Annotated in this window: 52 protein-coding genes and 1 tRNA gene; 34 read left to right on the top strand and 19 right to left on the bottom strand. The window is 44.1% G+C overall.

Annotated elements, in window-relative coordinates; genetic code table 11:
- The first annotated feature begins 75 nt into the window (after positions 1 to 75).
- Together CWC03_RS02295 and CWC03_RS02290 are read left to right on the top strand one after the other, a co-directional pair.
- Complete coding sequence (locus CWC03_RS02295; RefSeq protein ID WP_138580409.1) at positions 76 to 645, top strand: YceI family protein; 570 nt, start codon at positions 76 to 78, stop codon at positions 643 to 645.
- Positions 632 to 1,162 carry a DUF1285 domain-containing protein gene (locus tag CWC03_RS02290; protein ID WP_138580408.1) on the top strand — a complete coding sequence of 177 codons (531 nt, stop codon included), beginning with the start codon at positions 632 to 634 and terminating at the stop codon, positions 1,160 to 1,162. Before CWC03_RS02295 ends, CWC03_RS02290 begins: the two co-directional genes overlap by 14 nt.
- 17 nt (positions 1,163 to 1,179) lie before the next feature.
- Here CWC03_RS02290 and yihA read toward each other — a convergent pair whose 3' ends face one another.
- Positions 1,180 to 1,818 carry a ribosome biogenesis GTP-binding protein YihA/YsxC gene (gene yihA, locus CWC03_RS02285; RefSeq protein ID WP_138580407.1) on the bottom strand — a complete coding sequence of 213 codons (639 nt, stop codon included), beginning with the start codon at positions 1,816 to 1,818 and terminating at the stop codon, positions 1,180 to 1,182.
- Positions 1,819 to 2,271: 453 nt separating this feature from the next.
- On the opposite strand from yihA, the gene CWC03_RS02280 reads away from it, so the two are divergent.
- The 4 genes from CWC03_RS02280 to CWC03_RS02265 all read left to right on the top strand — a co-directional run bounded on the left by CWC03_RS02280 (position 2,272) and on the right by CWC03_RS02265 (position 5,321).
- A complete protein-coding gene (locus CWC03_RS02280; RefSeq protein WP_128725854.1) occupies positions 2,272 to 2,904 on the top strand; it encodes a c-type cytochrome in 633 nt (210 codons plus the stop codon).
- A gap of 636 nt (positions 2,905 to 3,540) precedes the next feature.
- Entirely contained in the window at positions 3,541 to 4,194 is a 654-nt protein-coding gene (locus tag CWC03_RS02275; RefSeq protein WP_138580406.1) for a class I SAM-dependent methyltransferase, read from the top strand.
- Positions 4,195 to 4,218: 24 nt separating this feature from the next.
- On the top strand, positions 4,219 to 4,806 hold the full coding sequence (gene yihI, locus CWC03_RS02270) for a Der GTPase-activating protein YihI (RefSeq protein WP_138580405.1): 588 nt from the start codon (positions 4,219 to 4,221) through the stop codon (positions 4,804 to 4,806).
- A complete protein-coding gene (locus CWC03_RS02265) occupies positions 4,806 to 5,321 on the top strand; it encodes a DUF2489 domain-containing protein (RefSeq protein WP_128725851.1) in 516 nt (171 codons plus the stop codon). Before yihI ends, CWC03_RS02265 begins: the two co-directional genes overlap by 1 nt.
- Before the next feature lie 156 nt (positions 5,322 to 5,477).
- On the opposite strand, the gene CWC03_RS02260 is transcribed toward CWC03_RS02265, so the two are convergent.
- Positions 5,478 to 6,164: a 4'-phosphopantetheinyl transferase family protein gene (locus tag CWC03_RS02260; RefSeq protein ID WP_138580404.1), complete on the bottom strand. Its 687-nt coding sequence runs from the start codon at positions 6,162 to 6,164 to the stop codon at positions 5,478 to 5,480.
- Between the two features lie 121 nt (positions 6,165 to 6,285).
- Positions 6,286 to 6,852 carry an NADPH-dependent FMN reductase gene (locus CWC03_RS02255; RefSeq protein WP_138580403.1) on the bottom strand — a complete coding sequence of 189 codons (567 nt, stop codon included), beginning with the start codon at positions 6,850 to 6,852 and terminating at the stop codon, positions 6,286 to 6,288.
- A gap of 107 nt (positions 6,853 to 6,959) precedes the next feature.
- Between CWC03_RS02255 and CWC03_RS02250 the strand changes: the two genes are divergently transcribed.
- Positions 6,960 to 7,847, top strand: coding sequence for a LysR family transcriptional regulator (locus CWC03_RS02250; protein ID WP_138580402.1), 888 nt, complete (start codon positions 6,960 to 6,962; stop codon positions 7,845 to 7,847).
- Between the two features lie 21 nt (positions 7,848 to 7,868).
- On the opposite strand, the gene CWC03_RS02245 is transcribed toward CWC03_RS02250, so the two are convergent.
- The 4 genes from CWC03_RS02245 to CWC03_RS02230 form a co-directional block, all read right to left on the bottom strand.
- Entirely contained in the window at positions 7,869 to 8,255 is a 387-nt protein-coding gene (locus CWC03_RS02245) for a hypothetical protein (protein WP_138580401.1), read from the bottom strand.
- The gene (locus CWC03_RS02240) at positions 8,255 to 9,847 is read right to left on the bottom strand and encodes a S41 family peptidase (RefSeq protein ID WP_138580400.1); all 1,593 of its coding nucleotides are present in this window, start codon (positions 9,845 to 9,847) and stop codon (positions 8,255 to 8,257) included. Before CWC03_RS02240 ends, CWC03_RS02245 begins: the two co-directional genes overlap by 1 nt.
- Positions 9,848 to 9,910: 63 nt before the next feature.
- Positions 9,911 to 10,531, bottom strand: a complete 621-nt coding sequence (locus CWC03_RS02235; protein WP_138580399.1) for an endonuclease — start codon at positions 10,529 to 10,531, stop codon at positions 9,911 to 9,913.
- Positions 10,532 to 10,616: 85 nt separating this feature from the next.
- Positions 10,617 to 11,327 (bottom strand): hypothetical protein, encoded by a 711-nt coding sequence (locus CWC03_RS02230; RefSeq protein WP_138580444.1) that lies wholly within the window; start codon positions 11,325 to 11,327, stop codon positions 10,617 to 10,619.
- A gap of 155 nt (positions 11,328 to 11,482) precedes the next feature.
- Here CWC03_RS02230 and CWC03_RS02225 point away from each other — a divergent pair, with 155 nt between their 5' ends.
- On the top strand, positions 11,483 to 11,863 hold the full coding sequence (locus CWC03_RS02225; protein WP_138580398.1) for a hypothetical protein: 381 nt from the start codon (positions 11,483 to 11,485) through the stop codon (positions 11,861 to 11,863).
- Between the two features lie 118 nt (positions 11,864 to 11,981).
- Entirely contained in the window at positions 11,982 to 13,151 is a 1,170-nt protein-coding gene (locus CWC03_RS02220; RefSeq protein ID WP_138580397.1) for a DUF3103 family protein, read from the top strand.
- Between the two features lie 68 nt (positions 13,152 to 13,219).
- Here the strand turns inward: CWC03_RS02220 and CWC03_RS02215 are convergent, their stop codons facing one another.
- Entirely contained in the window at positions 13,220 to 14,830 is a 1,611-nt protein-coding gene (locus CWC03_RS02215; RefSeq protein WP_138580396.1) for an endonuclease, read from the bottom strand.
- 300 nt (positions 14,831 to 15,130) lie between these two features.
- Here CWC03_RS02215 and CWC03_RS02210 point away from each other — a divergent pair, with 300 nt between their 5' ends.
- From CWC03_RS02210 to CWC03_RS02190, 5 genes are all read left to right on the top strand, one after another.
- The gene (locus CWC03_RS02210; RefSeq protein WP_138580443.1) at positions 15,131 to 16,948 is read left to right on the top strand and encodes an assimilatory sulfite reductase (NADPH) flavoprotein subunit; all 1,818 of its coding nucleotides are present in this window, start codon (positions 15,131 to 15,133) and stop codon (positions 16,946 to 16,948) included.
- Positions 16,949 to 16,992: 44 nt separating this feature from the next.
- Complete coding sequence (gene cysI, locus CWC03_RS02205; RefSeq protein WP_138580395.1) at positions 16,993 to 18,714, top strand: assimilatory sulfite reductase (NADPH) hemoprotein subunit; 1,722 nt, start codon at positions 16,993 to 16,995, stop codon at positions 18,712 to 18,714.
- Between the two features lie 38 nt (positions 18,715 to 18,752).
- Positions 18,753 to 19,493, top strand: coding sequence for a phosphoadenylyl-sulfate reductase (locus CWC03_RS02200; protein WP_138523010.1), 741 nt, complete (start codon positions 18,753 to 18,755; stop codon positions 19,491 to 19,493).
- Positions 19,494 to 19,597: 104 nt separating this feature from the next.
- Entirely contained in the window at positions 19,598 to 20,365 is a 768-nt protein-coding gene (locus CWC03_RS02195) for a transporter substrate-binding domain-containing protein (RefSeq protein ID WP_171040192.1), read from the top strand.
- A 13-nt stretch (positions 20,366 to 20,378) separates the two neighbouring features.
- A complete protein-coding gene (locus CWC03_RS02190; RefSeq protein ID WP_138580394.1) occupies positions 20,379 to 20,918 on the top strand; it encodes a DUF4124 domain-containing protein in 540 nt (179 codons plus the stop codon).
- On the opposite strand, the gene CWC03_RS02185 is transcribed toward CWC03_RS02190, so the two are convergent.
- Entirely contained in the window at positions 20,915 to 22,000 is a 1,086-nt protein-coding gene (locus CWC03_RS02185; RefSeq protein WP_138580393.1) for an NAD(P)/FAD-dependent oxidoreductase, read from the bottom strand. The genes CWC03_RS02190 and CWC03_RS02185 overlap by 4 nt on opposite strands.
- A 361-nt stretch (positions 22,001 to 22,361) precedes the next feature.
- Complete coding sequence (locus CWC03_RS02175) at positions 22,362 to 22,799, bottom strand: hotdog fold thioesterase (protein WP_138580391.1); 438 nt, start codon at positions 22,797 to 22,799, stop codon at positions 22,362 to 22,364.
- 95 nt (positions 22,800 to 22,894) lie between these two features.
- On the opposite strand from CWC03_RS02175, the gene CWC03_RS02170 reads away from it, so the two are divergent.
- Positions 22,895 to 23,656, top strand: a complete 762-nt coding sequence (locus tag CWC03_RS02170; RefSeq protein ID WP_138580390.1) for a hypothetical protein — start codon at positions 22,895 to 22,897, stop codon at positions 23,654 to 23,656.
- A 49-nt stretch (positions 23,657 to 23,705) separates the two neighbouring features.
- Here CWC03_RS02170 and acnA read toward each other — a convergent pair whose 3' ends face one another.
- Positions 23,706 to 26,441, bottom strand: coding sequence for an aconitate hydratase AcnA (gene acnA / locus CWC03_RS02165; protein WP_138580389.1), 2,736 nt, complete (start codon positions 26,439 to 26,441; stop codon positions 23,706 to 23,708).
- 268 nt (positions 26,442 to 26,709) lie between these two features.
- Positions 26,710 to 27,078, bottom strand: a complete 369-nt coding sequence (locus CWC03_RS02160) for an RNA-binding S4 domain-containing protein (RefSeq protein WP_045962213.1) — start codon at positions 27,076 to 27,078, stop codon at positions 26,710 to 26,712.
- 198 nt (positions 27,079 to 27,276) lie between these two features.
- Between CWC03_RS02160 and CWC03_RS02155 the strand changes: the two genes are divergently transcribed.
- Both CWC03_RS02155 and CWC03_RS02150 read left to right on the top strand, forming a co-directional pair.
- On the top strand, positions 27,277 to 27,546 hold the full coding sequence (locus CWC03_RS02155) for a hypothetical protein (RefSeq protein ID WP_010376248.1): 270 nt from the start codon (positions 27,277 to 27,279) through the stop codon (positions 27,544 to 27,546).
- 84 nt (positions 27,547 to 27,630) lie between these two features.
- Positions 27,631 to 28,293, top strand: a complete 663-nt coding sequence (locus CWC03_RS02150) for a hypothetical protein (protein ID WP_138580388.1) — start codon at positions 27,631 to 27,633, stop codon at positions 28,291 to 28,293.
- On the opposite strand, the gene CWC03_RS02145 is transcribed toward CWC03_RS02150, so the two are convergent.
- Entirely contained in the window at positions 28,270 to 29,250 is a 981-nt protein-coding gene (locus tag CWC03_RS02145) for an extracellular solute-binding protein (RefSeq protein ID WP_249313923.1), read from the bottom strand. The genes CWC03_RS02150 and CWC03_RS02145 overlap by 24 nt on opposite strands.
- 156 nt (positions 29,251 to 29,406) lie before the next feature.
- Here CWC03_RS02145 and CWC03_RS02140 point away from each other — a divergent pair, with 156 nt between their 5' ends.
- The gene (locus tag CWC03_RS02140) at positions 29,407 to 32,064 is read left to right on the top strand and encodes a putative bifunctional diguanylate cyclase/phosphodiesterase (protein WP_249313922.1); all 2,658 of its coding nucleotides are present in this window, start codon (positions 29,407 to 29,409) and stop codon (positions 32,062 to 32,064) included.
- Positions 32,065 to 32,205: 141 nt separating this feature from the next.
- Positions 32,206 to 33,036, top strand: a complete 831-nt coding sequence (locus CWC03_RS02135; protein WP_138580386.1) for an arylamine N-acetyltransferase family protein — start codon at positions 32,206 to 32,208, stop codon at positions 33,034 to 33,036.
- Between the two features lie 48 nt (positions 33,037 to 33,084).
- Here the strand turns inward: CWC03_RS02135 and cysQ are convergent, their stop codons facing one another.
- Genes cysQ through cysG form a run of 6 tightly spaced genes read right to left on the bottom strand, consistent with a single transcriptional unit; the run spans position 33,085 to position 40,003 of the window.
- Positions 33,085 to 33,855, bottom strand: a complete 771-nt coding sequence (gene cysQ, locus CWC03_RS02130; RefSeq protein WP_138580385.1) for a 3'(2'),5'-bisphosphate nucleotidase CysQ — start codon at positions 33,853 to 33,855, stop codon at positions 33,085 to 33,087.
- Between the two features lie 3 nt (positions 33,856 to 33,858).
- On the bottom strand, positions 33,859 to 34,455 hold the full coding sequence (cysC, locus tag CWC03_RS02125) for an adenylyl-sulfate kinase (RefSeq protein ID WP_010607813.1): 597 nt from the start codon (positions 34,453 to 34,455) through the stop codon (positions 33,859 to 33,861).
- A gap of 11 nt (positions 34,456 to 34,466) precedes the next feature.
- Positions 34,467 to 36,191 carry an SLC13 family permease gene (locus tag CWC03_RS02120; protein ID WP_026001080.1) on the bottom strand — a complete coding sequence of 575 codons (1,725 nt, stop codon included), beginning with the start codon at positions 36,189 to 36,191 and terminating at the stop codon, positions 34,467 to 34,469.
- A 33-nt stretch (positions 36,192 to 36,224) separates the two neighbouring features.
- The gene (gene cysN / locus CWC03_RS02115) at positions 36,225 to 37,640 is read right to left on the bottom strand and encodes a sulfate adenylyltransferase subunit CysN (RefSeq protein ID WP_138580384.1); all 1,416 of its coding nucleotides are present in this window, start codon (positions 37,638 to 37,640) and stop codon (positions 36,225 to 36,227) included.
- On the bottom strand, positions 37,640 to 38,539 hold the full coding sequence (cysD, locus tag CWC03_RS02110) for a sulfate adenylyltransferase subunit CysD (protein WP_128725822.1): 900 nt from the start codon (positions 38,537 to 38,539) through the stop codon (positions 37,640 to 37,642). The genes cysN and cysD overlap by 1 nt, the downstream gene beginning before the upstream one ends.
- Before the next feature lie 42 nt (positions 38,540 to 38,581).
- Positions 38,582 to 40,003 carry a siroheme synthase CysG gene (gene cysG / locus CWC03_RS02105; RefSeq protein ID WP_138580383.1) on the bottom strand — a complete coding sequence of 474 codons (1,422 nt, stop codon included), beginning with the start codon at positions 40,001 to 40,003 and terminating at the stop codon, positions 38,582 to 38,584.
- 349 nt (positions 40,004 to 40,352) lie between these two features.
- Here cysG and deoC point away from each other — a divergent pair, with 349 nt between their 5' ends.
- From deoC to CWC03_RS02030, 15 genes are all read left to right on the top strand, one after another.
- Positions 40,353 to 41,102 carry a deoxyribose-phosphate aldolase gene (gene deoC / locus CWC03_RS02100; protein ID WP_138580382.1) on the top strand — a complete coding sequence of 250 codons (750 nt, stop codon included), beginning with the start codon at positions 40,353 to 40,355 and terminating at the stop codon, positions 41,100 to 41,102.
- On the top strand, positions 41,086 to 41,586 hold the full coding sequence (locus CWC03_RS02095; protein WP_138580381.1) for a hypothetical protein: 501 nt from the start codon (positions 41,086 to 41,088) through the stop codon (positions 41,584 to 41,586). The genes deoC and CWC03_RS02095 overlap by 17 nt, the downstream gene beginning before the upstream one ends.
- 96 nt (positions 41,587 to 41,682) lie before the next feature.
- A tRNA-Trp gene (locus CWC03_RS02090) sits at positions 41,683 to 41,759 on the top strand.
- A 133-nt stretch (positions 41,760 to 41,892) separates the two neighbouring features.
- Positions 41,893 to 42,270 carry a preprotein translocase subunit SecE gene (gene secE, locus CWC03_RS02085; RefSeq protein ID WP_010376231.1) on the top strand — a complete coding sequence of 126 codons (378 nt, stop codon included), beginning with the start codon at positions 41,893 to 41,895 and terminating at the stop codon, positions 42,268 to 42,270.
- A 4-nt stretch (positions 42,271 to 42,274) separates the two neighbouring features.
- On the top strand, positions 42,275 to 42,832 hold the full coding sequence (gene nusG / locus CWC03_RS02080; RefSeq protein WP_138580380.1) for a transcription termination/antitermination protein NusG: 558 nt from the start codon (positions 42,275 to 42,277) through the stop codon (positions 42,830 to 42,832).
- A 167-nt stretch (positions 42,833 to 42,999) separates the two neighbouring features.
- A complete protein-coding gene (gene rplK, locus CWC03_RS02075; RefSeq protein ID WP_010376229.1) occupies positions 43,000 to 43,428 on the top strand; it encodes a 50S ribosomal protein L11 in 429 nt (142 codons plus the stop codon).
- Between the two features lie 6 nt (positions 43,429 to 43,434).
- Positions 43,435 to 44,139 carry a 50S ribosomal protein L1 gene (gene rplA / locus CWC03_RS02070; protein WP_010376228.1) on the top strand — a complete coding sequence of 235 codons (705 nt, stop codon included), beginning with the start codon at positions 43,435 to 43,437 and terminating at the stop codon, positions 44,137 to 44,139.
- A 339-nt stretch (positions 44,140 to 44,478) separates the two neighbouring features.
- Complete coding sequence (rplJ, locus tag CWC03_RS02065; protein ID WP_128725818.1) at positions 44,479 to 44,973, top strand: 50S ribosomal protein L10; 495 nt, start codon at positions 44,479 to 44,481, stop codon at positions 44,971 to 44,973.
- Between the two features lie 71 nt (positions 44,974 to 45,044).
- Positions 45,045 to 45,407 carry a 50S ribosomal protein L7/L12 gene (gene rplL / locus CWC03_RS02060; protein ID WP_010376226.1) on the top strand — a complete coding sequence of 121 codons (363 nt, stop codon included), beginning with the start codon at positions 45,045 to 45,047 and terminating at the stop codon, positions 45,405 to 45,407.
- A gap of 350 nt (positions 45,408 to 45,757) precedes the next feature.
- The gene (gene rpoB, locus CWC03_RS02055; protein ID WP_010607819.1) at positions 45,758 to 49,783 is read left to right on the top strand and encodes a DNA-directed RNA polymerase subunit beta; all 4,026 of its coding nucleotides are present in this window, start codon (positions 45,758 to 45,760) and stop codon (positions 49,781 to 49,783) included.
- A 109-nt stretch (positions 49,784 to 49,892) separates the two neighbouring features.
- On the top strand, positions 49,893 to 54,074 hold the full coding sequence (gene rpoC, locus CWC03_RS02050; protein WP_138580379.1) for a DNA-directed RNA polymerase subunit beta': 4,182 nt from the start codon (positions 49,893 to 49,895) through the stop codon (positions 54,072 to 54,074).
- A 350-nt stretch (positions 54,075 to 54,424) separates the two neighbouring features.
- Positions 54,425 to 54,799: a 30S ribosomal protein S12 gene (gene rpsL, locus CWC03_RS02045; protein WP_010367657.1), complete on the top strand. Its 375-nt coding sequence runs from the start codon at positions 54,425 to 54,427 to the stop codon at positions 54,797 to 54,799.
- 100 nt (positions 54,800 to 54,899) lie between these two features.
- The gene (gene rpsG, locus CWC03_RS02040) at positions 54,900 to 55,370 is read left to right on the top strand and encodes a 30S ribosomal protein S7 (RefSeq protein ID WP_010376219.1); all 471 of its coding nucleotides are present in this window, start codon (positions 54,900 to 54,902) and stop codon (positions 55,368 to 55,370) included.
- 27 nt (positions 55,371 to 55,397) lie between these two features.
- A complete protein-coding gene (gene fusA / locus CWC03_RS02035) occupies positions 55,398 to 57,512 on the top strand; it encodes an elongation factor G (protein ID WP_138580378.1) in 2,115 nt (704 codons plus the stop codon).
- A gap of 57 nt (positions 57,513 to 57,569) precedes the next feature.
- Positions 57,570 to 57,671, top strand: a 102-nt coding sequence (locus CWC03_RS02030; protein ID WP_046354627.1) for a GTP-binding protein, incomplete at its 3' end; no start/stop codon positions are given.

The following is a 57,671-nucleotide window of genomic DNA, read 5'->3' as shown; positions in this document are numbered from 1 at the left end:
GGTTTATTTAATTTGCACTGCGTTTTACACTGAGCGCTCAAATGCAATTCACTCTCATTTCATAAGGAAGTCGTCATGCTAAAGTACCTTTTTTTAGGTAGTGCACTTATTTCTTCTCAGGCGTTCGCTGCTTGGCAATTTAATCAACAACAAAGTGATGTTAGCTTTGTGTCTGTGAAACAGACTAGTGTTGCTGAAGTACATCATTTTAAAACGATAGATAGCACACTATCTGCTAAAGGCGAACTTGAGGTTAATATTGACTTGGCAAGCGTTGAAACGATGATCCCGATCCGTAATGAACGCATGCAAAAGATGCTGTTCAACGTAGCGCAACACCCAAGGGCTAAAGTTAATGCTGATGTTTCAGAGGTGCTTGCTAAGCTTAAAGTTGGTACACAAAAAATCAATGATGTAACAGCCACTTTGACACTGCATGGTCAGATCCAAAAGATCAGCCTAGACTTATTGATAACGAAAAGTGCTAATGGCTTGGTGGTTACGCCAGTCCATGCCTTTATTCTCGATTCTAAGCAGTTTGGGTTAGATAAGGGAATTGAAGCGCTACGAGAAATTGCGGGTCTAAAGACTATCGCGACTAGTGTGCCTGTTAGCTTCAACTTGGTTTTTGATGAACAAAATTGATGCGTTAATCAAACTGTATGTTACGACTCATGCGCCGACCGAAAATTGGTCGGCGCCGTCGTGCGGTTTTTCTGATATCAAAATTACAGCAGATGGCCGTTGGTTTCATCAAGGGCGTGAAATTAAACGGCAATCGCTAGTAGCCTTATTTGCAAGTGTTTTAACCTTTGATGGTCAACAGTACTGGTTAAAAACCCCAGCAGAAAGTTGTGAGATTGAAGTACTTGCTCATCCTTTTATTATCGAGCAATGGCGTTACTGTGATGAAGCATCGGCTTTGGAGTTATCACCTTGTATTATTGCGATAGATAATTTAGGCCGTGAGTGGCCCATCTGTGATGTGTTTCCATTGGCGCTTGAGCAGGTTAACGGGGGAGATATTCCATTTCTCACACTCAATTATGGTTTAACCGCTAGAGTTTCACAAAATGTCTATTATCAGTGGGCTGAATTGCTCGAGGAAGATGAAAAAGGCTTTTATCTGATGTCGGCAAAGACGCGCTTTTATCTTAGCTAAGCGCGCCCTACGTTTGATTACTCGCTCGTTTCTTCTTGAGCTTCTTTGACAAACGGACCTAAGTACCAATCATCCAATTTCCACGCCAGTTCGTTTAATCCAATGCCCTTTAAAGAAGAAAACGCATGAACGGTGATGTCACCGTCGATTTCAGATAGTGCACGACGTACTTGTAGTACTTCTGCTTTACGTTTACCTTGCTTTAGCTTATCGGCTTTAGTCAACAAGGCTAATACCGGTATATTACTGCTGGTTGCCCAGTTGATGAGATCCATATCGAGATCTTTAAGAGGGTGACGAATATCCATCAATACCACAATTCCTTTTAGACATTTACGGCGTTGTAAATATTCACCTAGCGCTTTTTGCCATTTCTTCTTCATCTCTAATGGGACTTTCGCAAAGCCATAACCAGGTAAATCAATCAAACGCTGATCTTCGCCTAGAGAAAAAGTATTTATAAGTTGAGTTCGACCAGGTGTTTTACTGGTGCGCGCCAGTTTTTGGTCTGTAAGCGTATTGAGTGCGCTCGACTTACCAGCATTAGAACGACCCGCAAAAGCAACTTCAATTCCAGTGTCTGGTGGCAGTTTACTGATATCTGGGGCACTTGTGATAAATTGTGCCTGATTGTATTTTACGCGAGATTTTAGCACGCTGACTCCTAACTGATTAAACTTTCGCGGATGGAATTGCGTATTTTATAACAGTATGGCGGAAACCAAAAGTATTGTGGGGTTTGTTCTAAACGCCGCTTTTATCGCAAATTGGCCGAAGCCTCGCCCTAATATTAATTAATCTAGGTCAAGTCCCTATAAATTATAAGCTTAATATGGGCAGAAAACGTGCCAGAGAAAGTAATATCGTGTAGAATGTAGGAATTGCAATGTCAATCTAAAGTGTATACCTATCAGTAGTCACTACTGAGCAAGGCGTATTTAGATGGATCGGTGCTGTTTGGCGTTATATTTGCTAAGTTTGCATGTATGATTCATCTGATTAACATAACAACCTAATTAGTACTGATTGGTATTATTTGCCCGAGCAATAAAGAGAGCGACTTTGTTCGCGAGGGTACAAATTACAGGGTCGGAAACAGAGAATTTACCATGAAAAAAATAGCATTAACTTTAACAATGTTGCTTGGTACGTTGTCAGCAAGCAACGCATCGGCATTCGATGGTGACGCAGAAGCAGGTAAAGCAAAGTCTGCAACGTGTGCAGCATGTCACGGTCCAGATGGCAATGCCCCTGTGACTATGTATCCTAAAATCGCAGGTCAGCATGCAGATTATATCTACAAGCAGCTACAAGAGTTTAAGCTAGGTATGACGTCTGGTGGTAAAGAAGGACGCATGGATCCTGTGATGAGTGGTATGGCTATGCCGCTGTCAGATCAAGATATGAAAGACTTAGCTGCGTATTTCTCTTCTTTATCTATGTCTGCGGGTTCAACGCCTGAAGATGTTGTTGCTGCGGGTCAGCAGCTTTATAAAGCTGGTGATGCAGAACGTGGTATTCCATCTTGTGCTGCATGTCACGGTCCTCGTGGTAACGGTACTTCTTTAGCTAAATTCCCTAAAGTGTCATTCCAGCATCCAGAATACATCAAGGCACAGCTTGAAAAGTTCCGTGATGGTACTCGCAACAATGATATGAACGGCATGATGCGTGATATCGCGAAGAAGCTGACAGACAAAGACATCGAAGTATTATCTAAGTACTTAGGTGGTCTACACTAAAGTCGTATAGTGAGTTTACCTCTCTCAGTGTAAACTCTTACTATTGAAAAAAGGGCAGCATAGGCTGCCTTTTTTTGTTGTTATCTTTGTGAGATATATCTCACTTTTATTGTAAGATATTTACCTGAGAGCTGTGTGAGTTTTAGCTTATTTTTAAGTTTTTGTTCAGTATAAGTTTATGTAATTCAACTTTTTTCTGTTTAATTAAAAAAATTAAGGTAAGAAATTTGTTATTAAACAGTTGTAACTCAAGCTCAGGAGCGTAGATTATTCGTTGTCGCCAAGCAATACAAAAAAAGGGACAATTCGATACGGAAGCGTAGGTGGCAAAGTTATGTATCTAGTTGGATACGAAGGATTATCAAGAAAGCGTCAGGAAGACCGAGAATAAGAAAATCACGGAAGTCTCATAATAAAAACAATATGGAAAGTGTCACGGAAGTCTAAAATAAAAACAATACGGACGACAATAAAATAAAAAGAATAATAATAAGACTTAAGAGTCGAAGGGAGAAGTGTCCAGTTGTGACGCTCAGATTAGTAGGCGGTAGAGAGTGATCTCTGCCGCCTTTTTATTTGGTTGCCTCTATTATACCTGATACAATAGCCGCCTTATTAAGCAATCACTGTTGACCATTGCAAGATTCAACTCTATTCAGTTGTGGCCTGTGCCAAGGTAATCAGCTTGAAGCCTACCATCAAGACAAGTATCGACTGTACTGGCAATGTCAAACCTGCCAGTTGGTGATGGTTGATCCCAAGTCGAGATTAACACCAGCTCAAGAAAAGGCCATTTATGATAGTCATGAAAACGATCTGGCCGATGAAGGCTATCGTCGCTTTCTAGCACGAGTGGCGGATCCACTGTTGGCACGTGTGGTGACACCAAGCCAAGGCTTAGACTTTGGCTGTGGGCCTGGACCGCTGCTTGCGAAAATGCTTGAAGAAGCTGGGCATCAGGTGGCTTTGTTTGACCTGTACTATGCTAATGATGCCAGTGTACTGACTCGTCAGTATGACTTTATCGTCAGTACAGAAGTGGTGGAACATTTAGCTGAACCTGCAAAAGTATTAACGCAATTGTTAGCATGTTTAAAAGTGGGAAAGCCGCTGGCATTGATGACCAAACTCGTCATTGATAAAGCACGCTTTGCGAATTGGCACTATAAAAATGACCTAACGCATATTTCATTTTTTAGTCGGGAAAGCTTTGCGTATTTTGCCGCGCAGCAGGATTGTGAATTAGAATTTATTGGGAATGATGTCATCATTCTCACCAAGCGTAGTTAACGCGAGAATTTTGGATAACCAATTATGACCAGAAAGAAAAAGACACGTAAAGTTGCAGCCAATGGAACACCAAGGCTGAGTAAAGAAAAGCTACAAGCGTTACGTGCACTAAAAGAGCAGCGTAGCAAAAAAACCAAAGGTAAAAAGCCGGGTTCTAGAAATGCACCAGAGATCCTAGTGAAAGAGCAATCAAACACGACGACCAATAAAGATCCGCGTGTTGGTAGTAAAAAGCCCATTTCTTTGGTTGCAGAGCCACAACCGGCTAAGTCGAATACACAGCCTGAGATGAAGCGCCATCTACAGCCGCAAGTTAAGTTAACTACAGCGGTAGAGACGTTAACTCCAGAGCAAGAGCTTGAGCAGTTAGAAAATGACGAACGCTTGATGGCGCTACTTGAACGCCATGAACGCGGTGAACTGCTAACAGGTAAAGATGCGAAATACTTCAATCGCGGCATTGCACGTCATCAGGAACTATGTGAGATCTTAGGAATTGATGATGAGTTTGAAGAAGGCGATATGTTAGAAAATGATCCAATGGATCAGTTTATGAGTAATGATCTAGCAAATGAATGGTTAGACGACGACTTTGAGGAAGATGATAAGTAATGAATACTGCATGGATCATCGCAATCATTATTGGTGCCCTGATTATTGCTGGACTAGCGTTTTACGCGGGTAAATTACTATGGCAGCTGAAGGTGCAAAAAGAGCAGATTGCCAAACATCGCGAGCAAAAAGCTGCTGAGCTCGAAAAGTCACGGCAGAAGCGCAACGAAAAAATTGCGGATAGCGTTAACTTACTCGCGCGCGCGATGAAAGAAAAACAATGTGAATATTCTGAAGGGTGCTTACGAGTTTGGGTGCTTATTTCGCAATATAGTTTTGACGAGGAAGTTGACTTACAGCAGAGTTACCCTGGTGTTTATCAGATGTATGATGAAGTCAAAGAAATGCCAACTCATGATGCGCGTAAGAAGTATTCTAAAAAAGAGATTTTCAAAATGGATAGCCAGCGCTGGCGTGCTGAAGAGCGCCTAGAAGCGGAGATCTTACAGGACTGCGAAAAGCTGATAGCGCGTTTTAAAGCGGCTGCTGGTAGTGAAAATGTTGTATTTCAGTAAGGTGACTTGTGAAAATGGGTGAGTGAACCCCTATCCAAACTTCAGATTAAACGCCCTAAGTGGGCGTTTTTAGTTCCAAATGAGAAGTTTTTAACGCATTTAGCGTCAGATTTACTTCTTCAAATTGTGTAAGTATAAAGTCAAATAGGTATGATTTTACTGTGCGATGTATTCACACTCGGTCAGCACTAAGGCGTCTTTACATTGGTAATATACTTCCACTTGTTGTCCTTTGCCTAAATCCTTGTGTAGCGTTTCCATCAAAGTGAAAATAAGTTTCTTGTCATCAAACTGTGTCAGCTTGACGGCATCAAAACCAAAAAACTTTTGCACCGTGCTATAAAGTGCCTTAAATATGCTTTCTTTGGCCGAGAAAATAACCGTCAACGGGCAGTGCACTTGCTCGCCGAACAGTGTAAAAATTTCAGCTTCTTCAGGATGTAGAATTTGTCGTCGTAGTTCGACTTCTTGCTTCGGTTTCATATCTCTTTCGATATCAATGCCTAAGCCTTTCACGGCGATATCATCTGTAGCAATCGCAGCCGCGATCCCTCGAGTATGCGTAATACTGGCAACAATATTAGCAGGCCAGATAGGCGCCCGATCGGAGCCGTTAAGTAGCGTAAAGTCACCTTGTCCAAATTGTGCTAGGCAGGTCTTGGCACATATCCGTCCCGCTAAAAACTCGGCTCGCCTTTTCGCCACTGCTTTATCTAGTGAAGCGGGCAGGAGTATATTTTGCTGTTCAAAGGAAAGCGCGTCAAAGCTGTCAGGATCAAACTGAATGCAATGAAAATGGTGTGAGAGGTAGGGGGTAAATAGGTGACTCTGAGTGCTTTGCAAAGCTGACTCCCGTTATTCGTATCCATTATTACAAGGCTGATATTGCGCCTCTAATTCGCTTTGGACGCTTAGTGTGCATGAGCTAAGCGTCCATAGCAAGATATGAACGAGAGATTGAAAGTTATTTTAACTTACTTGCAACTGACACCAGTTGCAGAGCTAGGCTTGATACTTTTTCAGCAAGCCCTGGGTCTTTAATTTTACCTTGGTCATCAAATACATTAAATGCGCTAGGTACAGCCAATTGGTCTGCGAGGACTAAACTGCCAATGCCAGACAACACATCACGGACATGGTTTAGGCCACGTAATCCACCTAAGCCGCCTGGTGAGGCTGCATAGAGTGCCACTACTTTGTTTCTAAATGCGGGCACCGCACCTTGTTCTGTTCTAGAAGCCCAATCTATTGCGTTCTTGAGCACCGCAGTGAAGGAGCCGTTGTACTCTGGGCTTGCTAATAGAATACCATCGGCATCGCGCAGCTTGTCTTTTAAAAGTTGAGCACCTTTTGGTGTGCCTTGCGCTTCAAGATCTTCATCGAACATTGGAATATCTAAATCTTGTAACTTGATCACTTCTACTTCTGCGCCACTTTCTAGTGCAAAGTTTGCCGCGGCTTGGATGAGTAATTGGTTGTAGCTGTCTTTTCTTAAACTGCCTGCTAGTGCGATAATTTTTGCTGTAGTCATCTTGCTGATACCTTATTTTGTTTCGTTAAAGTGATAGTAGCAAAATTTTACTTGCACAAAACCGAAATAAACGCAAAGCTTGTGTGCATATATGCACAGAGGTGGTTATGGATAAATTCACAGATTGGCAGGATCTTAAGGTCGCTTATACGGTTGCCAAGCTTGGCACCTTATCTGCGGCGGCTGAGCATTTAGAGATCCATCACAGTACGGTACTGAGGCGAATAAATAGCTTAGAAGAAGCATTGGGAACGCGGTTATTTCACCGTCATGCCCGAGGTTATCAGGTAACACAGGCAGGAGAAAAGCTGCTTGCGACTGCGAGTCAAATAGACGAGCGCTTGATGGAGTTGAGTACTTCTATTGTTGCCTCGGACAGCCAGCTTAGAGGTAAGCTTTTGGTGACAACGGTCAGTGGTTTTATGGATATGCTGTCGGAGCCTTGTTTGACTTTTCAGCAATTACACCCACAGGTACAACTTGAAGTTATTCTCGACCAAAAGCGTTTACGCTTAGATCACGGACAGGCGCATGTTGCGGTGAGGGCAGGACCAAAGCCCGATGAGCCCGACTACATAGTGCAGCATCTAAATACTTTAGAAGCAGGTTTGTATGCGTCTTCTAGTTATATCAAGCGTATGGGGATCCCTAAAACACTTGAAGCGTTACAGGCGCATAACTTTGTCTCTGGTGTGGCCGGGTTTAATGCAAGAGTGCCATATTTCGCTTGGGTAGATGAGCATATTCCTGAGACGCAAGTGACGCTTAGGGTGTCTGAAACGTCAGACGCGTCGCGAGCTATTGTTAATGGTTTGGGTATTGGCGGGCTACAGCATGATGTGGCAAAACGCTATCCAGATTTGCAGCCGGTGTTGCATGATGAATTAAAGTGGTTAAGCCAAGTTTGGCTAGTTACACATGTTTTGGTTCACCGAACGGCTAAAGTACAGGCATTATGTGACGTGTTAAAGCGCCATTTTGCTAATCTGAGCTGAGGCTAGGAGTTGCGTTAGGCGTTATTCTTCCAGCTTTTTGCAGCTAACTTTACTGAGCATGACATAAGTATCCTTTTTCGGATAGTAGAGCACACACTGGGTGTCGCGAAGCTGCAAAATGAAGCTCTCATAAGCGAGATTATGGGCACCTAAAATTGGACTGCCATTGCCATCTAGGCTTTGGCCATGCTCAAGCAGTAGTGTTGGACTACGTTGAAAAGCGGTGCTTGCGAGCGTCGGTGGTATACCGCCTTTGAGTTTTACTATAGCTTGCTTGAGTTGTGATAACACTTCGGGCGAAGATGCCGAGAGTACAGCCTCATTTACCGAAGTTGCTGCAGGCGTGCTATTGCACGCTTGCAGCAATAAAGCCAAAACGGTGATTTTCGCCGCTTTTAGTAGCGCCATTATTGCGACTCCTTAGGCTTCATCAAAATGGCATTTTCCCGCAGTGGATAAACTGGAAGCGTAACCGCATGCTCCTTATTTTGATACTGTGGCTGAGCGTTAGGCGCAAATTGCGCTACATTTGGGCAACGACCGGTATCTATATGCGTAAGTGCTGCGGCTAAGAGTCCTTCATTTTCACTGCCTAACGGTTCTGAGAAGTCATCTGCGACAATACAACCTGGCACTTGCGCGCTTAGGCCAATTTCACCACTGCTCGAAGCGCCTGATGGGGTGAAGCCATCTGCGTAAGCGTCAAAGCCCTTCGCGTTTTCTGAACCAAATTGGATGGTATAGTAAACCGTGCCGCAGTTTTGCGCGGGTACAAAGCCATAGGGCTTGCCTCGAGTGGTACCACCGATCAAAAAGACTTCAACATCAATGCCGCGCAGGCCATTAATTACATTTTCACTGGCAGAGGCTGTGCCTCGTGTTGAGAGTATGTACACTCTAGGTAAGGTTACCGTGGGTAAAGACGTGGTTGTAAACTTGTTTTCAGCCCAATTTATTGCTCTAGACTCAAATTCTGTTCGTTCTTCTTCTGCAGTACGCTTGTCATTCAATGTGCTATAAGTGAAGGTTTTGTTTAGGCTGCTGTTGCCCGCAACCATATAGCCTAGTTGCGCTGCCATAATGACGCGACCTCCACCGTTGTAACGCATGTCGAGTACTAAGTCGTCTATTTGTCGTGTTTTAAATAGATTAAATGCTTCAATTAATCCTTCTTGGGCTGTTGGAATAAATTGATTGAACTGCACATACCCAACCTGCTTCTCGCCATAGCTAATGACTTTGGCGTTTTGCACCGGTGAGGTTTCAATATCGACTGAAGTCAGGGTGACTGATTTGTCGTTGCCTGCTTTATCTTCAAATACAAAGTTATGCGACTCGCTTTGTTCTGGTGATAGACCTGCGTTCAGCGCAGCGGTATTGTCACTTGAGATAAAGTCGACGCCATCTATCGAAAGGATTTTATCTCCACGTACGATCCCTGCATTCGCGGCTGGTGAATTGGGCTCTACTGCGGCGACAGTAAAATTACGTGGTGGTGATGTGGATATGGCTGCCCAACGGATTCCATATCCGGTTGCAACGCCCGATTGCGCTTCTTTTTGGAAGCTTTCATAAGATTCGTAGAAATGAAACTGATCTTTGGCATTACCCGACGCCGTCGTTTGGTTTGTCTTTAATTGCTCGAAGTAATCAATAACGGTATCGAATTGTGTTGGGTCGTTGTCTAGTACTTCGTCGTACCAAAGGTAGGTTTCGTTGGTAAAAGAGCGGAGCCACATTTTTTCATGCATCGCCGTACCAACCTTATCGGGATAAGGTTGGTTGTTGTTATATTTGTCTGTACCCGTTCTTGGGGAGGCACAATAATTAATAAACTGACTTGACGCAGGAAATTGATTAAACGTCCAAGTTGGCGGCTCGGTTTGTCCCGTATTATTACTAGGGTTATCGGTGGTTAATGAATCGTTGCCACCGCCACCACAAGCGGCTAATAACAAGCTCATTGCTGTTGATGCGAAAACTAGAGTAATACGTTGCATCGTATTCACGTTCCTGTTTTAGTTGTATGACTAAAAACTAGCACCGCTTGGGTTATCTCGCAATCACTGTTTCTGCCAAGCCGTGAATAATTTCCGCTGTTGTGGGGAGATTTTTAGTCCGTAGGTTTTTTCCATATAAAAATACGCCTCAGCAATGCGTTTTCTTGCATATTCTGGTGGTTCAATTCGGCGTAATTTAAAGTCTATTTTCACTGGACATGCGCCATAGTTTGCTTCAGTGCTTGGCAACATGCCAAAACGAAAATTAGACCGATCCCCATTAATTTCACCAATTGCTGGTGCGAGATTGTGAATATCTGCTTCCATCTTCCTAAATTGCTCACTGACTTTACGGCAGTGCTTTCTGCCCCCATCTTGCCAGCACTGCAACTGATGTCCAAATTCCCACGCGGGCACGATATGCTCCCACTCAATGCGATGGGCTCGGGCATTCTCTTTGCCATTGCGAGTGTAAGGTAACCTCGGGGTATAACCACAACTTGCAGGGTCCGGCACCAGCTTTTTGCCTTGCTTTTTGATATTACAATTACAATAAAGCGTGCGGGTATTGTCAGTAACTTGTTGTGATAAATGTTTCTTTGCTTTTGAGAAAGACGTGAACTCATGAGCGTTAGCTGTTAATACCAATAAGCTAAGCGCTAAAATATAGCAATATAGTGACATAACCTCTCACCAAACGGTGGAATACAGGAAATGTCACTATATCAAAAAAATCATCAATACCAACAAGAGTGTACGGTAAGAACCTTTATTTATTTAGTGTAGGGCGACGTTTTCGCCAAGGTGGAGATTGCAATAATAACAATACCCCTGTTAGACAAAAGAGCACACTCGTAGCGGCAAAGGAAATCAGCAAGGGGTTATTAAAATCCTCTCGCTCGTCGTAATCCATAATGTGTAACATCCAAAAAAAATCAAAGATGCGCCACAACGTGCTACGAACCGTCACAACCTCGCCACTGGTTGCGCTTAGATACAGCGTGGTGGAGAGGATATCGTTGTACTCGACTCGCCAAACATCTTCCTTGTAACCTGCTTCTCTAGGAGCAGTGGCAAGTCGTTCAATATGGCTAACATCTGCTGCAATTAATAGGTGTTGGTTGGCCTGTTGTATTATTTGCTGTTGATTTGGAGTGGTAAAAGGCGCCCCTGTTATCCCATTGAAAATGAGATTCTCATCTTGGTTGAGTTTGATGATGGGAGTATCGAGAAAATGGCCTAACTGGATTTGGCGCACTTGCACTGTGTTTTGTACTAACTGATTGAGGTCTGCCCGGTATGCTGTGGTGGGAAAGGGGTTATCTAAGCTTCTATGTGCCAAGTGTTTACCATGGATCTTTTCTAATGGGATCGCGCTCATGACCAGTCCGCCTAATAGCCAAGCAAAGATCTGTAAAAACAGTAAATAGCCAAGATACTTGTGGAGTTTACGAGCGGGTTTTAGCAGTTTTTTAATCATCACAATATGTTATTCTAGGTGTTCGTGAGTATGATAACTATAACGCACGGTACTTAGAATGTGACAAATTGTCGCATTGTCCAATAAGTAATGTCCTTATCACGCCGATAAGTAAGCCATTACTAGATTTAGTTTTACAAGGTAGCTTTTAATACATGTCTGAAATTCAATTTTTAAATGTCGATTTGGAACTGGAGTCAAAGCAAGATATCAGTGCGCTAGTTTCGGATTTAAAGAAAAATGCTATCGTGCTGCATTACGATCAAGATGACTATCGTCAATTGGCTCGTATTGAGGCAAATACCAATGAATTAACTCCTGATAAAGCGATTAACCAACTGTGTGAGTTAATTGAGTCTTGCTCTAAAGCGGCACTTAAACAATGGCTAAGTTGTACCAAGCGAACTTTTGACATTGGTTTTAACTCAGGCAAGTCGCCCAAGTGCTTCTCACAAGCGTTACATGCTGATACGTTGCTTAGAATTTCGGCAATAGGGGCTAGCATCGAAATCACTATCTATCCAATAGAAGAATAAAAACTCTAAAAGCTAGATTAAATTGTTTTATATGTTAACTATGTTAATGTATTGATAATTTATTTTTGTTGTTTTATCTTGTTTATTCCACAACGCGGATTATTTCTAGGAACGCAAGATGAAACAACATGTAACCCTCTCTACCCTAATGATAGCTATGCTCGGCGGAGTGTCTTTCGCAAGCTCAGCTGCAGACAAAGCTAACCTTAATACTTACAGTTCACTTAAGCAGCTTGATAAATTTAACGCTGCGCCAGTTCAAGTAGCTGATATAAAGAAACAAATTGCGAAAAAGTTAGCGCTGTCACTTAGTCACGTAGGTCCCCAAGTTCAAACTAAACTTAGCCAATATCAAGATGCTATTTCATTAGAGCAGCTACAAGTTTCGGGGGCGGCTCAGCAACTCATGACTGAAGCGAGCCAATACACTCGTTCGTTAAAGGGCTTAACTAACCATAATTCTAATTTATACCAGTTGCGTATTGCTTCTAGCGAAATGCTAACAAAGTGGCAACAAGGTGAAGCGCCTTTAATTGCTTTTGCACCTAAAGGTGATGATAAGCATTGGCAGTATGTAGAGGCCTTTGATGAGCATGGTCAATTACATTTACTTGACGCACATACAATGCCTGAGCGGCCGGTGTTAATTGTTGAACTTGATAGTAGTAAGGTGAAGCAAGAAGGCATGCAGGTAATGAGGCAAGTGTTTGCCAAGCAAGGCTTAGTCATGCCATCAATAGAAGTGCAGAGCAACGACGATGTGGAGCCGATTTCAACCAGTGTATTGAAAAAAATCAGACTAAATGACGATGAAGAGCCTTGGGTATCTGGGGCTGCGGAAGTTTACGGCATTGTGACTGGTGTAAATCCATCTCGAGATGAACCCATTCTAGATATCGTGGATATGCCCTATTTGGATCATGATGGTACGGACTATACGCCTAATCAAGTTATCATTCACTGGGAACGATATCGTTGGCAGGCAGCAGATCTATTGTTAATGGAGCAAGATGACAATACCAATTACCAAGACTTAGCTACGACGTTTTTAGATATTGTGACGCAAGTCATGCGTGCCATTCCTGACCCCAATGTTCAGGGTTATGCGATTATTCCGCAACTGACGAATCAATTGATCAAGGCGATGCCAAGCCACTGGTTTACTAACGATGATGACTACGTTGATGTGTTTTACACCTTGTTTGAAGGACAAACTTACAATGGGCATATGGGCGCAAGTGGTAATGCGAAAGTGACGATTGAGCCACTTACAATTAACCCTCGCTAAATATTAGTCAAAGTGATGTTATGGAAAAAGGCCAGTAACTGGCCTTTTTTATTTCTTTTTATTTATCGTTACCAAATTGCTTCGACAAATTCCGGATGGTCTACAAATGGATTTCTGTTACCCTGAAATTCATAAGCCGCTTGATTGCGTGCTTGCTCTAGAGCATCGACAGGATCTTCGTTATGCCATCTTTTTAGCATGTTGACCACCCAAGTTTCGAAGACTTGGTGCTGGGTGCCATTGAGTACCGCATTGCTGTAACTAGTATTACTTTGCCAATTTGCAATCACATCTTGATAACGCGTTGCCATATAAAAGTAGACACGAGCAAAATCGCCTTTGAAATTGTCAATTGGCTCAAATACAGTACCGCTGTAGTTAATACCAGATGCTGAACCTAAGCGACTACCATTGCTAGAGGTATAAGAAGCGCTTCCTACTTCGCCAAATGGATAGTTACTGCGCTTTGAATTTACATAGCCATCGGAAGCAAAAATATGATGGATATCCGAATTCATCGGTTCTATTTGACCGCCAAACCAAGATTTGGGGAAGGAGTGTTCTCGGTTATAGCAATCGCCTTCGCTTCTGTAACTGCCGCACTGGGATCCTGTAGAAACATAGTTAATACTATCATTTGCCGTTGGCTTTTCAGAGTAGCGATCTAAGATGCTGTTATCTTTTTCAAAATGGCGATCGCGCTCGTTCTGATCGATAAAGCTCCAAATGGCAGAGTAACCCTGTGATTGGTGGTTACGAATAATCTGGTGTAACTCTGTTTTCAGTGCATAACCGCTAAGTCCAGCAGCAGAGGCATAGTAACCATCGCCTGAAGGGGGTGGTGTGGTTGTGCCAAGCGCAAAGGTATGATCTTGACGATTACTGAACTGGCCGCCGGAAGCGAGTGTGGTACCTGCATGCGTTAAGGTATACTGGCCATTACCATTGGTACAACAAATTCCGTCTCCATAGCTATCTAAAATCGTAAAGGTATAACTACCGTCGCTAAGGCATAGGTTTTCATTTACCGATTGATTATTGCTATAGCCACTACCACTAGCAACGGTTGTGTTTGCGGTATTAGTGATTTGCCAGCTAGTTTCGCTACCATAATTATCGGTCATCAAAGCGAGAGTGACACTATTATTTTGACAGCTTTGAGGCGGCTCTGGTGTGGTAGAAGTTGGACCAAAGCCGTCAACGTAGACAGTTTCATTGCCGTCAAAACCACTGCCATCGTAAAAGCGTAAGCCAACATTAATCGCCGTGGTTGCCGTTGCGGTATAGGTATAGCTAAGTTGTTGCCACTGTCCGACATTGAACTGATCTGAATAGCCATGATAGCCATCCACCACCAGTCGAGCCTTTACGCCGCCTTCCGTGTGATAGATCCAAGTGCTAAATTGATAGCTTTTACCCGCTTCAACGTTTACTTGCTGTTGTAAGTCAGTGCTACTTTGCGTTGCTGTGGTTACCTGCACCGCAGCGGCAAGGTTACCGTCTTTTATTGGTGTCGTAACCGAGCTAAGTGTGATGCCCGAGTCTATCGTCGTCCATCCACTAGGGACTTGACCGCTCCAGCTCTCGAAACTGCCATTTGTAACTTCTGCAGCAGCGCTTAAGCTGAGTATTGAGCAATAAGAACTGAGTATTAGGTTTATATATTTCCCGTGTTTCATTTTTAGTCTCATTATTATGATTATCTGTATTATTGATTTGTCTGTGTATGACAGTTTGATTTTGCATCAAAACTGTTACGGTAATGTTAAACTTTTTAACGGTTAAATATCGAACTTCTTTTAATCTGTTTTCTTTGGACTTTTCAATCTTCAATAACTAAAAGGAATATAAAAGCAGATTCTATTCTTTTTGATCTCTCAATTTGCCACGTATGCTTCACGCTAATAAAAGTAGGCTACGCTCTGTGCGAGCCAGTTATGCAATGAGCAAGCAAAACCTTTTGGGTACGGGGATCCATGATGTTGTTAAGTCAACTTAATGCTGCAGCAAGTCCGCTGACACATGAACAACTGCAAAAACTACAAGGCTTAGTTGGAGAGTTAAATCCAATCCAACAGGCATGGGTGAGTGGCTATTTAGCTGCAACCGCAAATTCAGCTGCATTATCAGGTATTGCTGGACAAGCAACAGCGGGCGCTGACGAGTCTGCACCTCTAACTATTTTATTTGGTTCACAAACCGGTAACGCAAAAGGGGTTGCAAACCAAATTAAAGCTCAGGCAGAAGCGCGTGGCTTGACGACTAAGTTGGTCAATATGGCTGACTACAAACCTGCCAACCTGAAGAAAGAGAAGTTCTTAGTGATTGCTGTCTCTACTTACGGTGAGGGGGAGCCACCAGAAGATGCAGAAGCATTGCATGAATTCTTAGCCGGTAAGAAGGCGCCTAAACTGGAAGGTGTAAAGCAAGCAGTGATTGGCCTTGGTGATTCAAGTTATGAATTCTTCTGCCAAACAGCAAAGGATTTTGAAGCGCGCTTGGCTGCGCTTGGCGCTGAAATTGTTGTGCCGCGAGCTGACTTAGATGTGGATTATGAGGCTGAAGCTGAGGCGTGGATCGCACAGGCGCTAGATGCATTAGAGCCTGCGCTTAAAGCTCAGCAGCAAGCAGGTGGTGGTAACGTTATCAGCATGCCGTTTGGTGCGCCTCAGACCGCAGCGAGCCAATATACAAAGCAAAACCCATTCGCGGCTGAGCTGAGTGTGGTACAAAAGATCACCGGCAGAAACTCAAGCAAAGATGTGCGTCACATTGAAATTTCCCTTGAAGGTTCTGATATCACTTATCAGCCGGGTGATTCACTTGGCGTGTATTTCTTAAATGACCCACAAGAAGTGGCGGCGGTGATCGATGTCTTAAAACTCGACAAAGCACAAACCGTAAAAATAGGTGAACTCACCGTTTCATTGGAAACGGCGTTAATTGAACATCTTGAGCTAACACAGTCGTATCCTGGCTTTGTTGAAAAGTATGCGATTGCGACTGGGAATGAGGAACTAAGCGCACTTGCAAACGATAAAGCGGCATTGCGTGCTTATATTGAAGAGCGTCAAATCTTTGATGTGATTAAGCAAAATCCTGCCAACATTGAGGCGCAAGCGCTAGTTGATTGTTGTCGCAAATTACAAGCGCGCCTGTACTCTATCGCGTCAAGCCAAGCTGAGGTGGAAGAAGAGGTGCATTTAACCGTAGGTTTAGTTGAATTTGATACCTTTGGTGAAAAGCATTTTGGCGGCTGCTCAGGTTATTTAGCGAATCGTGCTGAAGAAGGTACGAAAGTGAAAGTATTCAGTGAGCAGAACGATAACTTTAGATTACCAGCGGACAATGCCACACCTGTGATCATGGTTGGCCCAGGTACAGGTATCGCACCGTTCAGAGCCTTTTTGCAAGAGCGTGAGGCGCGTGACGCAGAGGGTGAAAACTGGCTGTTCTTTGGTAATCCACACTTTACGGAAGATTTCCTTTATCAAGTAGAAATTCAAAAGTATGTAAAGTCGGGTTTATTAACACATGTAGATTTGGCATTTAGCCGTGATCAGGCAGAAAAGATTTACGTGCAAGATAGACTGCGCGAGAAGGGCGAAGCTGTATTTGCATGGCTTGAAAAGGGCGCCCATTTTTATGTCTGTGGTGACGCTAGCAGAATGGCCAAAGATGTACACCAAGCACTTATCGACATCATTAAAACCCATGGAGGGAAAGATGATGAACAAGCTGAGCAATATCTTAAAGCATTGCGTAGCGCAAACCGTTATCAGAAAGACGTTTACTAACGCGTCTTGTTATACCGTCAGCCAATTTTAATGTAGGAAAGACAATGAGCAACTCTGAAATCAAACCGAATAGTAAGCTCGATGCAAGCGCAAAGTTTTCTGATAATGAGCGTTTGAAGTCACAAAGTGCCCACTTGCGTGGCACAATTTCAACGGATCTGACCGATCAGCTAACCGGCGGCTTTACTGCGGATAACTTCCAATTGATCCGTTTCCACGGTATGTATCAGCAAGACGACCGAGATATCCGCCCAGAGCGCACTAAGCAACGCCTTGAGCCACTGCATAACGTGATGCTTCGCGCTCGTATGCCTGGCGGTATCATAAAACCACATCAGTGGTTGGCGATAGATGAGTTTGCGGCGGATAAAACCATGTATGGCAGCATTCGTCTGACTACACGTCAAACTTTCCAGTTCCACGGTGTATTGAAGCCAAACATCAAAGGGATGCACCAGCTGCTGAATAGTGTAGGTATCGATTCTATTGCGACGGCGGGTGATGTAAACCGCAACGTGTTATGTACAACTAACCCGGTCGAGTCTGAGTTACACCAAGAAGCGTACGAGTGGGCGGCTAAAATTTCAGAGCACTTGCTACCAAAAACCAAAGCTTACGCTGAAATTTGGTTGAACGGTGAAAAAACCGAGACAACGGCAGAGCCGATTTTGGGTGATACGTACTTACCACGTAAGTTCAAGACCACTGTGACTATCCCTCCGAACAATGAAGTCGATGTACATGCCAATGACCTCAACTTTGTTGCTATCGCAGATGAAGGCAAGCTAGTTGGCTTTAATGTGCTTGTGGGTGGTGGTTTGGCGATGACTCATGGTGACGTTAATACCTATCCACGTAAAGCAGATGACCTTGGCTTTATTCCACTTGAGCATACACTTGCCGTTGCTGAGCATGTGGTTTCTGTGCAACGTGACTGGGGTAACCGAGTAAACCGTAAAAATGCAAAAACTAAATATACGCTAGATACATTTGGCACTGAAGCGTTTAAAGCGGAAGTTGAAAACCGTGCCGGTATGAAATTTGAGCCAAGCCGTCCTTATGAATTCACCCACCGTGGTGACCGTTTTGGTTGGGTTGAGGGTATTGATGGTAAGCATCACTTAACGGTGTTTATCGAAAATGGCCGTATTTTAGATTTCCCAGATAAGCCGCTTAAAACAGGTTGTCGCAAAATTGCAGAGATCCACAAAGGGGATTTCCGCATGACAGCAAACCAAAACTTAATAATTGCTGGAGTTGCAGCTGAAGATAAAGCGCAAATCGAACAAATTGCCCGCGAGCATGGTTTGATAGATAACCAGCATTCAGAGCAGCGCAAGAACTCAATGGCATGTGTATCGTTACCGACGTGTCCACTTGCGATGGCTGAGGCAGAGCGTTACTTACCTGAGCTTGTGACAAAGGTAGAAGAGTTGCTCGCCAAGCATGAGGTTGCTGAAGAGAATATTATCCTTCGTGTAGTTGGTTGCCCTAACGGCTGTGGTCGAGCGATGCTAGCTGAGGTTGGATTCGTGGGTAAAGGTCCTGGTAAATACAATATGTATTTGGGTGGTAACCGCGCCGGTACTCGCATTCCTAAATTGTACTTAGAGAATGTCGGCGAAGACGTCTTCCTGCCAGCGCTAGATGAGTTGATTGGTCAGTGGGTCAGTGAGCGCAACGAAGACGAATGTTTTGGTGACTATGTCATCCGCAAAGAAATTGTTGCGGAAGTCAAAGTGTCAAAAACTGATTTCCATGCTTGATTTAGAACGGGCAGCTCTGCTGCCCATTGGATGAGAAAATGAGTGATTTTAAGCAAATATTGACTCTGGACAGTGCAACTCAGCAGATGCTACTCGCGGATGCTAATGCCCTGCTGAGTGATAAAACTGCCGAGCAGAGAGTGGCTTGGGCACTGGAAAACTTACCGGATACTCACTTTTTGTCTTCTAGTTTCGGTATTCAAGCTGCGGTTATGTTACATCTTTTGACCCAGCAGCAGCCTGATATTCCCGTGGTACTTACCGATACAGGTTATTTGTTTCCTGAGACATATCAATTTATTGAATCACTGTCAGAGCGTTTGGCACTCAACCTTAAGGTATATCGTGCTAAACAGAGCCCGGCTTGGCAAGAAGCGGTGTATGGTAAATTATGGGAGCAAGGCGAAGAGGGTATTAAAAAATACAATACACTGAATAAAGTTGAGCCAATGACTCAAGCGTTGCGTGAACTTAGCGCTGGCACTTGGTTCAGTGGCTTACGTCGTCAACAATCCTCAACACGTGCGGATAAGCCAATCGTTGAGCTCAGCCGCGGCACAGTCAAGTTTTATCCTATTATTGACTGGCATAATCGTGATGTGTATCAATATCTTACAAAATTTGATTTACCTTACCACCCGCTCTGGGAACAAGGTTACGTTTCTATGGGGGATGTTCACACCACCCGTAAGCTTGAGCCCGGCATGACAGAGGAAGAAACACGCTTCTTCGGTTTGAATCGTGAGTGTGGGCTGCATATCGATGGTGATGGTATTTAGACCCCCAAGGTCCATTTAGCAGATTTGAGTGTGGCTGGTTTTTTGACTTGGAAATTCCCAGCGATCGGTCATACTTAGTCTATTATTTGTTCAAGGTCTTGGAGGTGGCTTTGACCTACTTTCCAAAGACGATTTTATTATTGCTACTTAGTTGTATCTTGTCTTTTGCTGGTCACGCTAAATCAGCACAAAAAAACAAAACGTTTATCAACTTTGCAGTTCAGTATTATCCTCCTTTTATTATTGAGCACGATCGAGAGCAGGGAGTATTGATCGATATTTTTGAGCTATTCTCAGCTCAATATCACTACCAAGCACATTATCTGGTTTATCCAGAAAAGCGTTCTTCCATAGCAATTGAACGAGGGAATGTTGATGTGCGTATGGAGTCTGAACATTGGTATCGTGGCACAATGCAAATGTGTTGGAGTGAGCCAATTTATGCGGTTGAAGATGTATTTGTTACACACAAGGAGAGTGGGAAGTTTGATATAAATGGCTTAAATGAACGTTTATTTTTAGGTCGATTTGGCTATACATACCCTCAGTTAGAGCTGTCTTTTGATAATAACTTGCTACAGCGCAAAGACTATTACTCAGAGTTTGATATCTTGTCCGTGCTTGCAGGCGGAAGTGACAAAGCTCTCGCTTTTTCTATTGTTGGCGAACCAACGCTGCGTTGGTTACAGCTGAAATATCCAGTATTCAAAAGTACGATTAGCGTGCACGGTGTCTCTGATGTGGCGCCGTTGCAATTGCAGTTTGGCCGCACTCAAAGAGCGAAAAAATTGTGTGATGACTTTAATCACTTTTATGCCGACTTCAAAAAAACTGAGCAATTTAAGCAGATACTGTTAAAGTATGGGCTCTAAGGAAAGTCAGAGTATGAAGATGAAAGCCGCAAGTTACTTGATGATTATGATAATGTTGGTGGCGTTAGCCAGTTTATTTGTATTGAAGCGCCCTGATGGCAAGCCATGGTTAAGTGTAAATTCGTTGACCAACAAGGTTGAGCAGCAGGTAACAGAATTAACAGTTCAAAGTGTAACAGCGCTTGAGAAAGTGAAAACACACACTAAGGAGCTAGTGAGTGACGACACTCAACAGCCTACACCTTTGCTACAAGTGTATCGTTGGCAGGACGCCAAAGGACAATGGCATTACTCAGATAAACCCAACCCAAACGGCGAGTCGCAGCATTACCAATTAGACGAGCGAAAAATTACCGTGATCGCAGCCGAAGACACAAGCATTTTGAATAAACAACCAGAGCAAGTCGCAAGTAAAGAAACCGCTTCGGCATTACCAACGGCATTAAATCCAAAAGTGGTAAAGCAGGTGATGGAAGACGCGAAAAACGTCCAACAGCTAATGGATAATCGAACGAAACAGCTTGAAAAGGCGCTGGAGGAAAACCAGCGCTAAAGTCGTTGTTCAATATATTCTGCAATGGCGAGACTCGCGGTTAATCCTGGTGATTCAATCGCCATTAAGTTAACAAAGCCTGATATTCCATGTGTTGCCTCGAACTGAATTACAAAGTCACTTTGCTTTTTTTTGCTTAATTTGGGTCTTATTCCAGTGTAATCCGCTGTCAGTCGACTCTCATCCAGAGTTGGCCAGTATCGTTTTATGGCGGCGACAAAGCGCGCTTTTTGGGAATCATCAAACTGGTAATCAATGTTTTCAATATAGTCGGTATCAGGACCAAACTTAAGCTGTCCAGCTAAATCTAATGTCGCGTGTACGCCCAATCCATGCGTGTTAGGTAGAGGGTAGATGAGCTGTTGAAAAGGGTGTTTTCCCTGATAGCGATAGTAACGACCACGACAATAATAGGCAATGGCTTTGTTGCTATTATCGGTAATTTTATTGAGCACATCTGGGGCGTTTAGCCCAGCGCTGTTTATCAGCTGACCACAGCCCATTTCGAACCGCTCGCCATCGCAGCGCATCGTAGCAATAAAATCACTGCCTAATTGCTGTGCGTGAATAAACTCACTTTGTGTTGCGACAATCCCCCCATTACTTTCAATCTCAGCGATGAGTGACAACATAAATTGGTGACTGTCTAAAATACCGGTGGAGGGGGAGAATAGTGCGCTATGTATTTTCAAATAGCTAAGCTGTTGCTTGATTAGTTTGGATGAAGCAAAGTCAATATCTGTAACAGAGTTAGCATGGGCACGAGCCTTAATTTGTTCTAGGCTTTGCGCTTCCTCGTCGTTTGTCGCGACAATGAATTTTCCGAGTCGCTGATAGGGAATGTTTAGCTGCTCACAGTGTGTATAAAGAAGTGCTTTCCCTCGCACGCATAGCTGGTGTTTTAAACTACCATAGGGGTAGTAAATACCTGCGTGGATCACTTCACTATTTCGGCTACTCGTATGCTCACCAACGCGAGACTCTTTATCAATAACAATAACGCTGCGGCTATGGCTGAGCTTTGCCGCTATTGCTAAGCCTACAACGCCAGCGCCAATAATTAGGGTGTCGACCTTTTCCACAAACTGAGTACCTTTATAAACGTAGACGCTCAGGGTGCAGTAAAACTAGCTCAATATCAAGCTGGTATACGCTAATCGTGGCGCTCTCGGCGCATCAGCAAAATGGTCAGATATATTTTAGTCGGTAAAGAACAAATGAGACCGAGCGCGACACAGCTCGCACCAATTATAAAACCGCTCGGACCAAGAGTATTCAACCAGCCGCTCGTTAACATGGTGTGGCCCGTGAAAATTAATCCCGCCACCATGAGCATATGCAGAGGCCAAAGCTTTTGAGTTGACACAGTACCACCTCACTATTCTTTGTGTTGCAATAATAATGTGGTGGGTTTGGTTTTTCGTAGTTGTGATAGATCAAGTTTTAGCGTGATACAACTGCAGCGGTCATTCTGGAAATGCAGCACAGCTCATTGCGACTGTTAGTGATACGGATTTCCCATACAGAAGAACGTTTACCGAGATGTACAGGCTTAGCAATGGCTGTGAGCATGCCAGTTCTTGATGCCTTTAAGTGATTCGCATTTATTTCTTGTCCTACGCAGTAGAATTGTTCGGTATCTACAACAAAGTTTGCTGCGTAACTTGCAACGGTTTCCGCTAAAGCAACGTTTGCGCCGCCATGGACCATACCCATAGGGTTATGGTGTTCAGGAATGGCGGGCATAGTCGCGACTAAGTAGTCGTCACCCACCTCGCTGATTTCTATCCCTAACGTTTTCATAAGCGTACCTTTACCTGTCATGCCATCTTCCAGCTTTTTGCATGACTCTACACTTACGGGTTTAAACCAGATTGCCATACTTGTCTCTCTTTTGAATACATATGCTTACATTTTTTTACTATGGCGATTTTTTTTCGTAGTTACAATCGTTTCATTAACTTAAAGGGGAAAGTATGAAAGCATTATCACTGATAGGACTGTTATGTTATTCAGGTTTTAGTATCGCCAACTCTCACGAAGTCAGTGTTGGCTTCGGAGAGTTTTTAGAAATTGAGGATGGATTCTTAGGTGTTCAGTATCGACACTACCTTACTGAGTTAGAGAATGATGGTACACCCTACGGTTTACAGGGGTATCTGCAAAAGAGTAATAACTTCTCTGTAGGTGGTTTTAAAAATGATGATTGGCACCTTTATCAAGCTGATGCTGAGTTCTTTATTGGACGAGATTGGCGAGTTGCCGTTGATGTAACTCAATTTAGAGATGACTCTGCGCTTTTTACTGCGACGCGAGACACAATTGCGCTGGTACAAGTGGGGCGCTTTGTAAGTGAGAATATGCAGTTTGGTGTTACGCTCATCGGTGAGCGCTCAGAATTTGATAACGACGGAGTGGATGAACGAGAAACAGAAACTGCAATAGCACCATTTTTCCGTTACACTGAAATTGATAACGGTGTTGGATGGGATGTAAAAATGCAAAAAGTTGCAGCCGATATCGACTTTTGGCAGATCCATGCCGGTTATTATTTGGCTAAGGACTGGCAAGTGTCTGTAGCAGCTCGATTACGTGAAGATGATTTTGATCAGTCGGTAGTGGAATTGCAGACCGATTATTGGTTTAGTTCACAATCGGCGCTGAAGTTTGGAATTGGCAGTGCGCTTGATGATGGTGGCATCGATACAATTACGCTAATCTATACTCGCAGGTTTTAAAAAAGACGGCCAGTGCCGTCTTTTCCATTACAGTATTGCTAAAAGTGGCCTATAGCATTTGTCTTAAGACATACTGTAAAATTCCACCATGTTGGTAGTACTCCCACTCTTTAGGGGTATCTATCCGGATATCCGCCGAAAACTTGATTTCTTTGCCATCCGCATTTGTTGCCGTAACTATCACTTCGGTTGATGTATCGTATATTCCTTCGATTTCAAACTCTTCTTCGCCAGTTAATCCTAGCTCTTCGTGGCCATCACCAGATTTAAATTGTAGTGGTAGCACCCCCATGCCAATGAGGTTCGAACGGTGAATACGTTCGTAGCTTTTAGCAAGTACGGCTTTAATCCCAAGTAGTAAAGATCCTTTAGCAGCCCAGTCTCGTGATGAACCCGTGCCGTACTCACTGCCCGCGAGCACAACGAGTGGCGTATTACGTTGCTGGTAATGCTCAGCAGCATCGAAAATACTCATAAGTTCGCCCTCGGGTAATAGGCGGGTAATGCCACCTTCGGTACCTGGAGCCAATTGATTACGTAAGCGCACGTTTGCAAATGTACCTCGCATCATGACTTCGTGGTTACCACGACGCGAACCATACGAATTAAAATCAGCTTGTGTCACTCCTTGTGCTTGTAAATACTCCCCAGCTGGTGCCGAGGCCTTGATATTACCTGCTGGAGAAATGTGGTCAGTCGTCACTGAGTCACCCAGTTTAGCAAGACAGCGTGCGCCTTTGATACTTGGGATCCCAGGTGGTTCTTTACTCATATCATCAAAGAAAGGGGCTTTTCGAATATAAGTAGAGCTATCTTGCCAATCATAGCGCTCACTCTGATTTACCGCGATTTGTTGCCAATGTTGGTCGCCTTGGTAAACGTCTGCATAGTTCTTCTCAAACATGGCTTGTGTGACAGTCTGAGACACAAGTTCACTGACTTCAGAGACCGATGGCCAAATGTCCTTTAAGAATACATCCTGCCCATCATCGGTTTGGCACAGTGGTTCATTGTAGACATCGATATCAGTGCGGCCTGCAAGTGCATAGGCAACGACAAGCGGCGGCGACGCAAGGAAGTTCATTTTTACGTCTTGGTGGATCCGCCCCTCAAAGTTACGGTTTCCTGATAAGATGGAACTGACGACTAGCTGGTGTTTAACGATCGCTTCGTTAATTTCTTTTGGTAATGGACCTGAGTTGCCGATACAAGTTGTACAGCCATAACCGACTAAGTCAAAGCCGAGTTCAGCAAGCGGCTTTAAGAGGTCAGCTTGTTTTAGGTAATCGGTAACCACTTTTGAGCCTGGAGCCAATGAGGTTTTCACCCAAGGCTTAGGTTTTAAGCCAAGTGCCTTTGCTTTTTGTGCAACAAGACCTGCGGCAAGAATAACACTTGGATTAGAGGTGTTTGTGCAACTTGTGATGGCGGCAATAACACAGGCGCCATCGACTAATTCAAACTCTTGATCTTTAAATTTAACCTTACCGACGCCAAGCGTTGCGGGCTCATCTTGATCAACTCGAGAAGTCCCGCCTTCACCAACAGTGCGAGCTTCATCTTGATCTGACACGGCATTTTTTTCACTGCGCTCATGCTGGAATTCACCCAAATGGGCTTGAATTGTTTTGCCTGCGTCATTGAGAGGAATTCTATCTTGTGGGCGCTTTGGACCTGCAAGGCTCGGAACCACTGTCGCTAAATCTAGTGTTAGTACATCGGTGTAAAGTGGTTCGTCACCGGGTTCTCGCCACATACCTTGATGTTTAGCATAACCCTCTATCAGTGCAATTTTTTCTTCATCACGATTAGTTAGTCGCAGATATTCCAAGGTTTCGTTGTCAATGGGGAAAATACCGCAGGTTGCCCCATATTCAGGTGCCATGTTGGCGATGGTAGCACGATCAGCAAGTGGTAAGTCTGCTAAACCATCACCAAAGAATTCGACAAACTTACCTACTACACCATGTTCACGTAGCATTTGTGTCACGGTGAGTACCAAGTCTGTTGCGGTTGTGCCTTCAGGCAACTGTCCTTCAAGTTTAAAACCAACGACCTGAGGAATGAGCAGTGAAATTGGTTGGCCAAGCATAGCGGCCTCGGCCTCGATACCGCCTACGCCCCAACCCAAAATGCCAAGGCCATTGATCATTGTGGTATGAGAGTCAGTACCCACTAATGTATCAGGGTAAGCGAATGGCATACCGTCGATTTCTTTCTCGAATACGACACGTGCTAAATACTCTAGGTTAACTTGGTGCACGATCCCGGTTGCGGGTGGCACCACTTTTAGATTATCAAACGCGCCTTGCCCCCAGCGCAAAAATTCATAACGCTCTTTGTTGCGTTGATACTCTAGCTTGGCATTAAGATCAAAGGCACCATCGTGGCCATATTCGTCTACTTGTACTGAGTGGTCTATGACCATTTCAGCAGGTGATAAGGGATTGATTTTATTTGGATCGCCACCAAGTTTTGCCATGGCGTCACGCATTGCTGCAAGATCCACGATGGCCGGTACGCCTGTAAAGTCTTGCATCACGACGCGCGCGGGCGTAAAAGCAACTTCTTTACTGGGTTTATCTTCCGGCTTCCAGTTGAGTAAGGCATCAATGTCTTGTGCAGTGACGTTTTTGCCATCTTCATGACGCAGTAAGTTTTCCAATAAAATTTTGAGCGAAAACGGTAATCTTCTTGCTCTATCGCTTAAAGCTGGAAGTGAGTGAATATGGACCTGACGCTCGCCGACGGTAAGCTGAGTCAGGGTGTTATATGAGTTATTCATGCTTGACCCTTTCCTTATACCAGCTGCACTTAAGATTTGCTCTATTTTAGAGGAAAGTAGAGCATCCAATTAAGTGAATTGGTTTTGTTCTAAAAATGCAAAACAAGGTGCATAGAATGTACCAGTTGCAGACTTGCCGTTTTTTTGTACTGCTATAGTCCTAGTGTTGATTGGGGACTTTTTCAAGGGGGAAGTGCACTTTCGCGAAGCATAGGTGCACTAAAAAGGTGAGCATTTTTGTAATTAAATGCATCAGCATGTTGAATTGTCAGCCGAAGGAAATGGGTTTTCGGCCTGTATTTTTGTCTACTTGTGTGTAAGATTTTCCTGACTTTTGTCGTTTTTTCTTACTCGGCGTTGGTGCCGTTTCGGCGCGTGGAGTGGCAACTGCTCGCGGTTGCGGCGTAGCATCAGGTGCTAAGGTTAAATGAAATTCATCACCATCAAAATGCAGAATATCGCCTGAATAAATCTTTTTACGTTTTTGTGTACATATTTCATCGTTGACTGCTACATAACCTTCAGTGATCAATAACTTAGCATGTCCGCCAGTTTCTGCTAAGTCCAGTACTTTCAAAAGGTTACATAATTCTATTGGCTCTTCTTCGAGCTCAATTTCAATAAACCCATCTTGCATTTTAATAACCTCAATATACCGTATTTACCTAACACAGCCATTGTCTGATTGCCTTATACCACAGTATATAAAATTACAGCGGTCAATGACGAAACTTTTTCGTTAAATCCGGGGTCTTTAACATTATTGAAGCATTTGGTGTGTATCTTGCAGGCCGACCACGCGATTTGTTTTTATCAGTATTTTATGGAGGCAACGATGGGTATTCGCACAGCATTAAGAAAAGAGCTTATGAACGTAGATAAGACTGATCTAATGACCGCGGATGATGTACGTCACTATGTCAATGAGTCTCTTACTCAAGCTAAGGATAAGCTTTCGGTCATCTCTCGATTTAATGAGCATCATAGTCAGGTGCAAGCCGGACTGCCAAGTCAGGAGCGGCACCTACGTCATCAACAGCATCGATTGTTTAAAGATATTCTCTACCCAAAAGCGTCTGTTGAAAATTGGTTGTCTAGGTGTTAATTTGAAGTATTAATAAGACTGAGGTTGAAGTGTACTTCCCAGATTAGGTGCACTTCAAACTGAGGCGTAACACCAAGGATGACAATGCAACGTATTTTCGCAATTGCTACTTTATTATTGAGTGGCTGTAGCACCCAAACCCTACATATCTTTGAATCCGGTCTTGATGAAGGTACTAGAGCTAACTTAGTTCAAGCGTTAGAAAAGCGAGATATTCATTATCGTTTTACCGAGCTTCCCGTACCGCTACAATATGAGAGTGCACAATTAAATATTCCACCGATGACTTCAGGCGACAAGTGGCTTAGGGATATCGAATATGTGGTGAAAAAGATAGGTTTTGATACGCTGACGATTTCAGAGTTTAATATGGAAGGGCACCGCTATACACCGAATAACGCGGGGTTGTATCTGGTGCAAAACAGAGCTGTTCAAGCATTGCCAGATCTATTATTTGCTCACCAATGCAAAGACGATTCTATCCAATTGCAGCTGAAACCCAATGGTCATTGGCTGCAGGTTGGCACTGAGTATCGGGGGCGTTGGACTTATAAAAGTAAACATCTCACGCTCACATGGCGTGAGAAACCCGAACAGCACCCCTACCAGCAAGTGTATGCCGAGCGTGAACATACAGTGCAGACATTACAGGGGCCCAAGCCTGCAAAAACATTTACCCGCCAGCAGCTTTTCGATGGACCAGTACCAGTATTTAACTGTGACTTACAAGTGATCTTTGCTGAGTGAGTTAATAACTCGCTGGGCTCGTGACACTTGCTGCAGGCCGAGCTTCACCTGTTTCGTGGCGGGAACAAACGGAGCCGGAGCCGTTTGCGAGCTCTGAATCACAGGATATTCATGAAGCAAATTAGCATACATGGACTGAGTACTCGGTTTCAGCAAGAAATCAATAAATAACTCGGCATTGTGTGCATTGGGTGAGTGCTTTGCTATCGCAACCGTGGTGGTAGAAATAGGCGTTTTTCCCGAGTGCATTTTCAGGAAGTGGATCTCTAGCTGTTCGGCAAGTGCCTTATCGCGCTTATTTTCGGAGTGCTGCATCATGCTCCAGTAATAGTGATTCGCCAGTGCAAATTCACATTGACCTTGTGCAAGCGCTCTTAGTTGATCTCTATCTCCTCCCACAGGGCGTTTTGCTAATAGCGTATTAGCGTGGTTGAGCCATGAGGAGTCATTGCTATTTGAAGAAGCATAGAGGCTTGATGCTAACGTCAAGTTATAACTATGAGACCACTGTCGAATGCAAAACTTACCCTTGTAAAGCGCTTTATCTAAATCCGAAAAGCGCACGGGCAAAGGCGTAGAAACGCCTTTTTTACGGAATAATGCGCGTGTCCTTATCGAAACACTGATCCACCGCTTATCATCATCCTTGAGTTCATGATTTACTGCTTGCCAATTTGTGATCTTGTCGATAGGACGCAGTAGTGCTTTGTAATCATGCAACTGAATTAGATCGGAGGTGAGCAACACATCTGCCTTTGAGTCGGCGCCATCGTTTTTGAGACGCTCAAGTAGTTGTACTGATTTACCATTTACTAAATTTACGGTGATCCCAGTCTCTTTTTCAAATGCCTGGAGGACAGGTTGAATTAATTCATATTTTCTAAATGAATAGACGTTTACTTGCGAGGTGTGGGGCTGCTTTGCAACCGCTTGACCAAAATGTACCCAAAAGAGCAAAAAAAGGAAAAGTTTACTTTTATTCATTGCAAATAAGAATTATTATCGAATGGGTGTAGCATACAATGTTCGATGAAGATGTCCAGACTTAAACGACGCGTTTTTATAAATGCCATTCTCCAGAGTACTCAACAGGTTTTTAAGCGAAGGCTTCCTGTGTTGGGGTTCATCTTGTTGTTCGCCTGTTTGATATATGTTGGCTTGATAGCGAATGTTTACTACCAAAACCAATCAGAAAGCAAAAGTGCGCAGGAGTTGACACGATTAGAATACTTACTGGATAGTAAGTTGCAACACGTTGCTCACCTACTGTATTCAATAGACGCCTACCTCAACACCCATCAAGATGCAGACTTTTATGAGATAGCGCAGTCACAGCTTACCACGGCGAATTTAGGGTTGAGTATGGAAACATACGCAGTGGTTTCACCTGAACAATTCTCCATATTAGAGAAAGTGCAGCGAGAAAGAGGCTATTTTGACTTTAAAATTAGAGGCGATCTAGATAAACAGGCTAACCAATGGTTGGTGGTTACCCGTGCCGCACCTGTGTCTGAAGTTGGTCAGACCGTCGGGCAGGCGGAGGTGCTTGAGAGAGATATTTTTGCAGAGCGGGATGAAAATGACTTAACGACCTATGTCTGGCCAAATAGGAAAAAACTCAGTGTATTGATTGAGCAACCTCGTTTTGGAGAGTTTAAAACGTTACTGGGATTAAGTTTTGAGTTACCTTTTTTATTGGATTCATTGTTTGGCCAATTATATCAGCAGCGCATGCAACACTTATTGGTCTCTTCAAAAAAAGAAGTTATTTATAGCTCCGATTGGCAGAAGCGCTTCGACCTTCATAATTTAACGCCAAGTGCGGTACACACCATTAATTTTTATGGTTTGCCCATTACCATGCAGTTATATGATGAGGCGTGTTTACACCCAAGTTGGTTAAATAACCATAGTGTACTGATTGCGCTCTTTTTAGGTATTTTTGCCGCTTGTATTTTATTGGTGTGGCTCCAGCTACGGCAGCTGAAAAACCGCAATGACACCGTCAATAATTTAGTTGTTGAAAGAACTAAAAGCCTAGAGGTGTCTAACCACAGGTTACAAGTCGAATCGAATAAACGGTTAGGGGCTTTGCAGCAACAGGTCGCTGCAGAGCGTAAGTATAAAAGTTTATTCGTTAATAGCCATGAAGGTTTATTTGTACTAGACCGCCGAGGCTACATTATTGACTCCAACCCCGCTTTCAATGCGTTACTTTTTGGTGGGCGTATTCCTTCGCCAAATACAGACTTTAGTGCACTTATGCAAGATTCCGAGTGTCATGAGAAGTGGAACCAGATTGTTGCCACTAAGCAAGCTCACCAAGAAATTGAGTGGTTAGCAAAAGCAGAATCGGGAGAGCATATCTGGCTTAGACATTCTGGGCATTGGCTGCATCAACCGGATAGTTGCCTGTATGAGGGGAGAGTGACGGACATTACTCAGGCTAAACTGTTCCAAGAACAATTGCGATATAAAGCGCAACATGACAGCTTGACCGATCTGCTAAATCGTCAGAGCTTTGTGTCTTTGGTTGATAAGCTCCGTGAGCGTAAACGCGCCAAATTTACTTTGCTATATATTGACTTAGACCGCTTTAAGCTAATAAACGATACCTTAGGCCATCAAGCCGGCGATAAGCTGCTTATCGAGTTTGCAACAAGAATGCGTATGCTGCTTAGTAGCTATGCCGATATTGCTCGGCTTGGCGGTGATGAATTCGCTGTCCTTATTTACGATGAGCATCTACATGAACCAATTGAAGGGGTGCTTGAAGATATTCTTGCGCGGATCCGTGCGCCATTTCTGTACCAGGGTAACAGTCATTGTGTAAGTGGTAGCGTTGGTGTACGCCACTTTACCGTTCCGTGCTTACATTGCGATGCTGAGAAACTACTACATGATGCTGATATTGCAATGTATGAGGCGAAGAAGCGAGGTAAGAACACTTATCATGTATTCACTAATGCTATCGCTTGCGAAGCAGGTCGAAAGATCCAGATTGAGCAAGCGCTACAGGCAATAGTGATGTCTCGCGAATTAAGCCTGAATTTACAGCCCGTTTATTGTCAAAAAGGGCAGAACTTAAAAGGGTTCGAAGCGCTACTGCGCTGGAATAGCCCGACGCTCGGAGAAGTAAGTCCTGCTGAGTTTATTCCCATTGCAGAGCAATGCGCGAAGATTTCAGAGCTTGGTCGTTGGGTATTTGATCAGGCGCTCACTTTTATCAATGGTGTAGGAGACAGTACCCTTTTTGTCGCGGTTAATGTTTCTCCGTTGCAACTCCAGTCGCAGGAATTTATCGATTGGCTAGTGTCTCGTTGTGAAGATGAAAATGTTGCGATGAAACAAGTTAAGCTTGAGTTGACAGAATCTGCCATGATGGCGGAGGAAAACATGCTTATAGGGCCGCTGGAGCAACTTCATCAAGCTGGGTTTGGCATCTATATTGATGACTTTGGCACAGGTTATAGCAGCCTTGCGCGGTTAAACCATCTTCCTGTGGATGGCATTAAAATAGATAGGGCCTTTATGTCAGGCATTGAACAGGGCGGCAAGGCGACGCAACTCATTAAAGCAATTTGCGCGATTGCGCAGAGCTTTAACCTTGTCGTGACTGCTGAGGGCATTGAAACAGCAGCGCAGCTTGATACGTTATCAAGGCTTTATTGCCATCAAACACAAGGCTATCTTATGTCAAAGCCGCTGGTTGTGGCTGAAGCTAAACGCCTTGTTTCACCGAATAAAAAAGTGCATCAGTTATTTGCTTAGTTAAATAAGTAAGCAGAGGTTTGGATAACAAAGTGACATCTTATTAGGTGATAGAAATAATAGCTGAAAAAGTAAAAATACCTATTGACCTTAACATGGGTTGAGGTTTTAACCTGCCTCCATCAACTTTAGGAGTCAGTCATGGAATTAGAATCGAATATCAATCAATATCTTAGCAGTTTATCGTTACAGCACTTTGCTGGGATTGAGCTGGTCACCGAGTTACAACAAAAACACCTCTCTTGCTACGCCTTCTCAAGTATAAATGCCATGTATGGTGAGCGTCTGTTGCTTGACCCATTATCGCTATTTAACCGTTTAGTGAGCAAAAGACAAGGTGGCTACTGCTTTGAGCATAACAAGGTGGCATTTTTAGCGCTGCAACAGCTTGGGTTTACAGTAAGGCCAGTTCTTGCGAGAGTGATGCTAAATGGTAGCCCCTCCAATCCTCGTTCTCATCGAATGACATTGCTTAACTTGGATGGCGAGCAATATTTGATTGATGTGGGGTTTGGAGTGAAGTCTCCTCGTGTACCGCTTAACATCAATCAGGCCTTAACTATCCAAGGTCGGCAGACTTATCAGGTACAAAAAACAGCAGACACAGTCAAAGTGACTTTGTTAGAGGAGGGAGAAGCACCGCTCACTCTATATCATGTCGACCTTGCTGAGGTGTTCGAATCCGATTGTGAAGTGGCACACTTTTATTCCCATCAACATCCTGAAGCGGCGTTTGTGAATAACTTAGTGGTTTCTCGAATTACAGATTGCCACCGTTATTTACTGCGTAATCAGAGCTATTTTGAATGGCATGAATGCGATGGCAGTGTTACAGAGACTACAGTGGAGAGCTTTGCTCAGCTAGAGCAGTTAGTAAAAGAGACATTTTTGCTTGAAACGCCAAGAGCAGTTTTAAAAAGCGTATACGATAAAGTCCTAACTCGCGCCGCAAATAAACCAGTCGAACGTTAATTCGACTGATTTTACGTGAATTAGTTTACGGTATTACCACCTTCTCGCTTAGTCTTCCAACCTAGAAACCACAAAATAAGGGTTAAGATACTCGGCTTTTTGATTGTAGCGCAGAGGCTCGCCATTCACTTGGCTGACCTTTGCCCCTGCGATACTTGCCACTGCATGTCCGGCTCCGGTATCCCACTCTGAAGTCGGGCCAAGGCGAGGGTAAACATCGGCTTTACTTTCTGCCACTAAACATAACTTAAGTGAGCTACCTTTAGGCACCATGTCGACCTGCTCGAAACGGGTAAGGTACTCAGCTAAATCTGGTGAAGGGTGTGAGCGCGAGCCGACCACCTTAATTAAGCCTTGATTGGGCTTTGTTGTGACTTTTAGCTCTATGCGAGCTTCACCCGTTTGCTTGAACGCGCCAATACTTTTTTCTGCAAGGTAGCTCTCATTTAGTGCTGGAGCATGAACAACACCGAGAATAGGTTCGCCGTTATTGATAAGTGCAATATTTACTGTAAATTCGCCATTTTTCTTGATGAATTCCTTGGTGCCGTCAATGGGATCAACCAGCCAATATTCTTGCCATTGTTGGCGTTCTTGCCAATCTATTCCCGCGCTTTCTTCGCTTAATATCGGCATTTCGGGAGTGAGGAGCTTTAGGCCTGCAACAATAATTTTGTGTGCAGCGAGATCTGCCTCAGTGACGGGACTTTCATCTTCTTTATATTCAACGTTAAAGTCCTTGGCATAAATCTCCATAATCGCTTCACCAGCGCGAATACTCAGATTTAATACTTCTTCCAGCAGATCCGTATGATTCATGACTTACCCTATTAAATTCTTTGACAGTAGATAGTGTATTAGCTGCTGGACAGACTCTTCCAGCGACTGCTCGGAAGTATTTAAACATATTTCTGGACTAATTGGGGGCTCATACGCCGAATCAATGCCAGTAAAATGTTTTATTTCTCCAGCACGTGCTTTTTTATACAAACCTTTAGGGTCTCGTTGCTCGCAAACTGCAAGTGGCGTATCTAGGTATACTTCAATAAACTCGCCGCTTGCGACTAAGTTACGTACCATGTCTCGCTCTGCTTGAAAAGGAGAGATAAACGCGGTGAGTACCATGAGTCCCGCATCAACCATAAGCTTGCTGAGTTCACCCACTCGACGAATGTTTTCGACGCGGTCCTCATCGCTGAACCCTAAGTCTTTACACAGTCCGTGCCTGACATTATCCCCATCAAGGAGGTAGGTATGTATGCCTTTAGCTTGCAGTGCATGCTCAAGTGCATTGGCCACGGTGCTTTTGCCTGAGCCAGAAAAGCCTGTAAACCACAGCACGCAAGGCTTATGACCTTTTAACTCGCTACGTTTTGTTTTATCTACGGCATAGTTATGCCAAACAATATTTTCGTCCATACTTTGCTCTATTAAAATGGAAAGACAAATGGAATAACAGTCAGTACCGTCGCTGAATAAATCAATGACAAGGGCAGTCCCATGGTGACGTAATCACGAATTCGATAGTTGCCTGCGCTATACACCATGAGGTTAGTTTGATAGCCAAAAGGTGAGATAAAGCTCGCGGATGCGCCAAAGGCTACCGCCATTACAAATGGCAGTGGGTTTACACCAAAACCACTTGCCAGCGCATAAGCCACTGGGAATGAAAGTGCTGCCGCGGCATTGTTAGTGATGAGCTCGGTAAATATCACAGTCATCACAAAAATGGCGATAAATGCACCGTAAGGACCAAAATCCCCTAACAACCACAATAAGCTTGAAGAAATCTCGGCTGCCAGTCCGGTTTCAATCATTAACTTAGCTAGTCCTATCGCACTGCCAACAATAGCGACAAGCTCAATAGGAAAGCGGCGCTTCATCTCTGGGACTTTAATTGTACCGAGCACCACAAGGGCGGCAAGTAAAACGATTAATCCTTTTACCAGCGGTACAACTCCAAAGATGCTAAGGCCAACCACTGTCGCAAAACTCGCAAGTACCGTGTTGGACTTATTGCGAGATAGATGTGTTTGTAAATCTAAGCCTGAAATATACACAAATTCGCGTTTGAGATTGGGGAGTGCATAAAAATCGCTGCTTGGTGCTAGTATTAAAGAGTCGCCCGCTTGTAATTCGACCTGACCTATCCCACCTTGCAGGCGATCATGACCACGACGTATCGCAATAATAGCGGCATGAAACTGCTCCCTAAAGCGGATCTCTTTAATGGTCTTGCCAAGAAAGCGCGAAGACTGACTGACGACCACTTCCACCAAGTGCTCAACGTCTTTCTCGTGTTTATCATGGACTATCTTTAATCCATCGAAACGCTGTAGCAGTGGCACTGAGTTTATGTCGCCCACAAATAGCAGAACATCACCAGCAAGAATTTCTTGTTGTGGCGTAACGGCGCAGATCCGTCGTTCACCACGAATGATTTCAGCAAGGAATAAGTCTTTGAGATCGCGCAGGCCGTTTTCTTCAACCGTGCGGCCAACTAGCTTGGAGCTTGGCTCAACTTTTCCTTCTAAATAAAACGGCACGACCTCGTCATTATTTTTGCCGTTGTCGGGCAAATATTTGAGCATAATCGTGATGGTCAATAAACCAACACTCAGGACGGCGAGGCCAACTAAGGTAAAGTCAAAAAAGCCCAGCGGCGCCATCCCTGCTTCCACGGCAAAGCCATTAACAATAAGATTGGTAGAAGTACCTATCAGCGTTAACGTACCACCTAAAATAGCAGTATAAGAAAGCGGCAATAGCAGCTTAGAAGGCGCGTGTGTTTTGCTCTCTTTAACGGTAGTGATCAGCGAAGCGACCACCGCCGTGTTATTGGTAAAAGAAGACAAAAAGGCGGTGGATAAACCCAATTTAATCACCGCTTTTGCGAGACTACCTTGCGCCATTGAGTGGGCGAGTTTTTTGACTAAGGTTGTTTTTTCAATCGCAATAGAAACGAGGATAAGTAACACAAGCGTGATTAAAGACGGATTCGCATAATTCACCAGCATCGATTCAAGATCGATGAGGCCAGTCAAATAACTGGTGGCGATTGCGCCTGTGAATAGCCATGCAGCGTTAATGCGTGTGGCAAAAAGACACACGACTAACGCTAGCATAATGCCTGTTAAAATGACTTGTTCCATAATGACGTCATACCTCGACTAACAGGCTAAATTGCATTATTTTAACTTCGAAATATCAAGCGCTTGCCAATGAGGGAAGTGCTTGCGAACTAATGCATTAAACTCAATCTCAAATTCACTAAACTGACTTGAGGACGTTGCTGTTGCTGCTTCAACCGTTTCCACCATACCCGCACCTATGGTTAGGTTTGATAGGCGATCAATTAAGATAAACGAGCCAGTTTCACGATTATTTAAATACTCATCCGCAACAACATTTTCTGTCAGCTCGATGGTCACGATAGCAATTTCATTTAATGACAATGAATCGGCTTGACCGTGCTCAAGTGTATTCACATCGATAGTGTGCTCGATATTTTTCACGATTGCCGCGGTTTTCTTGCTACCCAATTTAAGGTTATAACTTTTACCCAATTGTAGTGGTGTTTCGTGCATCCATACCAGCTTAGCCGTGATCTGGTTCGTCACCTGAGCAGTGGACTCAGCAGGCACAATCACATCACCACGACTCACATCGACTTCGTCTGCTAATGTGATAGTGAATGCTTGCCCGGTTTCCACTTGGGTGAGATTGCCATCAAAAGTCACGAGTTCTTTGATGGTTGAAGTCTTACCTGATGGCAATACTTTAACCGCTTGGCCAACGCTTAAGCTACCAGAGGTTAATGTGCCTTGGAAACCACGGAAGTCTAGGTTAGGACGCACTACATATTGCACCGGGAAACGGGCTTCAAAACTATGGTTAGGCTCTGCCGCAGGAGAATCTTCCAGCAGTTCCAGCAATGGTTTGTCTTGGTAATAAGGCGTTTTTTCTGACCGATTTACAACATTGTCGCCTTTAAGTGCTGACATTGGTACAAAGCGAATATCTTGCACATTCAGTTGCTCAGCAAATTTCAAATAGTCGGCCTTTATGCGCTCAAATACGGCTTCATCAAAGTCGACAATATCCATCTTGTTTATCGCGACAACAAACTGTTTGATACCCAGTGAATCACAGATAAAGCTATGGCGTTTAGTCTGAACTTGCACACCATAACGGGCATCGACAAGGATAATGGCCAAATCACTGGTGGATGCACCTGTTACCATATTACGTGTGTATTGCTCGTGTCCCGGCGTATCGGCAATAATAAATTTACGCTTCGCAGTTGAGAAATAGCGGTAAGCCACATCAATGGTAATACCTTGCTCACGCTCTGCTTGTAAGCCATCAACAAGTAACGCTAAATCTAGATCTTCTCCCGCATTGCCGACTTTTTCATTGTCTTTGTGTAGCGCAGCTAATTGGTCTTCATAGATTTGATGACTATCGTGTAGCAAACGGCCGATCAGCGTTGATTTACCGTCATCTACACTGCCGCAGGTCATCATGCGCAACAAGCTCTTATCCTGCTGACGTGCTAAATAGGTTTCAATGCCTAATTCTTTCACTTCATTTGCTGTTGACATTAGAAATACCCCTCGCGCTTTTTCTTCTCCATTGATCCTGATGAGTCATGATCAATCACTCGACCTTCACGTTCTGACGACGTAGATAACAACATTTCTTCGATAATTCCAGTGAGCGTATCAGCCTCTGATTCAACTGCCCCCGTTAGTGGGTAACAGCCAAGCGTTCTGAAGCGTACAGATTTCATTTCAGGCACTTCACCTTCAGCAAGCGGCATACGGTCATCATCGACCATGATTAACGTTCCGTTACGCTCGACAACTGGTCTTGGCTTAGAGAGGTAAAGTGGCACTATTTCAATGTTTTCTTGGTAGATATATTGCCAAATGTCGAGTTCAGTCCAGTTTGACAATGGGAAAACTCGAATACTTTCGCCAGGGTTCACTTGACCGTTATACGTATTCCATAACTCCGGACGTTGGTTTTTAGGATCCCAGCGATGGTGTTTATCTCTAAATGAATAAACCCGTTCTTTTGCGCGAGATTTTTCTTCATCACGGCGGGCACCACCAAAGGCCGCATCAAAGCCATATTGATCTAGCGCTTGCTTAAGGCCTTGTGTTTTCATGATATCGGTATGCTTAGATGAACCATGAACAAATGGACTGATGTTCATCTCTAGTCCTTCTGGATTTTTGTGCACAAGCAATTCAAATCCGTACTCTTTTGCTAATCTATCGCGAAACTCGATCATTTCTCTAAATTTCCAATTGGTATCAACATGGAGTAGAGGAAAAGGGATCTTCGCAGGGTAGAAAGCCTTACGAGCAAGATGAAGCAGTACCGACGAGTCTTTACCAATCGAGTACAGCATTACCGGGTTTTCAAACTCTGCGGCAACCTCTCGGATGATCTTTATGCTCTCAGCTTCGAGTTGCTGGAGATGGGTTAAAGCCATGATTAATGTCCTACTTATAAATTTAACTATCTGTTACGGCCATTACGCGACTTGCGTAATGGGTTGAGCAAAGCTACTGATTTGATTGTTCTTATTAAACCAAGCTAATTGCTCATGTAATGCTGCCACTTCACCAATAATCAGTAGTGCTGGTGACTGAATATCATGCGCAGTAATGGTCTGTGCAAGTTGATCTAATTGTGTTCTTACGACACGCTGAGACTTACGCGTGCCATTTTCAACAATTGCTACAGGTGTATTCGGCGAGCGACCATGAGCGAGTAATTGCGCCTGAATATGCGGCGATTTAATCACTCCCATGTATACAGCAAGCGTTTGATTCGCCTTAGCTAAGCCTTCCCAGTCGAGTTCTTGTCCATCTTGCTTGCAATGCCCAGTCACAAATTGAATAGCTTGAGCATGATCTCTATGAGTTAATGGAATACCAGCGTATGCGCTACATCCTGCTGCTGCAGTAATGCCAGGAACAATTTGATATTTCACGTTATTTTCGGCCAATACTTGCACTTCTTCGCCACCGCGACCGTAAATAAATGGGTCGCCGCCTTTTATTCTACAAACCTTTTTACCTTGTTTGGCTAAATCAACCAAAATCTTGTTGGTGTGTTCTTGCTTAACACTATGATTACCGGCTTTTTTGCCCACGCAGATTAAATCAGCGTCACGACGCACAAGATCCATGATTTCGTCTGAAACTAGGTAGTCATAAACCACAACATCGGCTTGTTGCATGAGTTGTAATGCCTTAAGCGTCAGTAGCTCAGGGTCGCCAGGGCCCGCACCGACGACATAAACCTCGCCTTCAGGGGAGGGAGTACTTTCTAGCATGGCTTCAAGTTGAATTTGTGCATTTTCATTGTTACCAGCTTGTACTTCACTTACCACATTAGAATCAAAGACGGATTCCCAAAACTGACGACGGTCAGCAAAGTGTTTAAAGCGCGCTTTGACTTTATGTCTGAATTGACCAACAAGCGTTGCCAGCGGACCAATATGCTGTGGAATAAGGGTTTCTAACTTCTCTCGTAATCGTCTTGCAAGGACGGGCGCAGTTCCAGCACTGGATATAGCAATCGTTATAGGGTTTCTATCCACGATGGAAGGAAAAATAAAATTACACTTTGGTTGGTCGTCGACTACGTTAACAAAAAGGTTGCGAGCTTCAGCAAGCTCTGCCACCTCTGCATTTACGGCTTCAATATCCGTTGCCGCAACGACTAACATGGCATTATCTAGGTCTGATGCATCAAATGGTTTATGCCGAAGTGCAACGCTAGCATCCGCTGCTAGTGATAAAAGCTCAGCGCAAAACTCAGGTGAAACCAAAGTAACTGCTGCATTGGCTTTTAAAAAGGCGCGGCACTTTCTTAGCGCAACCTCACCACCACCTACAATCAATACAGGTTTATTTTCTAGTTTGGTAAAAATTGGCAAGTATTGCACGATAACCTCTGCTAAACATTACGACGGTTGATATCAATATTGATTGATATCAGTAATAGAGCGCAGCATATAGAGTTGCAAATGTGGGAAAAAATAATTTAAACCGACTCCATATAACCAAAAGTTATAAAAAAAGCGGGTAAATATCACTTCCTTTTTATTTCATGGGGTTAGCTTAAGTTTTTACCGTGGTTTGACGATTATAGTGTTTGGTTATGAGATATTCATTTAATGAACCATAGTAAAAACCGTATCCGACAGGTAATTGTATGCGGACATTTGTCCTATTGTTGGTCCTACTGTATGCATTTAACTAGGCTTATTACATAGAGTGAAAAGGAACACGGTAATGACTTTACAATCTGATGCTCGATTGTCGCTGAGTTTAATGGATTTGACCTCTTTGAAAGAGGACGATACGCCGGCAAGTATTCTCGCGCTATTGAATAGCATTAACCCCGATATCGGACTACCTGCGGCGATTTGCGTGTATCCGCAATTTGTGGCGTTAGTAAAAGAAGAATTGGAAAAGCGTGGTTGGTCGCAGATAAAAGTGGCAACGGTGACCAACTTCCCATCTGGAGAGCAAAAACTCCAACAGGTCGTTGCACAAACTCATTCAGCAATCGCAGATGGTGCCGACGAAATTGATCTTGTGCTTCCTTATCAGCAGCTGATGGCGGGTGACCCAGATACACCTTGGCAATATGTGCATTCAAGCAAGCTTGCCTGTCAAGGTAAAGCAAAGCTTAAGGTCATCATCGAAAGTGGCGTATTGGCCAAGCCAAAGCTCATTGCGGAGGCCGCGCAGCTTGCCATTATGGCGGGCGCTGACTTTGTTAAAACAAGTACTGGAAAGGTTGCTGTCAATGCTACACCAGAAGCGGCTGAAGTTATCCTTAAGACAATCAAAAGCAGCGGTAAATCAGTTGGATTTAAAGCGGCCGGTGGAGTAAAGTCAGTAGTAGAAGCGCAGCGATATTTACGATTGACGGAAGAAATTATGGGGGCCGAGTGGCTCAATGCCAATAATTTTAGATTCGGTGCTTCAAGCCTATTGAGTGATGTAGCAGTGGTTGTGAATGGACAGAGCGAGTGAAGCAGAAAAGGTAAAGCTTGAGCATGACGCGGCTAAACTGTTTTTACGCAGTTATGAAAAGCAGTTTGCAGTGCATATGCGCCATATTTGGCACAATGAGCCTAATAAACCGGACGTCAGTTGTTATCAAGGAAAAACACAGCTTGATATAGAAATAGCCCATTTTTATGCCAGTGAGAAAGAAGCGATGGCTGTGCTTGGGCGTCCGCTGTCTCTCTCCACGCAAAGAGAGCTAGCAGCAATGAGTCAAGCCGCTGACTCCGATCAACTGAGTATCGGCTTACAGCGGCTGCTCAATCAAAAAGCCAAAAAACACTATGATTCACAACGTGTTTGGTTGTTAATTCGAAATGCCAGCCCCATTTATCATCTTGACGATTTTAAGCGCTTAAAAGCCGCTTGGGAGATCCCTGATTGTCATCCATTTGAGCAAGTTTGGGTGCTTTGTGATTTTTATCACGGAGATTTATTGCGTCTTTTCTAAAGCCGTCGCAAAACCAAGTTTAGATTAAATGTTACTTTGCATATCTTTTACACTTGTTTTCGTTTGCTTCGTCAGTATAATGGGCATCCACTTTGCAGGGGCGTAGTTCCAATTGGTAGAACAGCGGTCTCCAAAACCGATGGTTGCGGGTTCGAGTCCTGCCGCCCCTGCCAATTCAGCAACAAGTCCACATTTAAAATAACGTGACCCAAAACCACTTAAGTCGCTTATTTGTAAATTTGGATTGAATGGATTTACCCTGTTCTATGCAGGGTTGTTGTGTCTGTATTTAAGGTAAAATTGATTATGAGCACTAATGTTGAAAACTCGTCAAGCTCGATGGACACGGTAAAGTGGCTAGCTGCTATTGCACTTCTAACTGGTGCCGTAGTTGGTAATTATCTATATGCCGATTTATCTGTTTTAGTACGCGCTGTTGGTGTAGTTGCAGCTATCGCTGCGGCTTTGGGCATTTTGGTAACGACTGAAAAAGGCCGTACCTTTATCGCTTTTGCTAAAGAATCACGTATTGAAGTACGTAAAGTTATCTGGCCAACGCGTCAGGAAGCGACTCACACTACTTTCATCGTGATCATTGCAACGGTGATTATGGCATTAATCCTATGGGGATTAGATGGTATACTTTTCCGTGCAGTAGGCTTTTTAACTGGATTGGAGATCTGATCCCATGTCGGATGAGAACAAAGAAAAGAAATTACGTTGGTACGTGATCCAAGCGTTTTCAGGTTTTGAAAAACGCGTAGCACAAACCATTATCGAGCATATTAAAATCGAAGGGTTAGAACACCTATTCGGTGAGATCCTTGTGCCGACTGAAGAAGTGGTTGAAATGCGTGCAGGTCAGAAACGTAAATCTGAGCGTAAATTCTTCCCTGGCTATGTATTAGTTCAAATGGTGATGGACGATGCGTCTTGGCACTTGGTGAATAGTACACCGCGTGTAATGGGCTTTGTTGGTGGTACGTCAGACCGTCCTGCACCAATCAGTCAAAAAGAAGCGGATCGTATTCTTAACCGTCTGCAAGAAAATGCTGAAGCACCGAAACCTGCTACTTTATTTGAGCCGGGTGAAGTGGTTCGTGTTACAGATGGTCCATTTGCTGACTTCAACGGTGTGGTTGAAGAAGTGGATTACGAAAAGAGTCGCCTGAAAGTTTCGGTACTTATTTTCGGTCGTTCAACGCCTGTAGACCTAGAATTTGGTCAGGTTGAGAAAGACAAATAAATTCTAACTTGAAAAAGTTGTCAAAGGCCGCTGATTAATCTATAATCAGCGGCCTTTTTGTTGTACGCAAAAATATGCGGCAAAAAGACTGAATTTTTTAACTGGGAAGCCGTTTGAGTACGCGTCCTCGCGCGCACGAGGCAAAGACCCACAATTGAGGTATTATCATGGCTAAGAAAGTTGAAGCTCTAATCAAGCTACAAGTTGCTGCTGGTATGGCTAACCCTAGTCCGCCAGTAGGTCCTGCACTAGGTCAACACGGTGTAAACATCATGGAATTCTGTAAAGCGTTCAACGCACGTACAGAGTCTATCGAAAAAGGCGCACCTGTTCCTGTTGTTATTTCTGTTTACAGTGACCGTTCTTTCACTTTTGAAATGAAGACTCCACCTGCGGCATACCTTCTTAAGAAGGCTGCTGGTATCAAGTCTGGTTCTGGTCGTCCTAACACTGAAAAAGTTGGTACAGTTACTCGTGCTCAACTTGAAGAGATCGTTGAGACGAAACGTCCAGATCTTACTGCTGCTGATATGGACGCAGCTGTACGCACGATTGCAGGTTCTGCACGTGCAATGGGCTTGAACGTAGAGGAGTAATTGAGAATGGCTAAATTAACTAAGCGTATGCGTACTATCCGCGAGAAAGTGGATGCGACTAAAGAGTACGAAATCAACGAAGCTGTTGCTCTTCTAAAAGAACTTGCTACTGCTAAGTTCGTTGAAAGTGTTGACGTTGCTGTAAACCTAGGTATCGATGCTCGTAAATCTGACCAAAACGTACGTGGTGCAACTGTACTACCTCACGGTACTGGTCGCGATGTACGCGTAGCGGTATTCACTCAAGGTGCAAATGCTGAAGCTGCTAAAGAAGCTGGTGCTGATTTAGTAGGTATGGAAGACCTTGCAGAGCAAGTTAAGAAAGGCGAAATGAACTTTGACGTTGTTGTTGCTTCTCCAGATGCAATGCGCGTTGTTGGTCAACTAGGTCAAATCCTAGGTCCACGTGGTCTTATGCCTAACCCTAAAACAGGTACTGTAACGCCTAACGTTGCAGAAGCTGTTAAGAACGCTAAAGCTGGTCAGGTTCGTTACCGTAACGATAAGAACGGTATCATCCACACTACTATCGGTAAAGTAGACTTTGACGCTAACCAACTTCAAGAAAACCTTGAAGCGCTAATCATCGCGCTTAAGAAGGCTAAGCCTTCTACTGCAAAAGGTACTTTCGTGAAGAAAGTAAGCATCTCTACTACGATGGGTGCTGGTGTTGCTTTAGACCAAGCTACTCTAAATACTCAAGTAGTATAATTTAGAGTTTGGCGTTTACATGGCGTAAAAATTAGACTATAATTTTGCGCCATTTTGTAGAGAAGTGTGCTTCTTTACAAAGCAAAGAATTCGGGTTGAAGCGCATAATTTCGAAAATTGTTTCCATCATGGTCTACAATGAATCGATAAATTGCGCTTCCGTCCAAGACCGTAGGTGGCTTCGGCCTTAATCGTCCTACGTAGACGGTGTGAATCCCAGCTAGATTTTCCTAATCTTCTGGCTCTCGCCGTAAAAAGCATCTCTGCTAAAGTTTTTAGCAGGGTAGAGTAGAACTGAAAAACATATATGTGTTTTTCTATAAACCAGGAGTAACACCCATGGCTTTAAATCTTCAAGACAAAAAAGCAATTGTTGCTGAAGTCAACGAAGCTGCCAAAGGTGCTCTTTCAGCAGTTGTTGCTGATTCTCGTGGTGTAACAGTAGGTGCAATCACTGCTCTTCGTAAAGAAGCTCGTGAAGCTGGTGTATGGATGAAAGTTGTTCGTAACACCCTAGCTAAACGTGCTGTTGAAGGCACTGATTACGAATGCCTTAACGAATCACTAGTTGGTCCAAGCCTAATCGCTTTCTCTTCAGAGCACCCTGGTGCTGCTGCGCGTATCTTTGCAGATTTCGCGAAAAAGAACGAAGCATTTGAGCTTAAAACTGCTGCATTCGAAGGCAAAATCGTTGATGTAGATATGCTTGCTAAGCTACCTACTTACGACGAAGCTGTTGCACGCTTAATGAGCGCTATGAAAGAAGCGTCTGCTGGCAAATTGTGTAAAACAATTGAAGCGGTACGTGTACAGAAAGCTGAGCAAGCTGCTTAATCTAAGCAACGCTCCTTTCTTTAATAAATTTTTTGAACCGCATGGGTTCGTAAATAATTAGGAAATTTGAAATGTCTGTAACTAAAGACCAAATCCTTGACGCTATTGCTGAAATGTCAGTAATGGAAGTTGTTGAACTAGTTGAAGCTATGGAAGAGAAGTTCGGTGTAACTGCAGCTGCTGCTGTTGTTGCTGCTGGTCCTGCTGAAGCTGCTGAAGAAAAGACTGAGTTCGACGTAATCCTAGCTGCTGCTGGCGGTAACAAAGTTGCTGCAATCAAAGCGGTACGTGGCGCAACAGGTCTAGGCCTTAAAGAAGCTAAAGCGTTAGTTGAGTCTGCTCCTGCACCTATCAAAGAAGGTGTATCTAAGGAAGAAGCTGAAGCGCTTAAGAAAGATCTTGAAGAAGCTGGTGCTCAAGTTGAGATCAAGTAATCTAGCTCCCGCTAGGTTCGCTGCCTGAGAAATCAGGCAAGGGCTGGTGATTATTTAATCACCGGCCCTTTTGCGCTATAGAGATATACATTTCTATCGTGCATAAATCTTCGAATTTCACTGTAATTTTCAATAACTTAGAAGTTTTTGTTGAAAATCGCAATGGCATTTGAAGTAACACTAATTTGATGACATAAACGATTTGAATATAGCCTGAATTGTGCTCATTTAAGCCGTTAGTTAAGCAAGTTAGTGTGACAATTTAGATGTTGTTATCATGGCTTAGATGCCAGTGAAGTCTGTTCAATTTTGGACAGGTTGGGTCAAAGATCAGCAAGCTGAGGAACCCCATGGCTTACTCTTATTCTGAAAAGAAACGTATCCGTAAGGATTTTGGTAAACGTCCACAGGTTTTGGACATACCTTTCCTACTGCAAATGCAGTTGGAATCGTTCGATAAGTTCATTGCGCCTGATGCCGATGGTGATACTGGATTGGAAGCTGCTTTCCGTTCTGTATTCCCTATCAAGAGCTACTCGGGCAACTCTGAACTTCAATACGTCAGTTATCGTATTGGCGAGCCAGTATTTGACGTTAAAGAATGTCAAATTCGCGGTGTGACATATTCTGCTCCACTTCGCGTTAAACTACGTCTTGTGCTAATGGACAAAGATGCACCTGGCACAGTCAAAGACATAAAAGAGCAAGAAGTTTATATGGGCGAAATCCCGCTCATGACAGACACCGGTACTTTTGTAATCAATGGTACTGAGCGTGTTATCGTTTCTCAGCTACACCGTTCACCTGGTGTATTCTTTGATAACGACCGTGGTAAATCACACTCATCTGGTAAAGTGTTATATAACGCACGTGTGATCCCTTACCGTGGTTCATGGCTTGACTTTGAATTCGACGTTAAAGATAACCTTTACGTTCGTATTGACCGTCGCCGTAAACTACCAGCATCTATCATCTTACGTGCACTAGAGTTCACTTCAGAAGAAATCTTGGCACTATTCTTTGAAACAACAAGTTTCGAAGTAAAAGATGGCAAAGTGTTGATGGAACTTGTGCCTTCACGCCTACGTGGTGAAACCGCTGCATTTGATATTAAAGATGCAAATGGTGACGTATTGGTTGAAAAAGGCCGTCGTATTACTGCACGCCATATTAAGAGCATCGAAAAGCAAGGCATCGACACTCTTGAAGTACCGCATGAGTACATCATCGGTCGTGTTGTTGCTAAAAACTATATCGACGAATCAACAGGCGAAGTGATTGCAGAAGCGAACACTGAGCTTTCACTAGAGCTTATGGCTGAATTGGTGAAAGCGGGTCACTCAAAGATCGATACGCTTTACATCAACGAAGTAGACAGCGGTGCGTACATGTCAGAGACATTACGTGTTGACTCTACTAACAATCGCCTAGAAGCATTGGTAGAAATCTATCGCATGATGCGTCCTGGTGAGCCACCAACAAAAGAAGCTGCAGAAGCGTTATTTGATAACCTATTCTTCTCTGAAGAGCGCTACGACCTTTCAACGGTTGGTCGTATGAAGTTCAATAGCCGTGTTGGTTATGATTCAGACGAAGGTGACGGTACGTTATCTAAAGAAGATATCGTGAGCGTGATGAAGGTATTGATCGACATCCGTAACGGTAAAGGCGATGTTGATGACATCGACCACTTAGGTAACCGTCGTATCCGTTCTGTAGGTGAAATGGCTGAAAACCAATTCCGTGTAGGTCTTGTACGTGTTGAGCGTGCTGTACGTGAGCGTCTAAGTCTTGGTGACCTAGATAACGTTATGCCACAGGATTTGATCAACGCTAAGCCAATCTCTGCAGCAGTAAAAGAATTCTTTGGTTCTTCACAGCTTTCACAGTTTATGGACCAGAACAACCCGCTTTCAGAAGTAACGCACAAGCGCCGTATTTCTGCATTAGGTCCGGGTGGTCTAACTCGTGAGCGTGCTGGCTTCGAAGTACGTGACGTACACGTAACGCACTACGGTCGTGTTTGTCCTATCGAAACACCTGAAGGTCCAAACATCGGTCTAATCAACTCGCTATCTACATACGCGCGTACAAACGACTATGGTTTCTTAGAGACTCCATACCGCAAAGTAGTAGACGGTATCGTTACTGACGATGTTGATTACCTATCAGCAATTGAAGAAGGTCAGTTCGTTATCGCACAGGCGAATACAACGCTAACTGATGACAACCAATTTGCTGAAGAATTGATTCCATGTCGTTTTAAAGGTGAATCAACCTTTATGCCAAGCGACAGCATCCAGTATATGGACGTATCTCCACAGCAGGTAATCTCTGTGGCGGCAGCGCTTATCCCATTCTTAGAACACGATGACGCGAACCGCGCATTGATGGGATCGAACATGCAACGTCAAGCTGTACCTACACTACGTGCTGATAAGCCGCTAGTTGGTACTGGTATTGAGCGTACACTAGCGAAAGACTCTGGTGTAACAATCGTTGCTAAGCGTGGCGGTATCGTTAAGTATGCTGATGCAAGCCGTATTGTTGTTAACGTTAATGAAGATGAGCGCATCCAAGGTGAAGCGGGCATCGACATCTATAACTTAACTAAGTACACACGTTCAAACCAAAACACTTGTATCAACCAGAAACCAACTTGTATGGTTGGTGAGCCGGTGGTACGTGGTGACGTGCTTGCTGATGGTCCTTCAACAGACCTAGGTGACTTAGCACTTGGTCAGAACCTACGCGTAGCGTTCATGCCTTGGAATGGTTACAACTTCGAGGATTCAATCCTACTTTCAGAGAATGTTGTAAAAGAAGATCGTCTAACGACTATCCACATTCAAGAGCTTCAGTGTATTGCTCGTGATACTAAGCTTGGTCCAGAAGAAATCACTGCGGATATTCCAAACGTAGGTGAGTCTGCACTAGGTAAGCTTGACGAATCAGGCGTTGTATATATCGGTGCTGAAGTGAAAGGCGGCGACATCCTTGTAGGTAAAGTAACGCCTAAAGGTGAAACGCAGCTAACACCTGAAGAAAAGCTACTACGCGCTATCTTCGGTGAAAAAGCGTCTGACGTTAAAGACAGCTCACTACGTGTACCTAACTCTGTATCTGGTACGGTTATCGACGTACAAGTGTTTACGCGTGACGGTGTTGAAAAAGACAAACGTGCACTAGAAGTTGAAGATATGCAGCTTCGCGAAGCGAAGAAAGACTTCAACGAAGAGTTCAGAATCCTTGAAGGCGGTATCCTGACTCACGCTCGTAACCTACTGATTAAATCAGGTATGAGTGAAGAGCAGCTTGCTGGCTTTAACACTGAGAAGCTACTAACACAAAGCCTTGCTGATGAAGAGCATCAAGCAGAGCTTGAGCAATTAGCTGCACAGTATGACGAGCTTAAAGCTGACTACGATAAGCGTTTTGAGAACAAGCGTCGTAAGATCACTCAGGGTGATGACCTAGCGCCTGGCGTACTTAAGATTGTTAAAGTATACCTAGCTGTTAAACGTCGTATCCAGCCTGGTGATAAGATGGCGGGTCGTCACGGTAACAAGGGTGTAATCTCAACTATCGTTCCTGTTGAAGACATGCCTTACGATGATAAAGGTCGTACTGTAGATATCGTACTTAACCCGCTGGGTGTACCATCTCGTATGAACATCGGTCAGATCCTAGAAACTCACATGGGTCTAGCTGCTCGTGGTATCGGTGAACGTCTTGAAGAAATGATGAAAGAGCAACGTGAAATTCACGAGCTACGCGAATTCATCAAGAAAGCTTACGAAATCGGTGACTGCCGTCAGAAAGTAGATATTGCTAACTTCTCTGATGATGAAATCCGTCGCTTGGCAGATAACCTTAAAGGCGGTCTTCCAATCGCAACACCAGCATTTGATGGTGCACGTGAAGCTGAAATCAAAGACATGCTAGAGCTTGGTGGTTATCCAAGAAGTGGTCAGGTAACGTTATATGATGGTCGTACTGGTGATGCATTTGAGCGTCAAGTAACAGTAGGCTACATGTACATGCTGAAACTGAACCACCTTGTTGATGACAAGATGCACGCGCGTTCAACAGGTTCTTACAGCCTAGTTACTCAGCAGCCGCTGGGTGGTAAGGCACAGTTCGGTGGTCAGCGTTTCGGTGAGATGGAGGTATGGGCACTAGAAGCATACGGTGCTGCCTACACGCTACAAGAAATGTTGACAGTGAAGTCGGATGACGTTAACGGTCGTACTAAGATGTATAAGAACATCGTAGACGGTAACCACAAGATGGAACCGGGTATGCCTGAGTCGTTCAACGTACTGTTGAAAGAAATCCGCTCGCTAGGTATCAACATCGAGTTGGAAGAAATTTAATCCGACCGCCGCAGTGCGCTGCGGCGTTGCATAACTGCAACCGGACTGAAAAGAATGTAGGGGCAAGCATGGCTTGCCCTCAAGATTAACCTCCGACAGGAGAGCTAAGGTGAAAGACTTACTTAAGTTTCTGAAGCAACAAAATAAGACCGAAGAATTCGATGCAATTCGCATTGGTCTTGCTTCGCCAGACATGGTGCGTTCATGGTCTTACGGTGAAGTAAAGAAACCTGAGACAATCAACTACCGTACTTTCAAGCCTGAGCGTGATGGCTTATTCTGTGCCCGTATCTTCGGCCCAGTAAAAGATTACGAGTGTTTGTGTGGTAAATACAAGCGCTTGAAGCACCGTGGTGTTATCTGTGAAAAGTGTGGCGTTGAAGTAACGCTAACAAAAGTACGTCGTGACCGTATGGGTCACATCGAGCTGGCTAGCCCAGTTGCGCATATTTGGTTCTTGAAATCACTTCCGTCACGTATCGGCCTAATGCTAGATATGACGCTTCGTGATATCGAGCGCGTACTTTACTTCGAATCATTCGTGGTAACTGAGCCAGGTATGACTACGCTTGAGCGCGGTCAACTACTGGGTGAAGAAGAATATCTAGATGCACTTGAAGAGCACGGTGATGAGTTTGAAGCGAAGATGGGTGCAGAAGCTGTACTTGATCTACTTCGTGACTTAGACCTTGGTCAGTTAATCGCTGAAATGCGTGAAGAGTTGCCAACAATCAACTCTGAAACTAAGCGTAAGAAAATCACTAAGCGTCTTAAACTAATGGAAGCGTTCCATCAATCAGGGAACAACCCTGAGTGGATGGTAATGAGCGTGCTACCGGTTCTTCCACCAGATCTACGTCCTCTAGTACCACTAGATGGCGGTCGTTTTGCGACTTCAGATCTGAACGACCTTTACCGTCGTGTGATCAACCGTAACAACCGTTTGAAGCGTCTTCTAGACCTAGCTGCACCAGACATCATCGTGCGTAACGAAAAGCGTATGCTTCAAGAAGCGGTTGATGCGCTACTTGATAATGGTCGTCGTGGCCGTGCAATTACGGGTTCTAACAAGCGTCCACTGAAGTCGCTTGCAGACATGATCAAAGGTAAGCAAGGTCGTTTCCGTCAAAACCTTCTAGGTAAGCGTGTTGACTATTCAGGTCGTTCTGTTATCACCGTTGGTCCTACGCTGAAACTACATCAGTGTGGTCTACCTAAGAAGATGGCACTTGAGCTATTCAAGCCATTTATCTACGGTAAACTAGAGCGCCGTGGTATGGCGACAACCATCAAAGCGGCGAAGAAGATGGTTGAGCGTGAAGTACCAGAGGTTTGGGACGTACTAGATGAAGTTATCCGTGAGCACCCGGTTTTACTTAACCGTGCGCCAACACTTCACCGTCTAGGTATCCAAGCATTCGAACCTGTACTTATCGAAGGTAAAGCGATCCACCTGCACCCGCTAGTGTGTGCGGCGTATAACGCTGACTTCGATGGTGACCAAATGGCTGTTCACGTACCACTGACGCTTGAAGCGCAGTTGGAAGCGCGTGCATTGATGATGTCTACCAACAACATCCTAGCACCAGCTAACGGTGAGCCAATCATCGTTCCTTCACAGGACGTTGTACTAGGTCTTTACTACATGACTCGCGATCGCATCAACGGTAAAGGTGAAGGCACTGTATTTAAAGATGCTAAAGAAGCTGAAAAAGCATACCGTGTAGGTGCTGCTGAGCTTCACGCTCGTGTTAAAGTGCGTATCACAGAAGTGACTATCGACGAAGAAACACGTGAGCGCGGCACGTTAACTCACCTAGTTGATACGACAGTTGGTCGTGCAATCCTTTCATTGAATATCCCTGAAGGCTTGCCGTTTGAACTGATCAACAAACCACTAGGTAAGAAACAAATTTCTGGTCTTCTTAACGAGTGTTACCGTCGTCTAGGTCTTAAAGATACAGTTATCTTTGCTGACCAAGTGATGTATACCGGTTTCCACTACGCGATGAAGTCAGGTGTTTCTATCGGTATCAATGACATGGTAATCCCACCAACGAAAGGTGAGATCATCGATCGTGCGGAAGCTGAAGTTGCAGAAATCAACCAACAGTTCCAATCAGGTCTTGTAACTGCCGGTGAGAAATACAACAAAGTTATCGATATCTGGTCACGTGTAAACGAAAACCTTTCTCGCGAGATGATGGCTAACCTTTCAAAAGAAACGGTTATCAACGCAGAAGGCAACGAAGAAGAACAACCGTCATTTAACTCAGTGTTTATGATGGCAGACTCGGGCGCTCGTGGTAGTGCTGCTCAGATCCGTCAGCTAGCGGGTATGCGTGGTCTAATGGCACGTCCAGATGGTTCAATCATCGAAACGCCAATCACAGCGAACTTCCGTGAAGGTCTAAACGTACTACAGTACTTTATCTCGACACACGGTGCGCGTAAGGGTCTAGCCGATACAGCACTTAAGACTGCGAACTCGGGTTACCTAACTCGTCGTCTAGTAGATGTAGCACAAGATTTGGTTATCAATGAATCAGACTGTGGTACTGAAGAAGGTCTAGTAATGAAGCCGCTAATTGAAGGTGGTGACGTTGTAGAGCCGCTTCGCGAGCGTGTACTAGGTCGTGTTGTCGCTGAAGATGTATGTAAGCCAGGTACCACTGAAGTACTTGTTGCACGTAACGTAATGATTGACGAAAAACTGTGTGATCTTCTAGAGGAGCACTCAGTAGACGAAGTTAAAGTACGTTCTGTAATCACCTGTCAAAACGACTTTGGTGTGTGTGCACACTGTTATGGTCGTGACTTGGCGCGTGGCCATATCATCAACCCTGGTGAAGCAGTTGGTGTAATCGCGGCACAGTCAATCGGTGAGCCGGGTACACAGCTTACGATGCGTACATTCCACATCGGTGGTGCGGCATCACGAGCTTCTGCAGAGAACAGTGTTCAAGTTAAGAACAATGGTAATCTGAAACTTCACAATGCGAAGTTTGTAATCAATGCTGATGGCAAAATCGTTATCACATCTCGTTCAACCGAGATCACGATAATTGATGAGCACGGTCGTGAGAAAGAGCGTTATAAAGTTCCTTACGGTGCAGTATTAACTGTACAAGATGGTGCTGACGTTAAAGGTAACGATATCGTTGCTACTTGGGACCCGCATAGTCACCCAATCATCATTGAACATGAGTCAAAAGTATCGTTCAGCGATATCGATGATTCAAACACTGAAGCACAGACTGATGAATTAACTGGTCTAACACGTGTGGTTGTTAAGGATCTTGCGAAAGTAAACGCGAAAGAGCCTAAACTAATCATTGAGAACGAAGAACGTGGTCTTCAAGAGATCCGTCTACCTTCATTCACAACGATTGAAATCACAGATGGTGCAACAGTACTACCTGGTTCGGTATTGGCCCGTATTCCACAAGAAGGTTCGAAGACTCGTGATATCACGGGTGGTCTACCTCGAGTTGCTGACCTATTCGAAGCGCGTAAGCCAAAAGATCCTGCAATCCTTGCAGAAATCACAGGTACCGTTAGCTTCGGTAAAGAGACTAAAGGTAAGAAACGTCTTGTGATCACACCGGAAGAGGGTGATGCATACGAAGAGATGATCCCGAAATGGCGTCAGCTTAACGTGTTCGAAGGTGAACAAGTGGCTAAAGGTGAAGTAATCGCCGATGGTCCTGAGTCTCCGCACGACATCCTACGTCTACGTGGTGTTACTGATGTATCTAACTACATCACTAACGAAGTACAAGAAGTATACCGTCTACAGGGCGTAAAGATTAACGATAAGCACATTGAGACTATCGTTCGTCAGATGCTTCGTAAGTGTATCATCCTTGATGGTGGTGACAGTGAATTCCTAGTAGGCGAGCAAGCTGAAGTTGCACGTGTAAACATCGCTAACCGTGAACTAGAAATGCAAGGTAAGATCCCAGCTAAGTTTGAAATTCAACTAATGGGTATTACTAAAGCGTCACTTGCGACTGAATCGTTTATTTCAGCGGCATCGTTCCAGGAAACAACACGTGTTCTAACCGAAGCTGCGGTTAATGGTAAGAGCGATGAGCTACGTGGTCTGAAAGAAAACGTAATCGTGGGTCGTTTGATCCCAGCGGGTACAGGTTTCGCATACCATGAAGAACGCATCAACCGTCGTAAGCAAGGTGAAGCAGCTGTTGAAGAGCAAACAGTAAGTGCTGAAGAGGCAACTCAAGCGCTGACAGACGCACTAAACGCTGATTTACTAGGTGGCAACGAGTAATCCTCGCCATTTAGCGAATTAATTGAAAAACCGCTGTGTGAATACAGCGGTTTTTTTATGCCTTTACAACTCGCTGGTCGAATTGCCATCAAAGCGTCACATCAATATGTATACTGCAACAAAGGTTTTTCAATGCAATCGCTAACTTTTGTTAACTTTCAATAGCTTCGCAGGCAAAACCATCCGAATTGCATGCATTTACTTAGCGCTGATGACGACTTTTGGTTGACAGGTTAAACTTTGGTCATTAAAATTCGGCCACCCATTTTAGTCGTTCAAGAAAATTGGATTTGGCCTAAATGGTAAGATTTTATTTTTCAGTAGTAATTTATTAATTCAGGAGCTATTTAATGGCAACTATTAACCAGCTAGTGCGTAAGCCACGTCGTAGCAAGGTTACAAAGAGCAACTCAGCTGCTCTTAAAGCTTGTCCACAAAAGCGTGGTGTATGTACTCGTGTATATACAACAACACCTAAGAAACCAAACTCTGCATTACGTAAAGTAGCGCGTGTACGTTTAACTAACGGTTTCGAAGTAACTTCATACATTGGTGGTGAAGGTCACAACCTACAAGAGCACAGTGTAATCCTAATCCGTGGTGGTCGTGTTAAAGACTTACCAGGTGTGCGTTTCCACACTGTTCGTGGTGCACTTGACTGTGCAGGCGTAAACGACCGTAGACAGGCTCGTTCTAAGTACGGTGCAAAACGTCCTAAGGGCTAATGGTTCTCCGTTAGTAAGGCCAAGCACTTAAGTTTTAAATTTTTATATATTGTTTTGGGAATCCGTGTTAGCACGGACCTGAAGATACCGGAGAAAGAAAATGCCTAGAAGACGCGTAATAGGTCAACGTAAAATTCTTCCAGATCCGAAGTTCGGATCAGAGCTTCTTGCTAAATTCGTTAACGTAGTAATGCTTGACGGCAAGAAATCTACTGCTGAAAAAATCGTATATGGTGCGCTAGACGTGGCTGCTGAAAAATCAGGCAAGTCGCACCTAGAAATCTTTGAATCTGCACTTGATAACGTTCGCCCACAGGTAGAGGTTAAATCTCGCCGTGTTGGTGGTTCAACGTACCAAGTACCAGTTGAAGTACGTCCAGTGCGTCGTAACGCACTAGGTATGCGTTGGTTGGTTGAAGCTGCACGTAAGCGTGGCGAAAAATCAATGGGTCTTCGTCTTGCTCAAGAGATGATCGACGCTGCTGAAAACAAAGGCACTGCGGTTAAGAAACGTGAAGACGTTCACCGTATGGCTGAAGCGAACAAAGCATTCGCTCACTACCGTTGGTAATCTGCTAACACCCTTTAAGAGGATATTATGGCACGGACAACTCCGATTGAGCGCTACCGTAACATCGGTATATGTGCTCACGTAGATGCGGGTAAAACAACTACGACCGAGCGTGTACTTTTTTATACTGGTCTTTCTCATAAGATTGGTGAGGTACACGACGGCGCCGCAACTATGGACTGGATGGAGCAGGAGCAAGAGCGTGGTATCACGATCACTTCTGCTGCAACGACGTGTTTCTGGAAAGGGATGGATGCTCAGTTTGATGAGCATCGTGTAAACATCATCGATACTCCAGGACACGTAGATTTTACTATCGAAGTAGAGCGTTCATTGCGCGTACTTGATGGTGCTGTTGTTGTGTTATGTGCTTCATCAGGTGTGCAACCGCAAACTGAGACCGTTTGGCGTCAGGCAAACAAATACGAAGTACCACGTATGATTTTCGTCAATAAGATGGATCGTACGGGGGCTAATTTCTTGTCTGTTGTTGAACAAGTTAAAAAACGTCTCGGTGCTACACCTGTGCCTATTCAGCTACCAATTGGTGCTGAAGATGAATTTAAAGGTGTTATTGACCTTATCAAGATGAAAGCGATTAACTGGAATGAAGAAGACCAGGGGATGACTTTCAACTACGAAGAGGTCCCAGCAGATCTTCTTGAGCTTGCTGAAGAATGGCGTTCTCATCTAATTGAGAGCGCTGCAGAAGCTTCTGAAGAGCTAATGGAAAAATATCTTGAAGATGGTGAGTTGAGCGAAGAAGAGATTAAATCAGCCCTTCGCCAACGCACATTGGCCAATGAAATTGTGCCAATGACGACAGGTAGTGCATTCAAGAACAAAGGTGTTCAGGCTGTGCTTGACGCTGTGATTGAATTCATGCCTTCGCCTACTGAAGTAAAAGCTATCCAAGGTGTCTTAGAAGACGAAACCGAAGATACGCGTGAAGCTGACGATAATGCACCGTTTGCGGCGCTTGCATTTAAGATCGCAACCGATCCATTCGTTGGCACACTTACTTTCTTCCGAGTTTACTCTGGTAAAGTTAGCCAAGGTGATTCGGTACTAAATCCTGTTAAAGGTAAAAAAGAGCGTTTTGGACGTATTGTTCAAATGCACTCAAACTCGCGTGAAGAGATTAAAGAAGTTCATGCGGGTGACATCGCGGCTGCTATCGGCCTAAAAGATGTGACTACTGGTGATACACTTTGTGCTCAAGATGCCCCAATTACGTTAGAACGTATGGAGTTCCCTGAGCCTGTAATCTCGGTCGCAGTAGAACCTAAAACAGTAGCTGACCAAGAAAAAATGGGCGTTGCACTTGGTAAACTTGCAGCAGAAGATCCTTCATTCCGTGTAGAAACGGACGAAGAATCAGGTCAGACGATTATCTCTGGTATGGGTGAACTTCACTTAGATATCATTGTCGATCGTATGAAGCGTGAGTTTAACGTTGTCTGTAACGTTGGTAAGCCTCAGGTTGCATACCGCGAAACTATCCGAGCTTCTGTTGAAGCTGAAGGTAAGTTTGTGCGTCAATCTGGTGGTCGTGGTCAATATGGTCACGTTTGGTTGAAGCTAGAACCAATGGATGTTTCTGATGATGATGCGCCTATATACGAATTCGTTAACGAAATCGTAGGTGGTACAGTACCAAAAGAATATATCCCAGCGGTTGATAAAGGTATTCAAGAGCAGATGAAGCAAGGTGTGCTTGCCGGTTATCCGCTATTGGGTGTTAAAGCTACCCTGTTTGATGGCTCGTTCCACGATGTTGACTCAAACGAGATGGCGTTTAAGATCGCAGGTTCGATGGGCTTTAGAAAGGGCGCGCTAGAAGCAAATCCAGTTCTACTTGAGCCTGTCATGAAAGTAGAAGTAATCACCCCTGAAGAAAACATGGGTGATGTAGTAGGCGACTTAAACCGTCGTCGTGGCATAATTGAAGGCATGGAAGAAGCATTTGGTGGCTCGAAGCAAATTAATGCTCAGGTACCGCTTTCTGAAATGTTTGGTTATGCAACAGACTTACGCTCCGCTACACAAGGGCGCGCATCATACTCTATGGAATTCCTAAAGTATGCTGAAGCGGCTAAAAACGTAGCTGATGCAATAATTGCAGCTCGCGCTGTTAAGTAATTTTAGTTCGGTCCGGTCTTAGGGCTGGACTTTAATTTCTTTATAGGAAATTTGAAAATGGCAAAAGAAAAGTTTGAACGCGTAAAACCGCACGTAAACGTTGGTACTATCGGCCACGTTGACCACGGTAAAACTACACTAACTGCAGCAATCACTAAC

Origin of the sequence: Pseudoalteromonas sp. S2755, from assembly GCF_005886535.1 — a bacterium.
Taxonomy (GTDB): Bacteria; Pseudomonadota; Gammaproteobacteria; order Enterobacterales; family Alteromonadaceae; genus Pseudoalteromonas.
The sequence above is the reverse complement of the archived record's forward strand: the minus strand, read 5'-3'. Positions and strand labels throughout refer to the sequence as shown.

Excerpts from the sequence above, each read along its gene's own strand:
- CWC03_RS02295 (WP_138580409.1), top strand. The coding sequence starts at position 76 with ATGCTAAAGTACCTTTTTTTAGGTAGTGCACTTATTTCTTCTCAGGCG.
- CWC03_RS02290 (WP_138580408.1), top strand. The coding sequence starts at position 632 with ATGAACAAAATTGATGCGTTAATCAAACTGTATGTTACGACTCATGCG.
- CWC03_RS02280 (WP_128725854.1), top strand. The coding sequence starts at position 2,272 with ATGAAAAAAATAGCATTAACTTTAACAATGTTGCTTGGTACGTTGTCA.
- yihI (WP_138580405.1), top strand. The coding sequence starts at position 4,219 with ATGACCAGAAAGAAAAAGACACGTAAAGTTGCAGCCAATGGAACACCA.
- CWC03_RS02265 (WP_128725851.1), top strand. The coding sequence starts at position 4,806 with ATGAATACTGCATGGATCATCGCAATCATTATTGGTGCCCTGATTATT.
- CWC03_RS02255 (WP_138580403.1), bottom strand. The coding sequence starts at position 6,852 with ATGACTACAGCAAAAATTATCGCACTAGCAGGCAGTTTAAGAAAAGAC.
- CWC03_RS02250 (WP_138580402.1), top strand. The coding sequence starts at position 6,960 with ATGGATAAATTCACAGATTGGCAGGATCTTAAGGTCGCTTATACGGTT.
- CWC03_RS02245 (WP_138580401.1), bottom strand. The coding sequence starts at position 8,255 with ATGGCGCTACTAAAAGCGGCGAAAATCACCGTTTTGGCTTTATTGCTG.
- CWC03_RS02240 (WP_138580400.1), bottom strand. The coding sequence starts at position 9,847 with ATGCAACGTATTACTCTAGTTTTCGCATCAACAGCAATGAGCTTGTTA.
- CWC03_RS02235 (WP_138580399.1), bottom strand. The coding sequence starts at position 10,531 with ATGTCACTATATTGCTATATTTTAGCGCTTAGCTTATTGGTATTAACA.
- CWC03_RS02230 (WP_138580444.1), bottom strand. The coding sequence starts at position 11,327 with ATGATTAAAAAACTGCTAAAACCCGCTCGTAAACTCCACAAGTATCTT.
- CWC03_RS02225 (WP_138580398.1), top strand. The coding sequence starts at position 11,483 with ATGTCTGAAATTCAATTTTTAAATGTCGATTTGGAACTGGAGTCAAAG.
- CWC03_RS02220 (WP_138580397.1), top strand. The coding sequence starts at position 11,982 with ATGAAACAACATGTAACCCTCTCTACCCTAATGATAGCTATGCTCGGC.
- CWC03_RS02215 (WP_138580396.1), bottom strand. The coding sequence starts at position 14,830 with ATGAAACACGGGAAATATATAAACCTAATACTCAGTTCTTATTGCTCA.
- CWC03_RS02210 (WP_138580443.1), top strand. The coding sequence starts at position 15,131 with ATGTTGTTAAGTCAACTTAATGCTGCAGCAAGTCCGCTGACACATGAA.
- cysI (WP_138580395.1), top strand. The coding sequence starts at position 16,993 with ATGAGCAACTCTGAAATCAAACCGAATAGTAAGCTCGATGCAAGCGCA.
- CWC03_RS02200 (WP_138523010.1), top strand. The coding sequence starts at position 18,753 with ATGAGTGATTTTAAGCAAATATTGACTCTGGACAGTGCAACTCAGCAG.
- CWC03_RS02190 (WP_138580394.1), top strand. The coding sequence starts at position 20,379 with ATGAAGATGAAAGCCGCAAGTTACTTGATGATTATGATAATGTTGGTG.
- CWC03_RS02175 (WP_138580391.1), bottom strand. The coding sequence starts at position 22,799 with ATGGCAATCTGGTTTAAACCCGTAAGTGTAGAGTCATGCAAAAAGCTG.
- CWC03_RS02170 (WP_138580390.1), top strand. The coding sequence starts at position 22,895 with ATGAAAGCATTATCACTGATAGGACTGTTATGTTATTCAGGTTTTAGT.
- acnA (WP_138580389.1), bottom strand. The coding sequence starts at position 26,441 with ATGAATAACTCATATAACACCCTGACTCAGCTTACCGTCGGCGAGCGT.
- CWC03_RS02160 (WP_045962213.1), bottom strand. The coding sequence starts at position 27,078 with ATGCAAGATGGGTTTATTGAAATTGAGCTCGAAGAAGAGCCAATAGAA.
- CWC03_RS02155 (WP_010376248.1), top strand. The coding sequence starts at position 27,277 with ATGGGTATTCGCACAGCATTAAGAAAAGAGCTTATGAACGTAGATAAG.
- CWC03_RS02150 (WP_138580388.1), top strand. The coding sequence starts at position 27,631 with ATGCAACGTATTTTCGCAATTGCTACTTTATTATTGAGTGGCTGTAGC.
- CWC03_RS02135 (WP_138580386.1), top strand. The coding sequence starts at position 32,206 with ATGGAATTAGAATCGAATATCAATCAATATCTTAGCAGTTTATCGTTA.
- cysQ (WP_138580385.1), bottom strand. The coding sequence starts at position 33,855 with ATGAATCATACGGATCTGCTGGAAGAAGTATTAAATCTGAGTATTCGC.
- cysC (WP_010607813.1), bottom strand. The coding sequence starts at position 34,455 with ATGGACGAAAATATTGTTTGGCATAACTATGCCGTAGATAAAACAAAA.
- cysN (WP_138580384.1), bottom strand. The coding sequence starts at position 37,640 with ATGTCAACAGCAAATGAAGTGAAAGAATTAGGCATTGAAACCTATTTA.
- cysD (WP_128725822.1), bottom strand. The coding sequence starts at position 38,539 with ATGGCTTTAACCCATCTCCAGCAACTCGAAGCTGAGAGCATAAAGATC.
- deoC (WP_138580382.1), top strand. The coding sequence starts at position 40,353 with ATGACTTTACAATCTGATGCTCGATTGTCGCTGAGTTTAATGGATTTG.
- CWC03_RS02095 (WP_138580381.1), top strand. The coding sequence starts at position 41,086 with ATGGACAGAGCGAGTGAAGCAGAAAAGGTAAAGCTTGAGCATGACGCG.
- secE (WP_010376231.1), top strand. The coding sequence starts at position 41,893 with ATGAGCACTAATGTTGAAAACTCGTCAAGCTCGATGGACACGGTAAAG.
- nusG (WP_138580380.1), top strand. The coding sequence starts at position 42,275 with ATGTCGGATGAGAACAAAGAAAAGAAATTACGTTGGTACGTGATCCAA.
- rplK (WP_010376229.1), top strand. The coding sequence starts at position 43,000 with ATGGCTAAGAAAGTTGAAGCTCTAATCAAGCTACAAGTTGCTGCTGGT.
- rplA (WP_010376228.1), top strand. The coding sequence starts at position 43,435 with ATGGCTAAATTAACTAAGCGTATGCGTACTATCCGCGAGAAAGTGGAT.
- rplJ (WP_128725818.1), top strand. The coding sequence starts at position 44,479 with ATGGCTTTAAATCTTCAAGACAAAAAAGCAATTGTTGCTGAAGTCAAC.
- rplL (WP_010376226.1), top strand. The coding sequence starts at position 45,045 with ATGTCTGTAACTAAAGACCAAATCCTTGACGCTATTGCTGAAATGTCA.
- rpoB (WP_010607819.1), top strand. The coding sequence starts at position 45,758 with ATGGCTTACTCTTATTCTGAAAAGAAACGTATCCGTAAGGATTTTGGT.
- rpsL (WP_010367657.1), top strand. The coding sequence starts at position 54,425 with ATGGCAACTATTAACCAGCTAGTGCGTAAGCCACGTCGTAGCAAGGTT.
- rpsG (WP_010376219.1), top strand. The coding sequence starts at position 54,900 with ATGCCTAGAAGACGCGTAATAGGTCAACGTAAAATTCTTCCAGATCCG.
- fusA (WP_138580378.1), top strand. The coding sequence starts at position 55,398 with ATGGCACGGACAACTCCGATTGAGCGCTACCGTAACATCGGTATATGT.